Source organism: Bacteroidales bacterium (assembly GCA_013314715.1).
In the GTDB taxonomy this organism is placed as follows: domain Bacteria; phylum Bacteroidota; class Bacteroidia; order Bacteroidales; family GWA2-32-17; genus Ch61.
Map to the genome: position 1 here is coordinate 1 of JABUFC010000026.1, position 43878 is coordinate 43878.

Here is a 43878-nt window from a genome sequence, read left to right on the forward strand (position 1 = left end):
TCTCACCACAAGTTATACGTCAATCGTTGTTAAGTGTACAACTAAGTATTTTACGTGATAAAAAAACGAATAAGCTCTATGGTATTCCGTCAAATATAACTCAACAAGCAAAAGAAATTTATCAATCCGTAGGCTTAAAAACATCAAATATGCCATTTATGATCGAATAAAGTATTGACATGTAATTACTTAGGTCTAATAAGTGGCGAAGTCGTGGGAAGATCCCGAAACAAGTTCGGGATGAAGAATGGTGTGGTGAGTATTGCCTATTTCAAAAGACCATCATATTATCCTCCAACCGTCATACTGAACTTGTTTCAGTATCTCCTCAAATCACAACTCTACCTTCCGACCTTCATTCTGAACTTGTTTCAGCATCTCCTCAAACCACAACTCTACCTTCCGACCGTCATTCTGAACTTGTTTCAGTATCTCCTCAAACTACAACATTACCTTCCCTAATCGTCATACTGAACTTGTTTCAGTATCTCCACAAAAACCCAACACTCACCCAAAAACCATCATACTGAATTTATTTCAGCATCCAATCAAAAATATTATTCACATCATAAGACCTTTGCAAAAGTCTTGAAATATATTTTCCTCATTAAAAGATACCCTAAATTCTAAACATCCCATTTTTTGTTTTAGCCCATAAAATTCAATGGGATACATTTGAGAATGCCTTTAAGACTTTGTATTGTACTGATAATGGTCGTCCCGCTCAGCCTATTCGATTAATGGTAGTGGAAGAAAAATAAATATATCCCGACGGATATAATTAAAAAGGCAATTATATTAGATCCGTATATTTTAACTTAGCCATGTCAACTTATAGGGCACAACTGGGAATACAAGTAAGATTATAATAGAAAAAAATGGTTGTTATTTTATATTTTTTGCTCTATTGCTATTTTCATCCCTTCTTGGGCTAAGTATGTTTCTGGGAATATCGAACGAGCTTCGTTTAAGAGTACGGTTAAATCTTTATAACGTACGGAGTAATGTCCAATAAGAAGTTTTTTTACATTTGCTTTTTGGGCAATGGTAGCTGCTTGCTTCGCTGTTGAATGCATGGTTATTATGGCTCTATCGGTATGCTCTTCGCTAAAGGTAGCTTCGTGATAAAGTAAGTCGGCTTCTTTAATATGCTCAATAATCGACTCATCGTACAACGTGTCGGTACAGTAAACATATTTTCGAGGTTTAGGTGGTAGGTAAGTGAGTGTCTGGTTAGGTATAACTTTTCCATCGGGCGTTATGAAATCTTCGCCGTTTTTAATTCGAATAATATCATGTATGGTTAATTGATATTGGCTTATCTTTTCTTTTTTAATTTTGAGCGGTGATGGCTGTTCGTTAACAACAAAACCACAAACAGGTACTCGATGTTTTAATGGAAAGGCGGTTATGGTTACCTGATTATCTTGAAAAATTTGCTCAGGTTTTTGAGTTGGTAAATGGTGGTAATGAATTTGAAAATGCAGATTTTCTTTATCGAGTATTATGGTATTGATGTAGTGTTCTAATTCGGGGAAGGTGTAAATGTGCAATTCGTTTTTACGACCATGAAGCTGAAATGACGACAACAATCCAAATAACCCCAAAAAGTGGTCGCCGTGTAGGTGGGAAATAAAAATGTGGTTGATTTTTAAAAGTGGCAAATGTTCTTGTCTGATGCGAATTTGAGTAGCTTCGCCGCAATCGAATAAATAAAAATGCTCACATACATTGAGCATGTGAGCACTTGTATATCTCTCAGAAGTAGGCACAGCCGAACTTGTGCCTAATACTGTAAGGGTAAAGGTCTTCAACTCAGACTCGTTTAGTCTTTATTGATAAGTTCTGGTGCTTTTTCGGGTACACGCGAAATATTGAGTACTGTATCTAATTGTGATATCGTAATTAAGCGTTCAACGGCTGGTTGTAAACCCGTTAAAACAAAAGTGCCTTCGGCATTTTTGCAAAGACGGTTTGCAACAAGAATAGCACTCAATCCGCTTGAATCGCAATAGCGACAATTGCTAAGATCGAGAATAATATTCTTTTCACCATTGCCTGCAATAAGCACTAATTCTGATTTTAATGCTGGTGCAATGTGCGTGTCGAGTTTTTCGACCATCACCTTTACAAGGGTGTAATTTTCTTTCTTTTCAATATTGAATTCCATGCTGTAAAAATAATAAATTTTTATGGAATATCATAAAAGGTTATTTTTTTTCTTTATTTTGAAGTTGGTCTTTCAAAGCTGCCAAATCAGCAATATCGCCTAAGGTTGTTTTTTCTACTTTAGGGGTAGTTTCTTTCTTTTCTTTCTTCGATGCTTTTTTCTTTGTTTCTTGTTCGGTTTCTTTTTTAGCATCTTCGAAAATACGTGTGTGCGAAACAACTATTTTCTTATTTTCTTTTGAAAATTCAATGATTTTAAATTCAGCTTTTTCGTCCACTTTTAATAAAGTACCATCTTCTTTTACAAGGTTTTTAGTAGTAGCTGTTCCTTCAACACCATAAGGTAGTGCAATGGTAGCATTTTTGTCGGTAATATTCATTACGGTACCTTCGTGAATAGAACCAACTGTAAACAAGGTTTCAAATACATCCCATGGATTTTCTTCTACTTGTTTATGGCCTAAACTTAAGCGGCGATTTTCTTTATCAATTTCGAGGATAACCACTTCGAGTTCGTCGCCAATATTACAGAATTCTGCAGGATGTTTAATTTTCTTTGTCCATGAAAGGTCGCTGATATGAATGAGTCCGTCAATGCCTTCTTCGAGTTCAACAAAAACACCAAAATTGGTAAAATTGCGAACGATGCCTTTGTGTTTACTATTAACAGGATATTTCGATTCAATATCGGTCCAAGGATCGGGTTTTAATTGTTTAATGCCTAACGACATTTTGCGTTCTTCACGGTCTAAGGTTAAGATAACTGCTTCTACTTCATCGCCAACTTTCATGAAATCTTGAGCAGAACGCAAGTGTTGCGACCACGACATTTCGGATACATGGATTAAGCCTTCTACACCTGGAGCTATTTCAATGAAAGCGCCATAATCGGCGAGTACAACTACTTTGCCTTTTACTTTGTCGCCAACTTTTAAATTCGGATCTAACGAATCCCATGGATGAGGAGTAAGTTGTTTTAGACCAAGAGCAATACGTTTTTTATCGTCGTCGAAGTCGAGAATAACCACGTTGATTTTTTGATCGAGTTGAACAATTTCTTCAGGATGGTTAATGCGTCCCCAACTTAAGTCGGTAATGTGGATGAGACCATCGATGCCTCCCAAATCGATAAATACGCCGTATGAGGTAATGTTTTTAACGGTACCTTCGAGTACCTGACCTTTTTCGAGTTTAGCAATAATATCGCGTTTTTGAGCTTCGAGTTCTTCTTCGATAAGAGCCTTATGCGATACCACTACGTTTTTGAATTCATTGTTAATTTTAACAATCTTGAATTCCATGGTTTTGTTTACGAAAATATCGTAATCGCGAATGGGTTTAACATCAATTTGCGAACCGGGTAAGAATGCTTCGATGCCAAATACATCGACAATCATACCACCTTTGGTACGACATTTAATATAACCTTTTACAATTTCGTCGTTGTTATAAGCTTCGTTAACACGATCCCATGATTTGAGAGCACGTGCTTTTTTGTGCGATAAAATGAGTTGACCATTGGGATCTTCTTGGGTCTCTACTAAAACTTCTACTTTATCGCCAATTTTTAAATCGGGATTATAACGAAATTCGTTTAAGCTTATAACACCTTCTGATTTGTAACCAATGTTTACAACTACTTCGCGTTTGTTCATGGCTACAACGGTGCCTTCTACTACTTCGTTTTCAACAACGGTTGAGAGCGTTTTTTCGTAAAGGGCTTCTAATCTTTTCTTTTCGTCGGCTTTATAAACAACATCACGTTTGCCTATGCTATCCCAATCGAATTCGGCTAATAAATCTTGCGATTTTTTTGTGATAATGGGTTCGTCATCGCCGTGATATTGTTCTAAGGTTTCAGCTTTTTGCACTGGAAGTTCTTCGGGTGCAATTTCATTTAAAAGACTTTGATTTTTGTAACTTGCTAAGTCTGACAAGTTTTTTTCTTGTTCTTCGATTTCTTGAAGTTTTTCTTTTTTTGCCATTTAATAAGTTTTTTTAATGGTTAGACATTATGTTTTTTCTTCGTTTGAAGAATTTAGGCGGCAAAGTTACAAAAAAAAATAATACAGTAAACTATTTTGTTGATTTTCTTTACAAAAGAAAGAAAAAAGATGTTTTGAGGTGTTTACTTTAGAGTAAAAATAAAGTTAAAAAAATATTTTCTTTTTTTTTCGGAATGGCTTATGTATTTTTGACAAAATTTATTGATAAAAAGCTTGAAAGTTATATCGAAAAAAGCTACCGTTTGTGTAACCAATGATTTAATTTCAGACCAGCGGGTGCATCGTACTTGTCTTGTTTTAATGGAAGAGGGATATTCTGTAATGCTTGTTGGAAGACGGTTTCGACATTCGCAAGCTGTTCATCGACCATATAAGACCTATCGATTTAGACTTTTGTTTAATAAAAAAGCTTTATTTTATGCTGAATACAATATTCGTCTATTACTATTTTTATTATTTAGTCGTAATCATTTAATTGTTTCAAACGATTTAGATACTCTTTGTGCTTGTTTTGTCGCTTCGAAATTAAAAAAGACAAAATTGCTGTACGATAGTCATGAATATTTTACTCAAGTACCTGAGTTGACTCATCGTCGTAAAATTCAAAAAATTTGGAATTATATAGAGCGAAAAATATTTCCTCATTTACCTTTTGCTGTTACCGTAAGCGATTCTATAGCTCAGGCTTATAATCAAAAATATGGTGTACCGGTTTTTACGATTCGTAATTTACCTTTGCTTAAGACATGGAGCCATGAGCAAGTTATTAAAATAAAGGGCGAAAGGGTATTGATGTATCAAGGTGCACTTAATGTTGGGAGGGGGTTAGAATTATTGGTTGATACGATATCATTACTTGACGAGCGTTATGTGCTCTTATTAGCCGGAAGTGGCGATATTGAAAATAATTTGAAAGCAAGAACAAAAAATATGAAACTTGATAATAGAGTAATATTTTTAGGAAAAGTTCCTGCTGAAAAGTTGCACTTTTATACACTTGCAGCCCATTTGGGTTTTTCGCTCGAAGAAGATATGGGCTTAAATTATCGCTATGCACTACCTAATAAACTTTTCGATTATATACAGGCTCATGTTCCGGTAATTTGTTCGGCATTGCCCGAAATAGAAAAAATAGTACTGCACTATAAAGTAGGAAGGTGCTTATCTAAAGAGCAATTAAATGCAAATTATTTAGCAGCGTTTATTAACTCTTTATGGGCAAATCCAGAGCAGTTGAGTGAATGGAAAGAGAATTGCAAAATTGCAGCAGAGGAATTGAATTGGGAAAATGAAAAGCTGAAATTAAAACAAATCTTAAAGGAGTTTATCAATTGATATTTTATATTTAGATGGATTTTCTTTAAATTCGGTAACCGTTATACCCGTTAATTTTTTAAAGGTGGCCGACAAATGATGAACACTCGAAAAATCCATCATATAAGCAATTTCGCTTAATGTGAATTCATTTTGTAAGACAAGTTCTTTTACACGTTCCATTTTATGGAGTAGCATATAACGCTCTAACGTGATTGTGTTTTTTTTAGAAAAAATACGAGATATTTGTTGATAGGTCATATTAAGGCGTTCTACTAAGTATTCAGATTTACGTACAATAGAATCGACATTGTTGGAATAATGTATTAGTTCTACTACGGCTTGTTTTATTTTTTCAACAATCTGATCATCGTGGTCTTTAACAATATCAAATCCGTTTTCTTGTAAAATTGCTCTTAATTCTTTTTCGTCAAAATTGGGTTTTGTAATAGAAATAACGCCTAAACGTATAAAATCAATTTCATATAGATGCTGTTCCAGCGTGTGTTTAAGGTGCTGAATGCAGCAATGACATAACATGTTTTTAATATAGTATGTATGAAATTGATTTTTAGTCATTTATAAGCCAGTGATTTTTTTAATTTCGTTGAGTTTATTTAAAGCTTCGATGGGAGTTAGATTATTGATATCGATATTTTTAATTTGATCGCGTATTTGTTTTAAAACGGGGTCGTCTAGCTGGAAAATAGAAAGCTGATAACCTTCACGTTCGGGTGCAATTTGTCCAATAGGCTTTTTGATGTCGTTTGAAGTGTTATTGCTTTCGAGTTGTTTTAATATTTCTTTACTTCGGTGTACCACACTTTTAGGCATACCGGCCATTTCGGCAACATGTATCCCAAAACTATGTTCGGTTCCACCTGGGATAAGTTTTCTAAGAAAAAGAACCTTATTATTGATTTCTTTTACGCTAACATGAAAATTTTTGATACGATTGAATGATTTTTCCATTTCGTTGAGTTCGTGATAATGGGTAGCAAAAAGCGTACGTGGTTTTCCGTTGGGATATTCGTGTATATATTCGGCTATCGCCCAAGCTATAGAAATGCCATCGTAAGTACTGGTTCCGCGTCCAATTTCATCAAGTAAAATGAGTGAACGTGCCGACAAATTATTTAAAATGGTAGCGGTTTCGATCATTTCTACCATAAAAGTACTTTCGCCTTGCGATATATTATCGCTTGCTCCGACACGAGTAAAAATTTTATCCACTAAACCAATTTTTGCTTCTTTGGCAGGTACAAACGAGCCCATTTGAGCCAGTAAAACTATAATAGCGGTTTGACGCAATAAAGCCGATTTCCCCGACATGTTTGGGCCCGTAATAACGATAATTTGCTGGTTATCTGAATCGAGGTAAATATCGTTAGGAATAAAAGGTTTGTCGGCGGGGAGTTGTTTTTCGATAACCGGATGTCGTCCTTCCTTGATATCAATTATAAAACTTTCGTTAAGCTCTGGTTTGGTGTAATTATTTTCTATGGCAATAGTGGCTAACGACTGAAAACAATCGAGTTTAGAGATGATACCTGCATTGAGTTGAAGGGTGGGTACAAACGTAATAATTTCATTTAACAATTCTTGAAAGAGTTGTGATTCAATGGCTAATATTTTTTCTTCGGCACCAAGTATTTTTTCTTCGTATTCTTTTAGCTCTTGAGTAATATAACGCTCGGCACTTACAAGTGTTTGTTTGCGAATCCATTCGGGCGGAACTTTGTCTTTGTGAGTATTTCGAACTTCGATATAATAACCAAAAACATTATTAAAACTAACTTTAAGCGAGGGAATACCGGTTCTTAAACTTTCGCGATTTTGTAGTTCATTTAAGTATTCTTTGCTGTTATATAATATCTCTCGCAATTGGTCGAGTTCTTGATTTACACCACTTTTTATGACATTCCCTTTATTGATAAGGGCAGGGCATTCGGGATTCATTTGTTGATGTATTTTATGGGTGAGTAAGAGGCAGTCGTTTAATTGCTCGATGAGCGAATAAAAGGGAGTTTGAGGTGAGAAAAGTTTTTTTATGTTTTGAATTGCAACAAGGGCATTATAAATTTGAATTACATCGCGAGGACCCGCTTTTGCTATGGAAACTTTTGAAATAAGCCGTTCTAAATCGCCAATTTGTCGAAGTTGAATGACTAAGTCATCAATTAGATCTTTGTGTTTTACAAAAAAATCTACTATTTGTAGGCGATTATTTATAGAAACAATATTTTTAAGTGGAAAAGCGAGCCAACGTTTTAATAAACGCGCCCCCATAGGAGTTTGGGTTCGGTCTAAAATTTCGATAAGCGTTTTAGCGTTTTCGTTTGGAGAGTACAATAATTCTAAATTACGAAGCGTAAACTTATCAATCCATACATATTCTTCATGATAAAGTCTTGATATATTGCTAATATGCTTAAGCTTATCGTGTTGCGTAGCATCGAGATATTGCAAAATAGCCCCTGCAGCAGCTATGCCGACCGAAAAATCGCCAATTCCAAAGCCTTTGAGCGATTCTACTTCGAAATGACGGGTAAGACGTTCATAAGAGGTTTCGTAAGTAAAATACCAATCGTCGAGTTTATATAAATAATATTGCTGATTGAGCCATGTATGTATAAATTCATGTTGGCTGCGTTCGTAAAGTATTTCTTTAGGCTGAAAGCTTTGTAATAATTTTTCGATTTGTTCATCGGTTCCTTCGGTAGTTAAAAATTCACCGGTTGATATGTCTAGTAGTGCAATACCAAAATTTTTCTTTTCAAAATATAGAGCAGCTAAAAAATGATTTTCGCGATTTGAGAGTGCATTTTCATGTGTAACAATACCGGGCGTAATAAGTTCTGTAACGCCACGTTTAACAATAGTTTTGGCTAGTTTGGGATCTTCGAGCTGATCGCAAATAGCTACACGCTGTCCAGCACGTACCAGTTTGGGCAGGTAGGTGTCGAGTGCATGGTAAGGGAAACCAGCTAATGCCATTTCTGAAGCATAACCATTGTTTCGGCTGGTAAGTGTAATGCCTAGTATGGCGGCTGTTTTTACGGCATCGTCGCCAAATGTTTCGTAAAAATCGCCCACTCTAAACAACAAAATAGCATCGGGGTATTTTGCTTTGAAGCTATTATATTGCTTCATTAAGGGAGTTGAATCGTTCGATACCATAAAAATAAATAATGAATGCAAATTTAAGTAAAAATAAATTTGAAAATAAAATATGTTAAAAAGTAGATAATAAAACCCGCCTCGTTATTAGTTTAATAACGAGACGAGACGAACCACTTGATTTAGTTGGGATGACCCCGATTTAGGGATGGTTTTAATTCTAATATTGAATTTGATTACAAGCACTTTGTTGTTTATGCATTTCTAATGCGTAATTTCCTATAAAAACATTGCTATTTTTATCGGCCTGGTTGAATTTGTTTATTTATTTTCTTGGTTTTAATCTATCTACTTATTTAAAGAACTTGACTTTGGCAATTCTTTTAATTTATCCCAATCTTGGTGAATAAAAGCTAGTTTTTTTGCTCGTCATTCTGAGCTTGTCGAAGAATGACCCCAATGCTCATTTTGGTTTGTGTATGGAAATACCTCGACAGGCTCGGTATGACATTGGGTGTAAGGTTTATTCTTCTAAAAATATTACTATTTTTATCAGTATAATTGAATTTGTTTATTCATCGTACTTGGGATAAAAACATATTCAGGACTTATTTTTACAGATAATGCTAAACCATTTATATATAAAAAAGCCCCCAAAATGGAGGCTCTTATGAATTTAGAAATTTAGGATATAACTTTTAATCTTTTATATCAAAGAAATTTTTCAATGATTCATAATTGTTAAGAATAATGTTAGCTTTCTTTGCTTTTGCTAGGCTAACACCATCAATTACAACAACTTTTATACGCATTGAGGAAGGTTGTGCAGGTAAAAGTCCATCACTATCATAAATTACTACTCTTATTACATTAAGACCCACATTATAATTATACGTGGTAAAATAATTATTGTGGGGGCTAATAAATGGCATATTTAGCCAAACATTTGATTGTGCAGGGCTTTCTAAAAAAACTCTTACATCACCATTTTCTAAAATACTATTAGTAATTCTGCTGTCAATTATGTCCTTATACCAAATAGTATTATCAGTATCCCATGATGATATTGTATAAGTTATACTGGTAACATTGGCATTACCATCCTTACCAGCTGGACCTTGTGGTCCCATAGGACCTTCTTTTTTGCAACTTGTAAAAAATACTAAACCAGCTAATAGCATTACAACTGAAAATAAATTTAAAGTTCTCATAATCTATAAATTTTAAAGTTTATTATTATAATTAAAATACTTTACATCAGTAGTATTTATTATTTTAGATTTTATTGTATTGTATTCTTTTTTATCAATTTCTTTATATTCTTTAATCTCTCCACTATGATTTAATTTAACAATTAAATATTCTGGCATTTTAACTGTATTATCTGTTAAACTTGGATCAATTAAAGGAGTTCCTTCAACTACATACATATGCTGCCCATATACTAATGCCCACCAATATTTATGATATACTACACCATCTACTAATGCAATTGCTCCAGGTACTTTTTCCAATGCCCTATCAATGGCCTCCTTCATGTTAGGAATACCAGTCGGAAAATAAATAATTAAATGCACTATATCAGTTCCTTCTGTTCTTGTTTTAGAACGTGTAAATGTACTAGCTTTAGATAAATCTACATTTTTTGTAGAAACAATTGTAAAATCAAGCATTCTTTGTGAACAACTTGATAATAATAATACTGAAACTGTTAATAAAAAGATTTTTTTCATAACATAAAATTTTATTGGTTAATAAGTGCAAAAATATGCACAAAAATTTAAATGTGCAAATTTTTATACACTTTTTTTTAAAAAATTAATCATAAATAATTATCTTAAAACAAAAAATGAATGAAGAGCCAATTGGTAAGCAGATAAAAAAACTTATTAAGTTGAAAGGATTTAAAGTAACTGAATTTGCACGGTTGATCAATTGTTCGCGTAGAACCATGTATGAAATATTTCAGCGAAACCATATCGATACAGAAATGTTGCAACGAATGTCGGAAGTCTTAAAAATTAATTTATTTGAAGAATTGGCTGAAAAAACTGAAGAGAAAATAATAGAAAGTGAGCAAAATAATGCACAGTCGTTAAAGTCCTTATTAAATGAGGATATTAAGACAGATAAAGATTTATTATCCTTTTTTGATAAGGGAAATACAGATGTGCATTTTTTTTCAGTTCCCAATAAAGATGAACTAATTTTTAATAAAAATGGAAAAAAACATTCTAATAATTCGCAAAGACCATTAAAACAAAGTTATGAAGAAAAAATATTAGCCCAACTTGAATTATTAAATGAACATTTTGAAAAAATTATATCCTTATTGTCAGAAATAAATCAACGGCTGAAACAATAATAAACAAGTTGAAGATTAAGAAATAGACTGTTGAAATTAAAAATATACAAGTTTAAATTTTGAAATAACATGTTTACAAATTCTTTATCTATTAAATTATAAAATCATTATAAAACTCTTTTTTGACACTCCAATTCTTATCATATTATTGAAAAGAACAAGCAATTTATAAATAATTGAAAATAAAATTTTTTTATTTCAATAACGAATTCCATTATTTTTAGTTTCACAAAGAACTCATTTTATTAGCATAGTTCTATAATTGTGTATATGCATCTATAAATATGCAGATCTGTATTTTTATCTAATGAAATTTTGTACTTTTGTCAAAACAATATTTTGTGTCAAGACTAATTTCTATCGTTATTCCTATTTTTAACGAAGAAAAAACATTCTTCCATTGTATCATGCTATTTTGCAGCATTTATCGGAAAGCGAATTGGAATTTATTTTTGTTAACGATGGGAGTACCGATGCGTCTATTTTGCAGCTCTTTACGCTTGCCGATGAAGATAAACGTGTAAAAGTAATTTCGTTTACCCGAAACTTTGGTCATCAGGCTGCTTTAACGGCAGGAATCGATTTTGCTAAGGGCGATGCTATTATTACGATGGATGCCGATTTTCAAGATCCACCTGAAGTTTTACCGTTATTGGTAGAACAATGGCAAAAAGGAGCTAAAATTGTTTATGCTCGTCGCTCCCATAGGCACGATAAATGGTTAAAACGAATGACCGCTCAATGGTATTACAGTTTATTGTATAAGGCTAGCGAAATAAAAATTAAAGGGAATATTGGCGATTTTAGGCTTATTGACAAAACCGTGGCTGATAAACTGCGGCAGTTGCGTGAGCATAGTCGCTACCTGCGGGGGCTTATTCCTTGGATGGGTTTCAAATATGCCATTGTCGATTATATTCGCCCACACCGAATTAAAGGTCAGACCAAGTTTAATTGGCTTAAAATGATGCGATTTGCCATGAATGGTTTATTGAATTTTTCGCTTTTGCCCTTGCGTATAGGTTTAGTAGCGGGTGTTGGCATTATATTTTCAGGCATTATTTTCCTTTTTTACTTGGCATATCGTTTCTTTTTCGACGACCAATTTTATAAATTACTAGAGTGGTTAGCTGTTGTTAATTATATTCTTATAGGTGTGCTATTTATTTTTATTTGGTTTATTGCAGAATACATTGGTAAAATTTACGAAGAGGTGAAAGGGCGTCCTTTATATATCATCGAGAATTCAAAAAATATTGCTGAGCATGAGAATATTGATGCTCAATTATGAGTACCCTCCGTTGGGCGGCGGTGCAGGGCGTATATCGATGCATATCTCCAATGAACTTCAAAAGTTGGGGCATGAGGTTACCGTTATTACAGCATGGTACAAGGGTTTAGACGAGCATGAAAACATAAGCCATAAACCAGAGATTATTCGCGTTAAGTCAAAACGCTCTAAGCAATATCAATCTAACCCTTTGGAAATGTACGATTGGATGAAAAAGTCCTGGCAGTTTTTACAAACATTACCACTTAATGAAAAATATGATATATGTTTTGCTAATTTTACTATTCCGGGAGGTTGGCTGGCATTAAAAATTAAGAAAAAATTTAATATTCCTTATTGCATTATTTCGCATGGACACGATATTCCGTGGTTTTTCAAAAAGCAAATGCTGGTGTATCATAGTTTGACTTATTTTTTAATTAAAAAAATATGCAAACATGCCGATTATTTGTTTGTTCAGAGTCAATATATGAAGCAAAATGCCGAAAAATTTTTAGGCAAAAAAAATTCATCAAAAATTGTATTGATTTTTAATGGTATTACTCCTCGTAAAATTAACTTGCAAAAACGTAAAGAAACTCCATTAACCATTTTATTTGTGGGGCGATTTGTGAAGCAAAAAAGCCCCTCGACTTTTATTAAAGCCATGTATCGTTTGTCGCGGATGCAAATACCTTATCAAGCCTACATGATAGGCGATGGTAGAATGCGAAAAAAAATGGAGCAGCTAATTGGCAAATTTAAATTGCGTCATGTTAAAATAACAGGCTGGCTTCCCGACGATGAAGTTTGGCAATATTATGAACGTTCGCATGTAATGGTTATGCCCTCACTTATCGAAGGCATGTCTATAAGCAACATTGAAGCATTATCGGCAGGTTTGTATTTAGTGGCTACACCTGTTAGTGGAAATAAAGAATTGTTGGCTTGTTGCGACAATGGCACATTAGTCACCATAAAAAACGACAGAGAAGTTGCCAACGCTATTCAGAAGTTTTATTTCGAACAATATTTACCCAAGCAATTTAAATCGGAACGGGTAAGAGATAAATTTAATGACTTATTTTTGTGGTCGAATATAGCAAAACAGTACGATGTATATTTAAAAAATATGCTATAATGGTTAATCAAATCGTGGGTTGACAATATTGTTGAATTTTGATCCAATGGTATAACTAAGTCCTAAATAACCCCAATAAGAATAATCGGTTTTTATTTGTCGTTGTCGGAGCAATAGTTCTTCTTGAGTTACATCACTCTTTGATAAATTAATTTGATTTCTTATCATTGAATATCCTGCCGCTAAACCTACCGATAATCCTTTAATAATTCGAACACTAAAATTTATATAAGATCCCAGTTCATAAAGTTCTAAATCGTGTAAATATTGACTTCCATATATGGAAATATCGATATCGCCCCATTTTTTAACTAATCCAAAGTTTATGGAAAGATCTTGTTCTGGAAGTATTTCTTTTGTTTTAAGAAAGATAGTAGTGTCGATGTAATCAACATAATTCGCTCCTATTTTATATGAAATTCTTAATTGTTTTTCAAAAGACATTTTATAGGGGAAAACATTATATTCTAATGCTGGTTTTAATGAAGTATTAAGGTTGAAATTGTTGAAAGTAGATGAACCCGCCGATGTAAACATTCCAAAAGACCAATGATCGCTCATGGATAGTACATATTGAATGTAGCTGTTATATGAACGATTGACATATTCATACGTGTATTCATCGTAAGAATAATTACTTTTTGAGTAATTGTTACTAGCACCCATTGTTAATTTCCAACCATCGGTAATTTTGTAAATTCTCAGGTTTGAATATATATTTAACGATTTACTGCTTTGTTCACCATTGAACGAGCCATTTGTGCTAAGCGATATAACCCATCCTTTCCAAGGGTCGGTTGAAAGAGTTGTTTGCGTTGTGGTTGTTTCGGGGTATTCAAACTCTATTTTTTTGCCCAGTGGGGTTTTTAAAAAGTAAGGAAGAAGTCCGAGTTTTAAATGATGCATGTATAAATTTCTGATTTCTTCGGTAGTGGCATCTTGGGCAGATTCAAAAATAAGTGTGTCATTCATTCCTTTAAATTCATTTTTGCCCTCAAAAATAAAACGATATTTTTCGCCACCTGATCCGGTTTGTTCGCTCATACCTAATACAATTACATTTGCATCGGATATATCACGAGCATAATTTACCGATTTAAGTTCGTTGCGTATGTATGAATTGTCGCAGTAACTGCAACGTATATAAACGTTAACTTTTAACGAGTCTTTATTTTGAGCCAATAGTTCAAAGCTTATAAGCGTTACCAACAAACCAAAAAACAGGTATTTCATAGCCACTATAAATTTATAAAATAAAACTGTTAAAGATGAATATTTATATGTTGTTAAAACCTGATTTTTGTTAGTTTATTGTTTTTGTGTACTTAGAAAATTCTTAGCAATGAACTTCCGCTTACAAATATTTTTCCATCATAATAAAGAGGCGATGATCGGATAACATCATCGGTATGGAATTGCCACAATGTTTGACCATCCATAATCGATATAACTAATATATCACCATTTTCAGTTCCTGTAACGGCAATATTTTCGAACAACAAAGCAGAGGCATGCGAAGCATGGCTCAATTCTTTGTGCCATATTTCTTTCCCATTTGTTGGATTTAATGCGTAAATACCCGATTTCTTAGTACCAAAAATTAAAATATTTTCAGAAACAGCAGTTGATGAAAAAATGGCACTATTGACCATTTTTTTCCATTTTAGACTTCCATCATAAGCTCTTAAGGCGTAAAAGTTTCCGGCTAAATCGCCAATAAAAGCAGTATGGTCGTAAATGGCGGCAGTAGCGTGAATTGGGGCTAAGGTTGAGAAGTTCCATAGTTCCTTTCCAGTGATAGCATCAAGGCATATAATTCGTTTATCGCGGGTACCAATAATAATGTTGTGGTCAAATAAAGTGGGGCTCGAAATTATCCAGTGGTCTGTTGAATATTGCCATATTGGCTTACCGGTGTATTTATTTACAGCATAGATCTTGCCATCCATGCTGCCAAAAATTACCATTTCTTTATATACCAGAGGACTGCTAAAAATCCAGTCGTCGGTTTTAAACTTCCATCGCTGAATACCATTGGTAATATTGATAGCATATAAATAAGTGTCGAAACTGCCAATATATAAAGTGTTCCCATCAATGCAAGGTGTTGACAAAACTTCTTTATGGGTACGATACCTCCATATTTCTTCAAAAGTGCGAGCATCTATGGCGTGAATATATTGACTATTGCTGCCAAAATAAAGAACTTGGTTGTAGGCAATAGGACTCGAACGAATACTGGATAAATGGCAAAACGAGTTTTTTATATTAAAATCTTTACTGTCGATAGTTTTAGCAATGTAACCAGTTCGATAAGGATTGTTTCTAAAAGTAGTTCCTGTTTCGCTGAATTGCGATTTCGATAACGATAAAATGGATTGAGTTATCTCGAAAAGTTGTTCTACCTGTAAAAGGCTAGTTTGCGTTTGCTGTATTACCAGACTTTTGTCCATATGCTGTTAATTCTTCGAGTTCCTTTTCGAGCTTTTGTTTTGTTTCGTTAAAGTAACGATCCCAATCATCTAATTTTATGATAAACTGATAGGTGGGCGATTGGATTATACTTTGATATTCGTTTTTTAATAAGGCAATATCGTGTTTGAGTTTTGATATTTTTGCTTTGAGCGATTTTTTAGTATCGATATTGGATATAGTTGCTTCTAATATGCCATTTTCGAGTTGTTGAAGTATGTTTTCTACTGTAGCAACGTCGTTTTCAAAATATGCTTTGTTTAATTGAACAAAAAGTTCTGCTGCTTGTGGTTTAACATCATCGTTAACAGCGTCGGGATGGCATAGTTTACTGGCTTTTCTGAATGCATATTGTAAGCGTTGTTTTGCCTCTTCGCCAATATTTCCAGCATGTTCGTGGGGTACTTGTTCCCAGTTTTTGCTAAATTGCTCGTATTGCTGTTTAGTTTTTTCGTGTTCATACTGGGCATCGGGGTTGCTATCGCGCATCGTTTCAAAAAGTTTTATGCGTTTTTGTAATATTTCGCTTATGATAAAACCTAATTCTTGGTAATAACGAATGCGAAATTGTGTAAGCATCTTGTCGGCTTCAGTTTTTTGAGTTGTTAGTACCAGAAATTGAGTTTGCAACATTTGGTAAGTAGTTTGAAGTCCTACAAAATCAATATTTTCGGTGTGTTCGGGCTTCTCCTGTTTATTAATGAGGCTTAAGCAACAGGTATGTGCCTCGCTGTAATTTGCTTTTTTAATAAGTTCGTAAAGTTTTTGTATTTCGGTGTTATCTTGAAAAAACAATAAAGATTCTACTTCTTCCAATGCCTCGGAGTATTTATGTGCATTGAGCAGATGCAATATAGTTTGCAGGCGTTTATACATAATGTTTTTTGTTAAGAAAATGCTTGGAATCGCCCCATTCGCCATAACCAATTTCTCCACCGGCAAATTTTATACGCATTTCAAGACATTTAATACAATCTTCTGCATCTTCGTCGCTGCATGGTTTGTTTTCGTACAGAAAATATTTATCGCGATATTTTCGTGGTGTTATGTTAGGCATAATAATGTTGGCTCCAATCGTTATAGCTTTTTCTCGTCCAATGGGATCGATTGCTTGCAAGGCTGTAGTAGATGCAATGTTTATGTATTTCATCATAATACGTAAGATGGCTATCATTTTAAGGGTAAGGTCGTAACGTTCTTCTAAAGGCATAAGGGTATTACGAAGTTCATAGAGAGGTGTTTCAGCGTGTTCAATATAGGGTCCCATACCACACATGTCTATGTCGAGTTCTTTCATAAACAGCAGATCAGAAGCTAAATCGTCGAAGGTTTGATACGGTAGTCCAATCATAACACCGGTTCCAACCTGATAACCCACTTTTTTGAGCTTTAAAAGAGCATTCTTGCGAATTTCGTAATTGTGTAATTGATCGTTAGGATGAATTTTTTGATATAAGTCTTTATTGGAAGCTTCGATACGTAATAAATAACGATGTGCTCCTGCTTCGTACCACTCGCGGTAAGTTTCTTCCGATTGTTCGCCTAACGAAAGGGTAATTCCTAACTTACCATGGGATAATGTTTTTATTTGTTTTAATAATTCGGTTATATGATGAACATATTGTGGCGAGCTTATTTCACCAGCTTGTAAAACAATGCTGCCATAATTTTTCTCGTAGGCAAAACGGGCTGCTTCTAATACTTCTTCATCGCTAATGGTATAGCGTTCAACTTTTTTATTATCACGACGAATGCCACAATAATAACAGTTTTTAGCACAAACATTCGAATATTCGATAAGTCCTCTGAAATATACTTTTTTGCCAATGTAGGTTTCTTTTATTTCTTTCGATTTTTCGAGAAGATAGGCACGATCGTCGCCTTTGCATTGAAGCAAAAGTGCAATATCTTCTTTGGATGCTTGACCGGTTTGAATAAGTTGATCAATTATAGATCGCATATTATTTTTTTATTCAGCAAAGATAAAATAATATTTTAATCTTTTCAATACTTAAATGTCATAAATAATTTAAATGTTCAAAGGCTATTATAAAAAAGAGGCTGTCCTTTTGAGACAGCCTCCTCATTTTATTGTTGAAAAATGTTTTATTTAACTTCTTCAAAGTCAACGTCGGTAACTTCTGAGTCTGATTTTGTATGATTGGTATTGTTTTGATTTTCTGCGTTAGGTTGCTGAGCTCCAGTATTTTTGTACATTTCTTCGCTTGCTTTATGGAATATTTCGTTTAGTTCATTCATAGCTTTATCAATACGGTCGAGGTCTTCGCTCTTATGTGCATCTTTAAGTTTTTGAATAGCAGCTTCAATCTGTGAACGTTTGTCGGCCGGAATTTTATCTCCAAACTCTTTTAGTTGCTTTTCAGTTTGGAAAATAAGGCTATCGGCAGCATTGAGTTTATCGATTTTTTCTTTGAATTTGCGGTCTGCTTCGGCATTCGCTTCGGCTTCAGCTTTCATGCGTTTAATTTCGTCTTCGGTTAATCCTGATGAAGCTTCGATGCGGATGCTTTGTTGTTTACCGGTAGCTTTATCTTTAGCCGATACATTTAAAATACCGTTAGCGTCGATATCGAACGTAACTTCAATTTGTGGAACTCCTCTTGGTGCGGCGGGTATGCCATCGAGGTGGAAACGTCCTATGGTTTTGTTTTGGCTTGCCTGTGTGCGTTCTCCTTGAAGTACATGTATTTCAACGGAGGTTTGATTATCGGCTGCAGTTGTAAAAGTTTCAGTTTTGCGTGTGGGAATTGTTGTATTGGCTTCGATGAGTTTTGTCATAACGCCACCAAGGGTTTCGATACCTAGTGATAGAGGTGTAACGTCGAGCAATAATACATCTTTAACTTCGCCAGTGAGAACGCCACCTTGAATGGCAGCACCAACAGCTACTACTTCGTCGGGGTTTACTCCTTTAGAGGGTGTTTTACCAAAGAAATCTTCTACTACTTTTTGAATAATAGGCACGCGGGTTGAACCACCAACTAAAATAACTTCGTCAATATCTTTAGGAGTTAATCCGGCATCTTTTAAAGCTTTTTTGCAAGGTTCAATGGTTTTTTGAACCAAATCGTCGATAAGTTGTTCGAATTTTGAACGTGTGAGTGTTTTTACAAGGTGCTTAGGAACGCCATCAACGGGCATGATATAGGGGAGGTTAATTTCAGTAGAGCTTGAACTTGAAAGTTCGATTTTAGCTTTTTCGGCAGCTTCTTTCAAGCGTTGAAGTGCCATGGGGTCTTTACGTAAATCTATACCTTCGTCTTTTTTAAATTCTTCGGCGAGCCAGTCAATAATACGTTGGTCAAAGTCGTCGCCCCCAAGGTGTGTGTCGCCATTGGTGCTTTTTACTTCAAAAACGCCATCGCCGAGTTCAAGAATGGATATGTCGAATGTACCGCCACCGAGATCGTAAACAGCGACTTTCATGTCGCGATTGCGTTTGTCGAGACCATAAGCCAGGGCAGCAGCGGTTGGCTCGTTAATAATACGACGAACGTTAAGACCTGCTATTTCGCCTGCTTCTTTTGTAGCTTGACGTTGTGCATCGTTGAAATAAGCTGGAACTGTAATTACAGCTTCGGTTACTTCTTGTCCTAAATAATCTTCGGCAGTTTTTTTCATTTTTTGTAAAATCATTGCCGAAATTTCTTGGGGAGTATATGTTCTGTCGTTAATTTTTATTCGAGGTGTGTTGTTTTCACCACGAACTACTTCGTAAGGAACGCGAGCTATTTCGTTAGAAACTTCGTCAAAGCGATTTCCCATAAATCGTTTAATGGAGTAAATCGTTTTTTTAGGATTGGTAATAGCTTGACGCTTAGCAGGGTCGCCTACTTTACGTTCGTTATTATCTAAAAATGCTACAATCGATGGAGTAGTACGTTTTCCTTCGCTATTGGGTATAACAACTGGATCGTTGCCTTCCATCACTGCAACACAAGAGTTTGTTGTTCCAAGGTCTATGCCTATAATTTTTCCCATAATATAAAATATTTAAAGTTTGCTGGTAAATAACAAGCTTAATGCCAAGTAATAAAAAAACATAAAAAGTGAAAAAATGGCAGATTATTTAAAAAATTTCTGTCAGATTATGGAAATAGTTGCCAATTTAATTGAACTTCAGAATAAGGTGCAAATTTTAAATCTTTAGTAATGGTACCCATCGAAAGAGAATCGATCGTTCTTCCTGCTAATGGCTTGCCTATTTCATATTTAGTATATCGGGATGTAAATAAACCAATTCCATTATTAATATTACTAAAGCTGGGTTTATCCATCGAAAGGCTTGTGCTAGGGGCGCTTACTTGCATGTAGGCGTATAAATCATTACTTCCAGCATAAGTAATAATTTGAATACTACTTTGTGCAGGAATTCTTTTAATAACCTGATTATTGGATTTTATATTGTTTTTAACTGCTTCATAAAAACTTATCGATGGGTATTCAATGTTAATGATTTCATCACCATATATGGTATTTGTTGTAAATGTGTTAAGTTTTATGTCAATGTAATGTTTAGTGGTATCGGTTGAAGTTAATTCGTAGTAAAAAAATCTTAATACAGGTTGAATTAAACGAGCATTAGCAGGTGTTTTTATATTAAATTTAAAATATGTGGAAGTAAATGATATTTGTGGCGGTACATTTTGAAGTGAGAAATTTCCAATCATTTTGGTTTCAGCGTTTACAATTTTTTCATCTATTAAAATATTAAGCTTATAGGTAGCATCGGTATTTAATGGAGTGTTGGTAGCGAAATAATAATTTTTTTGATAAGCAAAAATTCCGCTGTCGCGTGCAATTGACGAATCTTTTTGTAAATTTATGGTACGATTCAGATTACCGTTAATCCACTCTTCTAATTTAACAATAATAGGTTTTTGGTAATAAATCGAATCGGCGATTTGCGCCATTTGATATGCATTCCCTTCGCCAAGAAATGATTTTGAAACACGAATTATTTGGATAGAATCGTTGGCATTTAATAAACCATATACAATAGTATTATCTTTCCAACGATCAAAAATATCTAAATCGTTGTTGCACTGGTAAAAAATAAAAGGTAATAGAAGTATAAAAAAGAATATTTTTAACGACGGTCTAATATATCGTATTGATATATAATGCGATATGTAAATTAAATTTTTCATTGCTATTTCGTAAAAAAAACTGAACTTTGTGGCAAAGATATAAATTATATTTCAATGAACTTTCCAACTGTAAAAAAAGTAACAACGCATGTACTTGCCGAAATGAAATTGCGTGGTGAAAAAATATCGATGCTTACAGCATACGATTATTCAATGGCGAAAATTCTTGATAGTGCAGGTATCGATGTTATTTTAGTTGGCGATTCGGCTTCGAATGTAATGGCAGGTTACGATACGACTATTCCTATAACCCTCGATGAAATGATATATCATGGTGCATCGGTTGTAAGGGCAGTTAAAAGAGCGTTAGTTGTGGTAGATTTGCCTTTTGGTACCTATCAGGGAAATTCAAAAGAGGCACTTAATTCAGCTATTCGAATTATGAAAGAAACGGGTGCCGCCGCTGTAAAACTCGAAGGAGGTGAAGAGATTAAAGAAAGCATTCAGCGAATTTTGTCGGCTGGCATACCCGTTATGGGACACCTTGGACTTACACCTCAAAGTATTCATAAATTTGGAACATTTGTTGTTAGAGCTCGCGAAGAGCAAGAGGCTAAAAAGCTTATGAACGATGCTCAAATACTTGATGAATTAGGATGTTTTGCAATTGTACTAGAAAAAATACCAGCACAATTAGCTACTAATGTAGCTAAAACTGTAAAAACACCTGTTATTGGAATTGGTGCGGGTGGAGGAGTCGATGGGCAAGTATTGGTTTTACATGATATGCTGGGCATTACAACAGAGTTCTCGCCACGTTTTTTAAGACGTTATCATAACCTTTTTGATGAAATTAAAAATGCGGTTGGTAGATATATTTATGATGTTAAAACACAAGATTTTCCAAATGAAAAAGAACAATATTAAAGATGTTCGATCATAATAATATACTTTTTGAAGATAATCATATTATAATTATTAATAAGGAGTCGGGGCAGTTGGTTCAGCCCGATAAAGAAGAAAACCAATCGCTCGAAGAAGAAATAAAAAATTACATAAAAGAACGCGATCGGAAACCTGGAAATGTGTTTTTAGGTGTTATTCATCGAATTGACAGACCTGTTAGTGGAATTGTATTATTTGCTAAAACTAGCAAAGCCTTGGCACGACTTAATCAAATGCAACAAGAACGAAAAATTATAAAAATATACTGGGCTATTACAGCCAATATTCCAGACCAAACTAAAGGCACACTTGAACACTATATAGTACGAAACGAGAGTAAGAATATTTCGTATGTAAGAAAAAAAGAAAACAAAAATGCAAAATTGGCAGTGTTAAACTACGAAATTATAGGCAAATCCGATTTGTATTATCTTTGGAAAATAGAGCTATTAACGGGCCGACATCATCAAATTCGTTGTCAGTTAGCACATATTCAGTGTCCTATTCGTGGCGATGTAAAATATGGTTTCCCTCGTTCTAATCACGATAAAAGTATATCGCTTCATGCAAGAAGCATACATTTTTTACACCCTATTTCTAATAAGGAAATATCGATAGTAGCACCCGTTCCAAATGAAAAATTATGGAAAATATTTGAAAAATCTGTTAATGACTGATTTAAAATAAAATGCCATGATTGATTTAAAACGTGTTTTGTTTTCAACAATTTTATGTTAATAAATTGTTAAGTGTCTATAAGCCAAATAAATGAAATTTTTGCTTGTATTAAAAGCTAGTTTGCATTATTCTGAAAATCAAAAACATATGTCAGCATACTTTAATTGTTAATATTGTTGTTAAAAACTAAATTAGCATAAAATATATAAATGATATAATTTGCTCGACGAAAATTCTAAAGCTATTCAACTGAAAATAATAATAGTAATAATATAAAATGGAAACACTTGTGGACAAAAAAGTCATGACAAAAAACGAAATTGCTCAAAATGAGTCTCTTACTGTTTATTCTTTCGATGAAGCTTATCAAGGTGCACTCGATTATTTCAAAGGTGATGAGCTTGCTGCCAAGGTATGGGTTACAAAATATGCCTTAAAAGATTCATACGGAAAAATTTATGAACGAAGCCCAGAAGATATGCATTGGCGCATCGCAAATGAAATAGCACGTATCGAAAAAAAATATCCTAATCCTATGTCGGCGCAAGAAGTTTACGAACTATTAAAAGATTTTAAATACATTGTGCCGCAAGGAAGCCCGATGTCTGGTATTGGCAATAATTTTCAGATAGCATCATTATCAAATTGTTTTGTAATAGGGATGGAAGGGAATAGCGATTCGTACGGTGGGATTATGAAAATCGACGAAGAGCAAGTGCAACTTATGAAACGTAGAGGAGGGGTTGGACACGATTTAAGCCACATTCGTCCTTCGGGAAGTCCTGTGCTAAATAGTGCACTTACTTCTACAGGTTTGGTGCCTTTTATGGAACGTTATAGCAATAGCACGCGCGAAGTTGCACAAGATGGACGTCGTGGTGCACTTATGCTTACGGTATCAATCAAACATCCCGATGCTGAGAGCTTTATTGATGCTAAACTCGAACAAGGAAAGGTTACAGGAGCAAATGTTTCTGTAAAGATTGACGACGAGTTTATGCGAGCTGCCATAAACGGACAAAAATATATTCAACAGTATCCGATTGATAGTCCCAATCCCAAATATACCAAAGAAATAGACGCTGCTATGCTTTGGCGAAAAATAATACACAACGCATGGAAATCTGCTGAGCCTGGAATACTTTTTTGGGATACCATTATTCGTGAATCTGTAGCTGATTGTTACAAAGATTTGGGCTTTCGAACAGTGGCCACCAATCCATGTGGTGAAATTCCGTTGTGTCCTTACGATAGTTGCCGCTTATTAGCGATTAACCTATATGGTTATGTTGTAAATCCATTTACTTCTGCTGCATTTTTTGATTTCGATTTATTTAAAAAACATGCTCATGCAGCTCAACGTATAATGGATGATATTATAGACCTTGAACTTGAAAAAATCGATGCTATTTTGCAAAAAATAGATAGCGACCCCGAATCGGATGAAGTAAAACGAACCGAACGCCAATTATGGGAAAAAATTAGAATAAAAGCCATTCAAGGACGTAGAACCGGTATCGGTATTACAGCAGAAGGTGATATGCTTGCTGCACTTAATCTTCGTTATGGTAGCGATGAAGCTATTGATTTTTCTGTAAAAGTTCATAAAACACTGGCTATCGAAGTATATCGTTCATCGGTTTATACGGCTAAAGAACGTGGACCATTCCCAATTTACGATACTAATCGTGAGAAAGATAATCCATTTATAAATAGAATAAAAGAAGCAGACCCCGAACTCTATAAAGAAATGACGCGTTATGGTCGTAGAAATATTTCTTTATTAACGATAGCACCAACTGGTTCAACAAGCATTCTTACACAAACAACCTCGGGCATAGAACCCGTTTTCAGGCCTGTGTATAAACGTCGTCGCAAAGTTAATCCAAATGACAAAAATGTTAAAGTAAGCTTTGTTGATGAAGTTGGCGATTCATGGGAAGAATATGTAGTATTTCATCATAAATTTATTACATGGTTAGAGCAGAATGCTTACGACTTAAATGAAGTTTATCAATATAACGATGAAAAGTTAGACGAATTAGTTAAGAAATCACCTTATTATTTGGCAACTGCAAATGATGTAGATTGGGTTGCAAAGGTAAAAATGCAAGGCGAAATTCAAAAATGGGTCGATCATTCTATTAGTGTTACAGTAAACCTACCTGAAGAAGTTACCAAAGAAATTGTTGCAAAAGTATATGAAACAGGCTGGGAAAGCGGTTGTAAAGGAATTACGGTTTATCGCGAGGGCAGCCGTTCGGGGGTTTTAATTTCTAAAGATAATAAAAATAAAAATGCACAGCCCAATACATTACCATTCGAAATAAAAAAACGTCCTAAAATGCTAGAAGCCGATGTGGTTCGTTTTCATAATAATAATGAAAAATGGGTCGCTTTTATAGGCCTTTTAGATGGTAAACCTTACGAAATATTTACAGGGATAGAAGACGAAGACGTACTTGTAATACCTAAGTCGATTAAAAAAGGATATATCATTAAAAATAAGGACGAAGAAGGACAAACACGTTACGATTTTCAATATGTCGATAAACACGGATATAAAACTACAATCGAAGGTTTATCGCGTATGTTCGATAAGGAATTTTGGAATTATGCGAAATTAATTTCGGGAGTTTTACGGTATGGTATGCCTATTACCGACGTCATCAATCTAGTTGGCTCTTTGCAATTAGATAGCGACAATATCAATACATGGAAAGCAGGTGTTGAAAGAGCATTAAAGAAATATATTCCCGATGGTGCAAAGCCCAAAAAAGGTGCTATTTGTCCAAATTGTGGTCAAGATGCATTGGTATATAAAGAAGGATGCTTAACGTGCTCGCATTGTGGTTATTCTAAATGTGGATAATGTTTAAATTTAAGGGTTAAATGCCATGTAAAAGGGGGGCTGTTAATCGCAGTCCCTTTTTTTGTAAAAAAATCAAAAAAAATTTGTCAAATAAAAAAAAACAATCTATATTTGCACCCGATTTTGTTCTAACTAGTATTGTCCGATGGTGTAATGGTAGCACTGCAGATTTTGGTTCTGCCTGTCCAAGTTCGAATCTTGGTCGGACAACGTGCTGTCCCGTTGTGTAATGGTAGCACAGCAGACTCTGGATCTGTTAGTCGGGGTTCGAGTCCCTGCGGGACAACGGGAAGTTTAAAAAAATAAAAAATAGGCTGTCTCTAAAAAGGACAGCCTATTTTTTATTATACAGAATCTGGTAATTAGAGTTTAACAAATGGTAAAGTATAATTTTTCTCAGCATTAATAATTTTAACTATATATATACCTTGTTTTAAATTCGATATGTCAATTTTACTGATTGATGATTGTTTTTTCAAGTTTAGAATGGTTTTACCCGTATAATCCATTATTTCTATCGAATTGTTAAAAGTATCGGGAGTGTTTATTGTTAAATAATCTGTGCAAGGATTAGGATATAAATAAATTTGATTTAAAAAAGACGAATTGACCTGTAAGGTTGTAATGGTTACGGTTTGCGATATGGTATCGCTTCCACATTCATTGCTAACAATTAAATATACGGTATATGTGCCCGTTGCCATATAGGTATGAGTTGGATTTTCGGTAGTATCGCCCACTATGTAAGGGAAAAAGTCGGAATCGCCAAAAAACCATTTCCAACTAGTAGCATCGGTAGAGGTGCTGGTAAAATTAACAGTAGCATCGGTTTGGGTATAGGTAAACGAAGCAACAGGGATATTTCCCGGACATTGTAAATCTATCGTTAATATTATCGTGTCGTTTCCACAATCGTTCGTTGCTATTAAAGTTACGTTGTAGCTACCATATTGCGTATAAATATGAGTGGGATTGGCAGTAGTATCGCTTGGCATAAGAGGAAATAACTCATCGCCAAAATACCAACCATAACTAACAGCGTCAACAGATTGATTGGTAAAACTAACTTCTAAACCATTGTTGGTGTATGTAAAAGCAGCATGGGGCATGTTTCCAGGACATATTATTGAAATAGTGTCGCGAAGGGTATCGGTTATACCACATGCATTATACGATATAAGTGTTACAACATAGTCGCCGTATTGAGCATAGTTGTGGGTTGGATTGGTAGTAGTATCACCTTGCGATAAAGGTGGAGGCAATAATTCATCACCAAAATACCAAACATAATGGGTTGCATCGGTCGAAGTATTTGTAAAAGTTACATCGTGAGCATTTTGAACAAATGTAAATGATGAATGAGGAGCACCTGTACACACATCGATGGTAATATCAAACGAAGTTTGAGGTGTTGTAAGGTTTATACTTGAAACAATAATATAATAAGTATTGCCCGAAGTTAGGTTAACTGTTAAAGAAGGATTTCCTGTGATTGAATTGCTATTGGCAATACATTGTACATTGGCATCATCGGGGCATAGATCGGTTACAAATAAACCAACGGCGGGCGAGGTATTCGACAAAGCAATGTGGTAATCACCATCAACAGAAGGAGTAAAAGAAAATACATAATCTTTACCCGACATGTAATTACTAAGACCAGAACCACTACAGGGTAGCGAATTGTAGGTGGTTCCAATAGTAGTTAAACTACTTGCTGAATAAGGAACCGAACTTATAACATTGGCTTCAGAGCAGGTACTACCCGTTTGAGCATAAATACTACTTATAAAAGTTGTTAAAAAGAATAAGGTAAATAATTTTTTCATAGCAAAAAAGTTTTTAATTATTGGCAAAAATAGTATTTTTTTCAAATATAGCCTAATTTATTTTATATTAAATCTTGTAAATTATGTGTATAAAAATAATTTTACAAAATAAAATATAAATGAAAAAAACTATTGTTCATTTAAAAAAAAAGTTATAGTTTTGTGAATTAACATTAAAATTTAGTTTATATGAAAAAACTCTTTGTTATTGTAATTGTAGCAGTTTTTGCTTTTAGTTCTTGTGGCAAATATGAAGAAGGTCCTGCCTTTAGTTTAGCTTCTAAAAAGTCGCGTGTAGTAAATACATGGGTATTAGACAAAGAATTTGTTAATGGACAAGAAGTTACATTAACAGCCGATCAAAAAGATGATTATATTGAATTTACTAAAGATGATAAAGTAAAAATTACTTATGTATCAGGAAGCCAGTCTACTACTGTTGAAGGTACTTGGGAATTTGATGATAAAAAAGAACATTTGATTATTAAATTCTCATATACTTATTTGGGACAAACCATTACAGAAACACAAACGGCAAAAATTCTTCGCTTAAAAAGCAATGAAATGTGGTTAGAAGAACAAGATGGTAATGATACTTATAAATATTATTACGTAAGCAAGTAAAAATTTTTTAGGTTATTAAACGGAGGCTGTTAATAATTTAACAGCCTTTTTTTGTTTTTAGCTTTGTATAAGAAAAAAAATACTTAATTTTATGCCCAACTTTTAAGTATAAAGAAATTATCCGCAATATGAGAAAAGGAATATTATTTATTTTATTGCTAATAATAGCAAAAGCTTCATTCCCACAAGCCAAAGAATATCAAAAAGGTGAAGAAGCTTTTATGTACGAAGAGTACTGGACAGCTATAGAACACTTTAAAGTTGCATATTCAAAATACAACGACCCTGTTAAAAAAGCTGAACTAGTATATAAAATTGGTCTATGTTATAGAAATCTTCATGAATCGAAAGAAGCTGAACTATGGTTTAAAAAAGCGATAAAGGTAAAATATCCCGATCCCTTAGCCGTACTATATTATGCCGACGCTCTAAAAATGAATGGGGCATTCGAAGAAGCTATCGTTGAATATCAGAATTATGGGAAATTAGTCCCGGGTGATAAAAGAGCCGAGCTTGGAGTAAAATCGTGCCAATTAGCGGCCAAATGGATAAATAAACCAACACGCTATGCCGTAGAAAATATGGCTTTCTTTAATTCAAAAGATCAGGATTTTAGTCCTGTATTTGCAAAAAAGGATTACAAAGTATTATATTTCACATCGAATCGATCGGGTTCAACCGGCGATCAAATACATGCTCGCACGGGAGCTGGATTCATGGACTTATGGGAAACTTCGGTTGATAGAAAAGGAAAATGGAGCGAACCCAAACCAGTTGAAGGTGCCGTTAATACACCCGACGATGAAGGTGCATCTTCATTAAATTTAAAAGGAAACACACTTTATTTTACACGCTGCGTTGTAAATAAAAAAATGGTTTTAGGTTGCAAAATATATGCATCCGAGCGCAAAGGAGTTAATTGGGATATAGCTCAAGAAATTATGGTAAAAGGTGCTGTCGATAGCACTACTATTGGGCACCCATCTATTTCTGAAGATGAATGTACTTTATACTTTTCAGCTGATTTACCCGGAGGATATGGTGGTAGAGATATATGGATGATTAAACGTGATAAAAAAAGTGCTCCATGGAATCCCGAACCCATCAACTTAGGTCCTGAAATTAATACCCCTGGTTATGAAGTATTTCCGTATATTCGCAATAATGGAAAACTTTATTTTTCAAGCGATTATCATGTTGGTATGGGTGGACTTGACATATTTGAAGCTACTCCCGACTCAAAAACCGGAAAATATAAAGTAGTAAACTTAAAATACCCTATCAATTCCAATGCAGATGATTTTGGAATCATATTCGAAGGTGAAGCAGAACGTGGCTACTTCTCTTCGAACCGCAAAGGAGGCAAAGGTGGTGACGATATTTATATGTTCTATTTACCACCATTACAATTTACACTTAAGGGTTTTATTAAGGATTGTAAAACCGATGAACCTATTGTGGGTGCAAAAATAATACTTAAAGGAAGTGATGGAACCACAGTCGAAGGCCTTAGCGAAGCCGATGGTTCATACAAATTTAATTTAAATGCTAATACCGATTATCAAGTTCTAGCATCTAAAGAAAAGTATCTAAATGGCAATGCCGGAGAATCGACAAAAGGATTAGAAGAAAACAAAGAATTTAATGTCGATATTTGCCTTGAAAGTGTTAAAGAACCCATTGAACTACCCAATATTGAGTATGATTTAGGGAAATGGGATTTGCGTCCAGAATCGATGGTGTCGTTAGATAAATTAGTTGAAACTTTGAATAATAATCCCAACATTGTTATTGAATTAGTTTCACATACCGACTTTCGTTCCGATGATAAATTTAACTTAGAACTTTCGCAAAAACGTGCTCAATCGGTGGTTAATTATTTGATTGAAAAAGGTATAGAACCCGACCGCTTAATAGCTAAAGGATATGGCGAAACTAAACCCAAAACAGTTGATAAAAAAATGGCCGAACGTTATCCTGGCTTCTTAAAAGAAGGACAAGTATTAACTGAAAAATTCATAAAAACTCTTTCAACAGTAGAAGAACAAGAAGTTTGTCATCAATATAACCGTCGTACTGAATTTAGAGTTATACGCGAAGATTATGTCTCTAAAAAACAAAATACAACACTTCCACAAAACTTACCTACACCACCATCGAACGAAGAAAATAATCAAGAAAACGAATAAGTTTATTCTAATATAAGTAACGTTCCGGAAATATAATGCCGGAACGTTTTTTTATATCTAAATGAAAATGAAAAGTGGAAAATACAATAGCAGGGGAGTTAGCTCTCAAAAAGAAGATGTACATGCTGCGATTAAGCATATAAATAAAGGTTTATATCCTAATGCTTTTTGCAAAATATTGCCCGATTATATTTCAAATAATTATTCAAAAGGGATAATAATGCATGCCGATGGTGCTGGTACAAAATCAGCACTCGCTTATATTTATTGGAAAGAAACAGGCGATTTGTCAGTATGGAAGGGCATTGCTCAAGATGCGCTCATTATGAATGTTGACGATTTGCTTTGTGTTGGCTCAACCGGACCATTTTTAATATCTTCGACTATTGGTAGAAATAAAAATCTTATTTCGGGCGATGTAATTGCAGCTATTATTAATGGATTTAGTGCTGTAGTGGATGATCTCAATCATTATGGCATAGAGTGCCAACTGGCAGGAGGAGAAACAGCAGATGTTGGCGATTTGGTTAAAACTATTATAGTAGATTCTACTGTTTATACTTCTATCGACCATTCCGAAGTTATAGAAAACAAAATTCAGCCTAATGATGTTATTGTTGCATTTGCTTCATTTGGACAAGCTACGTACGAAAACGAATATAATAGTGGTATTGGCAGTAATGGGCTTACATTTGCTCGTCATGAAGTGTTGTCAAAAGAATATGCAAAAAAATATCCTGAAACATACGATCATTTAATACCCACTGATTTAGTTTATTCAGGACCATATAAAATTTTTGATACTTATCCAGATAGCACATTAAACGTAGGAAAAATGTTACTCTCACCAACAAGAACTTATGCACCACTTATGAAAATGATTTTAGAAAAATATCGTTCACAAATTCATGGCATTATTCATTGTACGGGTGGGGGACAAACCAAAGTATTGCACTTTATTGATAAATTACACATTGTTAAAGATAATTTGTTTGATATGCCCCCCGTTTTTAAGATGATTCAAAAAGCTACAAATACCGATTTAAAAGAAATGTACAGTGTTTTCAATATGGGGCATCGTCTTGAAATTTATACACCAGAAAATATAGCCCATGATTTAATATCTTTAGCAAAATCGTTAAATATCGATGCTAAAATAATTGGTTATTGCCAAAAATCAGAAACAAAAAAATTGACAATTAAAACAGTTGAACAGGAGTTTATATATAAATAATAGAGGTATGGCAGAAAATTTATTTATCGAAAAGTTAGAAGGCGTTCAATCGAAATTTTTAGAAATTGGCGAACAACTTACGAACCCCGAGGTAGTTGGAGATATAAAACGTTTCGTTGCATTAAATAAAGAGTATAAAGCAATGGAACCCATAGTTGCAGCTTATAAAGAATATAAAAATGTAATAAGCAACATCGAAGAAGCACGCAATATTTTATCTAATGAAAAAGACGATGAAATGCGTGAAATGGCAAAAATGGAGTTAGATTCATTGCTTAAACGTCAGGAAGAACTTGAATCTGAAATTAAGATTTTACTTTTGCCTAAAGATCCCCAAGATGCTAAGAATGCAATTGTTGAAATACGAGCTGGTACTGGTGGCGATGAGGCTTCGATATTTGCTGGCGATTTATTTAGAATGTATTCCAAATATTGCGAAAATAAACGATGGAAAATAGAAGTAAATAGCTTCACCGAAGGAACTGTTGGAGGATACAAAGAAATAATTTTCAAAATAATGGGTGATGGAGTTTATGGTATTATGAAATTTGAGTCGGGAGTGCATCGAGTTCAGCGAGTACCACAAACCGAAACTCAAGGAAGAGTTCACACTTCGGCTGCTACTGTTGCCGTATTTCCAGAAGCAGATGAATTCGATGTTCAAATAAACCCTAACGACATACGTAAGGATACTTTTTGCTCAAGTGGACCAGGCGGACAATCGGTAAATACAACTTATTCGGCTGTACGTTTAACACATATTCCTACAGGTATTGTTGTAAGCATACAAGACGAGAAATCGCAAATTAAAAACTACGAAAAAGCATTAAACGAACTACGTACACGTATTTATAATTTAGAATATCAAAAATACCTTGATTCCATTTCGGCTAAACGAAAAACCATGGTATCAACAGGCGACCGTTCTGCAAAAATCAGAACCTATAATTACCCTCAAAATCGTGTTACCGATCACCGAATAAATTTAACACTCTATAACCTCGATGCTATTATTAATGGCGATTTAGATGAGCTTATCAATCAACTTCAAATAGCCGAAAATGCAGAAAAATTAAAAGAAACTGAACAAATTTAAAATCCAATGAAATTAAATACCATTATTTCTGAAATAAAAAGAAAACAAAGCTTTTTATGTGTTGGACTCGATTCCGATTGGGCAAAAATACCTGCTTGTATAAAAACAACCAACGACCCTGTTTTTGAATTTAATAAAGCTATTGTTGATGCTACTTCTCAATTTTCAATAGCTTATAAGCCCAACATTGCATTTTACGAAGCTATGGGAATAAAAGGATGGCAGAGCCTTGAAAAAACAGTATTTTATATAAAAGAAAAATACCCCGAAATATTTATCATTGCCGATGCTAAACGTGGCGATATTGGCAATACATCAGCCCAATATGCCAAAGCATTTTTCGAAACAATGCCCTTCGATGCTATTACGGTTGCTCCATATATGGGAAGTGATAGTGTAAGCCCTTTTTTAAAGTTTGACGAAAAATTTGTTATTTTACTTGCCCTTACATCTAATACCGGTGCAAACGATTTTCAGTATTTTAAGCAAAATGATGAATATCTCTTTGAAAAAGTATTGAAAGAATCGCAAAATTGGGCAGGAAAAGAAAAAATGATGTATGTCGTAGGAGCTACACGTGCCGAAATGCTTACACAAGTTCGTAAAATTGTACCCGATCATTTTCTTTTAGTTCCAGGAGTAGGAGCTCAAGGAGGAAGTTTGCAAGAAGTAGCTAAATATGGTTTGACAAACGATGGTGGCTTAATCGTCAATTCTTCGAGAGCCATCATCTTTGCTAGTGCCGAATCAGATTTTGATAAAAAAGCAGCGGGTGAAGCGAAACAAGTTCAAGAAGAAATGCGTAAACTGTTGCAAGAAAAAAATATTTGTTAATCATTAATGAACGAGGATTTTCTCCAATTTTTATGGCAATACAGACTCTTTAACGAAGAGTTGCTCGTTTCTGATAAAGGAGAAAAAATTAAAATTATAAATATTGGAACAAAAAATTCCGATGCTGGACCTGATTTTTTTAATGCTCGAATTGTTTATAATTATGTCGAATGGGCTGGAAATATTGAAATACACAAAAATGCTTCCGATTGGAATAAACATAAACATCATCAAGATCAAACATACGACAATGTAATATTGCATATTGTATGGAATAAAGATACAGAAGTATATACAACCCAAAAAAGACAAGTATTAACGGTTGAATTACCTGTTTTGAATCATACCAAAAATGAGTATTTAAAACTATACGAAAACCATAAATCTATTGCATGTAGTGATAAAATTAAAAATTTAAATTTACCTATTACAACCTATTTGACTTCTTTAGCTATAGCTCGACTCGAAAAAAAATCCTCATTTATTTTATTTGAGTTAAAAGACAGCCATTATAATTGGGAAGAAACCTGGTACCGTGTACTGGCATATAGTTTTGGTTTAAAAGCTAATGCACAGGCATTTCTTATGTTAGCTAAAAGCTTACCCCTATCGCTAATTCAGAAAAATGTCGGAAATTTGTTGACTATCGAAGCTTTGTTTTTTGGACAATCTGGACTTTTACCGAGTGATTCAAACGATCCTTACGTTAACCAATTAATAGAAGAATATAAATATCAAAAAACAAAGTATAATTTAAAACCATTAACAGCTACCATCTGGAAATTTTCAAAAATTCATCCACCTTCATTTCCTACAATTAGAATTGCTCAGTGGGCAGCTTTTCTAAATAAACATGCAAATTCAATTACTCATTTTCTAAAAGTACAATCGCTTAAAAATTTATCTAAAATGTTTAATGTTACGCCATCCGAATATTGGCAAATACATTATCATTTTAATTCTAAAAGTAACAAAACTAAAATGAATCTTGGAAAAAGTTTTATTAATATTATTTTAATAAATAGCTTTTTCCCATTCGCATTTACCTTTAGCAAAGAAAGGCTAAACAATGAACTTAGCGATTGGGTGCTCGATATGCTCGAAGAAATGCCCCCCGAGAAAAATCATATAATAAAAGACTGGATAAATGCCGGCATTGAACCTCAAAATGCTTTTCAATCTCAAGCTTTATTGCATTTATTCGAAAATTATTGTAAACCACGATTCTGTTTACGTTGCAATATAGGTACTTACATTCTTTTACAAACTAAATCTCTTGTTTAATATGAATTTTAAACGTTTAGTGGGGTGGTTGCTTTTAGTTTTTAGTATAATTATTTTAGGTATTATAGGTTATAGAGTACTTGAAGGATATTCGTGGATTGATAGTATTTACATGACCATTATAACTATAGGAACAGTTGGATTTAGGGAAGTGAAGCCACTTTCTGACAATGGAAAAATATTTACTTCAATTCTTATTATTTCAAGCCTTATTTCAATGGGCTTATTTGTAACAGCTTTAACAAAATATTTTTTTGAAGGATATTTAGGCACGTATTTTACAAAGAAAAAAATAATAAAAATGATATCAAATTTACAACATCATGTTATCGTTTGTGGCTTTGGCCGTAATGGACGAGAAGCCGTACATGAATTATTAAAAAATCATGAAAAAGTAGTAGTTATAGAAAAATTTCCTCCCAAAAACGAAGATTTAAAACTAGATGGCTTGTTTTTTATTGAAGGTGATGCAACCCAAGAAGAAACACTACTGAAAGCAAATATAATAAACGCAAAAGCCATTATTACGGCAATGCCAAACGATGCTGATAATCTTTATGTAATTCTATCTGCCCGTGAACTAAATCATAATGTATTAATTATTAGTAGAGCGAGCGATGAACATGCTATCAAAAAATTGAAACATGCTGGAGCAAAAAATGTTATTATGCCCGATAAAATAGGAGGCATTCGAATGGCCAAATTGGTATTTCAACCCAATGTGGTTGATTTTGTTGAACAAATTTTGCAACTAAAGGGGAATGTTAAGATAGAAGAAATAGTTTGTACTAACGATTTTTATTTTCAAAAATCAATTCGCGAACTCGATGTTCGAAATTCCGTTGGAACTAATATATTAGGTATGCGACGAAAAGATGGGTCGTACTTAGTAAATCCTAGTGCCGATACCCTAATTCATGAAGGCGATGCTATTTTTGTTCTCGGTACTCACGACCAAATTACCTTGCTTAAAAAGCTATTGCAAAAATGAAGGTACAGCCCAAAAAACATTTAGGTCAGCATTTTTTGCATGATAAAAACATAGCTTATAAAATTGTAGATATTTTGACCGATGCACCCACTATTATTGAGATAGGAGCGGGTATGGGTATATTATCGTCAATTTTACAAGAAAAATTTGGGACTAAGGTCTTATATTTCGATGTAGATAAAGAATCTATAAAGTTTTTAATCGATGAATTAAAAATACCCGAAAAACAAGTTTTTTTGCAGGATATTCTTGCTTACGATTTTTCAAAACAAACTAACTCTATTCATATTATTGGTAATTTTCCTTATAATATCAGCAGTCCTATCTTTTTTAAAATTCTTGAGCATAAAAATAAGATTGATCAAGTGGTTTGTATGATCCAAAAAGAAGTAGCACAACGTATAGCAACGAGCGAAGGATCGAAAACTTACGGGATTTTAAGTGTATTATTACAAGCCTTTTATGATATTAAATATCATTTTACCGTCAACGAAAATGTATTTACGCCTCCACCAAAAGTAAAATCGGCAGTTATTGAACTTAAAAGAAATAATGTAAACAATATTGACTGTAGTGAAGAGCTATTTTTTAAAGTAGTAAAAACAGCCTTTAACCAACGTAGAAAAATGCTTTCGAACAGTTTAAGCTCCATTATTTCAAAAGAAGATATTCCAACTCAATATGGTAATAAGCGACCCGAACAAATGTCAGTAAAAGACTTTATTGATTTAACGAAACAAATAGAGCAAATATATTTTAGGGAGTAAGTGATAGCAATTAAAAAAATATAATTAAGAGCTGATAAGAAAAAGATTAAATATAGGTAAGTTAGTTTTTGATATTTTTGTTAAATATTCGTTGAGTTAAAGGAATTATTTATATTTTTGCCGTGAATTTTAAATGAATGGAAAATAATTCAAATCACTTTTTTTCTGCTTTTTGGCTCTTAGAACTATATCGCTCAAATAAGAGAATATTACACATAGTTTTAATGAGTGCTATTGTGATATTTTCTATTCTCGCTATTATTTTACCTTCAGAATACAGAGCTACCGTTATATTATTTCCGGCAAGCAATGAGTCCGCTAGTCATACATTATTATCTGTAAATGAAAGTTCAAAAGGTTTAAGTCGATTTGGCGAAACCGAAGAAGTGGAATATTTTTTACAAGTTCTATATAGCGATCAAATAAAAGATTATATTACTAAAAAATTCAATCTATACGAACATTATGGTATTGATACTACTTCTCGCTATCCGAAAACCAAATTAACCGACAAGTGGGAAAACAATATTTCATATCGTAAAACTGAATTTCTTTCAATTGAAATTGAAGTTTTTGATAAAGACCCCGAAACAGCCGCAAAGATTGCTAATACAATAGCAGATTATTCAGATACATTATATAACAAGATAAAACACGAGCGAGCCATAAAAGCATTTGAAATTGTTAAAAAAGAATATTTTGATGCATTAAATGAAATTCAAAAAATGCAAGATTCTTTACAAAAACTTAGGGAGTTGGGGGTAGTTAATTACGAGGCACAAAGTGAGGTTTATAGTGATGCCTATGCACAAGCCTTAGCCAAAGGCAATAAAGAGGGGGCGAAGGCTATCGAAGAAAAATTTAAGATTCTTGCTCAATACGGCGGAACGTATCAAATGTTCGATGAGATATTAATAAACGAATCAAAACGTATCAGTGAACTAAAACAAAAATACCTCGAAGCCAAAGTCGATGCTGAGCAATATATACCCTATAAGTTTATCGTTAGTAGAGCCGAAGTACCCGAAAAAGCTTATTACCCAATACGCTGGCTTATTGTTCTGGGAGGAGTTTTATCTACTTTAATTTTAACAGTTTTTTTGTTGGCTTTTTTAAGTCAAAAAAAAAAATCTATCAATCAAATGGACTAATGTGTTATGGCAAAAAATAAAAATACAAATCAATACATACGAACTTTTTAATTACGACGGTATGGAAAAATTATTTAATAACAAATCGCTTTTTCAACTAATTTCTAAGTGGAAATTACATCTAATTATTATTAGTATGGTGTCAATAGCTATAGGTGTTTTTATCTCTTCACCCATTGTTATTACACCTAAATATAAATCAACGGCAATTGTTTATCCGACTAATATTTCAGAATATTCTAAAGAGTCGACAACCGAGCAAATGTACCAAATTTTTATGTCAACGGATATAAAATTTAAAATGTTAGATGCATTTCAATTAGACAAGCACTACAAACTTAGCAAAAATGATCCTCTTTTTATTACTTATTTTTTAGATGAATTTAATAACAACGTTAGCATTTCTAAAACCGAATTCGAATCGGTACAAATTACCATTTACGATAAAGATCCTAAGGTAGCTTCTGATATGGTAGATAGCATGATCGCTTTTTATAATGATAAAGTTGCCGAATTGCATAAACGTAAACAAAAAGAAATGATCGAAATTATGTCTAAAGCAATGAACGATAAGAAGAAAGAAATAGATTCGGTCGAAAACAAATTAATAGAAATACGAACTAAATACGGAATATTAAATGTAACTACCCAAAGCATCGAAGCAACAAAAGGTATGATACAAGGAAATAAACAAGCAACTGAATTATATAAAAATTTAGAACAATATGCCGGAACTTATAAAGAACTAGATTCACTATCGTGGCATTTCCGCAAGGAATATATTAATTACAAATGGCAATACGAAAACGCATTACGCGAATATAACAAAAACATTACTTATGCGCAAGTAGTGCAATATCCTTTCCCAGCCGATAAAAAATCTTATCCTGTTAGATGGGCTATTGTTGCTCTTACATTAGTGGGTGGACTTATTATTTCTTTAATAGCCATTGCTTTAATAGAAAGTAAAAAACAAAAGACCAATACAGCCATTGAGCCTTAGTAAGCGAGATATTATTGGTGTTTATGTTGCTGTCTTAATGTTTTTGGCATTAAGTACCTATTTTGTTGCAAAAAACCAATTTGTTTTTTTATTAGCACCATTTGCTCTAGTTTTTTTGTTTGTCGCTATTTTTGCATTAGACAAATTGCTCCTATTTATTGTTTTTTCTACACCGATATCGTTACAATTGAGTGAATTTGTTTCGGGTCTTCCTATCAACATGTTTTTACCTACCGAACCACTTTTATTCGGAATATTATTATTATTTATACTTAAAATTATTGTTGGACGCGATATAGATATTTCTATACTTAAACATCCTATATCGATCATTATTTATATACAACTTGCTTGGATGTTATTAACAGCATTTACAAGCACCATGTTTTTTGTATCTATTAAGTATTTTTTAGCTCGTTTATGGTTTGTGGTTGGATTCTATATTTTAGCTGCTCATTTATTTAAAAATCAAAAAAATATTGGTAGGTATATTTGGCTTTATGTTTCTACCTTAATTATTGTAATTGGTTATGCTCTTTATCGTCAGTATCAGCATGGACTTTTCGATCAGCAATTTGCAAACAGTGCTCCCAATCCGCTATATAACGATCATACTGCTTATGCTGCCGCTTTGGCTATGATTTTGCCTTTTATGGTTGGACTACTTTTTTTAAAGCAATATTCTTATTGGCAAAAAATAGTAGCCTTTATTGTTTTATTTATAGTTATTGTTGGCTTAGTTTTTTCATACACTCGCGCAGCATGGTTGAGTTTGGTGGTGGCCTTTATTGCTTTTATTATACTGCTGTTTAAGATAAAATTCAGAACCATTGTCATTCTTTTGGTATCATTTGGTTTAATTTTATCGCTTATATGGACGCAACTAATTATGAAACTCGAACGCAACAAGCAAGATGCTTCGAGTAACTTTACTGAGCAGATACAGTCTGTTACCAATATTTCTACAGATGCAAGCAACCTCGAACGCCTAAACCGTTGGAGTTGTGCATACCGTATGTTTCTCGATAAACCTATATTAGGATGGGGTCCTGGTACTTATATGTTTAAATATGCACCTTATCAATTATCATATCAACGTACTATTATCAGCACGAATTTTGGTGAAGTAGGTAATGCACACAGCGAGTACCTTGGACCATTAGCAGAACAGGGAATACTTGGACTTGTTTTAATGTTGATACTTGTGTTTACAACACTTTATTATGCTGTTAATCTTTATCGAAAATCCACCGAGCGTAATGTTAAGATTATTATATTGTCGGCAACTATTGGTCTTATAACTTATTATGTACACGGATTGTTGAATAATTTTCTCGATACCGATAAACTTTCGGCTTTGTTCTGGGCTTATACAGCCATTATTGTAGTTTTTGACATTCAATACAGAAATCAAACTCAATTAAAAGATTTGACAAATTCTCAAAAATAGGTTAACTTTACATGTTGAAACCTATTTCTACTATTATGCGAACAAAAACATTATTTTTAATTATTGGTATTTCTTTTCTAGTATTACCAATATTTTCACAAACATCTTACGAACAATTAAAAAATAAAATTGATACTATAAAAATTGATTCTACAACATTCGGAGAAGTTTATGGAACACAACTCGACGAAATTTTTATGGATATGAAGCAAATTAACAATGCTCTTACTCTAAAAAGCGACTCCCTTACCAAAGTAATTGCTAATATGCAAGATACCACATTGAAAAACGATTCAAAAAATAAACTATATTTTTATGCAGCTCTGGTACTAGCATTTTTAACTGTTTTATTTGCTTTGCTATGGTTCATATTTATGATGAAAGCCAATAAAAGAAAAAAAATATATCAAGAAACAAGCCTCGAAATAGGTAAATGCAAAGCAGAAATAGAAAAACTAAATGCTTATCTAGCTTCTGAAAAAGAACAACATCAATATGCCTTAGAAATGCTTGAAAATGAGAAAAATAAAGTAATTTCCGAATATAAACAGCTTATACAAAAATTAGAACAAACACAACAAACATTGCAACAAAAAGAAAATGAATTGACACAAGTAAAAACTACCTTTGAACAAACTATCGAACAATATAAGCAAGAAAAACAACATTTACAAAGCGAACTTTCGCAACAAGTAACTAAAAACGAGGAAACCGCATTAATTATAAACGAATTAAAAGAAAATGAGCGTGTCAAAAACGAACAAATCAACAACCTCGAAAGTGAAATCAAAAATTTAATACAGACAAAGGATAACCTGTTAGTTCAAATAGATGAACTCAAAAAAAATAGTGAAGATTTACAACAACAAATTATTGAAGCAAATTTAACCAAAGAAAAAGTGAACGAAGAATTGAAAAAGTTTGTTGAAGAGTTACAAACCATGCTGCCATTACCCAAACGATAAGATGCATTATTTTATTTTAAAAAGCATAAATATTTTTTTTATCATAACTATATAATTATTTTTACATTATTTTTGACAAAAAATTTGTATATGGAAAAGATAAAAGTTGCAATTAACGGGTTTGGAAGAATTGGACGTAATGTATTTAAAATTGCGTTAGAAAAACCAAATATTGAAATTATTGGTATCAACGATTTAACCGATACCAAAACTTTAGCTTATCTATTAAAATACGATTCTACACAAGGAAAGTATAACGAAACGGTATCTTACGACGATACACATATTATAGTAAACGGCAAAAAAATTAAAGTTACGGCAGAAAAAAGTCCAGCTCAAATACCATGGGTGACTAAACCCGATGTAGTAATTGAGTCAACCGGTAAGTTTGTGTCACGCGAGAGCGAAAAAGGTGGTTATGGCGACCATTTAAAAAATGGAGCGAAAAAGGTTTTACTTACTGTTCCTGCTAAAGACGAAATTGATCGAATGATTGTACTTGGTGTAAACGACCATGAATTGAAACCTACCGATTTGTGTGTTTCTAATGCTTCGTGTACCACCAATTGCCTTGCTCCTATTGTTAAAATATTAAACGACCATTGGGGCGTTGAAAATGGTTTTATGACCACCGTCCATGCTTATACCAACGACCAAATGATTTTGGATGCTCCTCATAAAGATCTACGTAGAGCTCGTGCCGCTGCTGTTTCGCAAGTGCCTACTACTACCGGTGCCGCAAAATCGGTTGGAAAGGTTATACCAGAATTAAAAGGTAAGTTAGACGGTATTTCTATTCGTGTTCCTACCCCAACAGGGTCTATTGTTGATTTTGTTGCAAACTTAAAAAAAGAAGCAACTAAAGAAGAAATAAATACAGCCATTAAAAAAGCATCAGAAACTACCATGAAAGGTATAATAGAATATTGTGAAGACCCTATCGTTTCTGTTGATATTATTCATAACTCTCATTCGAGTATTTTCGATGCATTAAGCACCATGGTCATTGGAAAAACTGTTAAAGTGCTTTCTTGGTACGATAACGAATGGGGTTATTCTAACCGTGTTGTTGACCTTATTGGTAAATTATTTTAAAAAAAATAAAAAAATATCAATAATAAAAGCTCGGCAATATTGTCGAGCTTATATTTTAATATAGGTACTTTCTTGAATTTGAATATAAATAATAAAAAAACTCAGTAATGAATGCGAACGATATTTTTAATATAAACAATTCACAAGCTTTTGAAAAAACTGCACTTAATGTTTTTAAATTGCAGTATGATTTATTACCCTTGTATCGTTCGTTTTGCGATAGTATTCAACGTACTCCACAGAATGTTAGCGAAATAAATCAAATTCCCTTTTTACCCATTCAATTTTTCAGAACTCACGAAATAAATATCAACCCATCATACGATATACTTTTTGAGAGTAGCGGTACAACACAACCCAATACCTCACGCCATTATGTTGCCGATAAACAGCTTTATAAAACAAGCTTTAAAAAAACGTTTGAATTGTTTTACGGACCTTCGGAAGATTTTGTTTGGTTGGCACTTATGCCATCTGTTTCCGAGCGTAAGCACTCATCGTTGGTATATATGACCGATTATTTTATCCGACATTCAAAACATTCTGAAAGTGGTTTTTATTTGAATAGACTCAACAAATTGTATCAAACCATTTTAACCTGTATTGAACAAAAAAAGAAAATCATTTTGTTGGGTTTGTCGTATGCTTTGCTTGATTTTGCCGAAAACTATTCGTTGCCGACATATGAAAATCTAATAGTGATGGAAACCGGTGGTATGAAGGGTAAACGTCCCGAAATGGTTCGTCAGGAATTGCATACTTTTTTAATAAAAGCACTTAATGTTACTAACATTCATAGTGAGTATGGAATGACTGAATTACTTTCGCAAGCTTACTCTAAAAGGGAAGGTCTTTTTAGAACTCCACCTTGGATGAAAGTACTAATTCGTGATGTTTACAACCCTTTAAATATAGGTTTAGTAGAACGAAATGGCGGTATAAATATTATCGATTTAGCTAATATTTATTCTTGTGCATTTATCGAAACCGAAGATATGGGCATGGTACATACTGACGGTAGTTTCGAAGTGATTGGTAGAATGGAAAATACTATCAATAGAGGATGTAATATGTTAATATAAAATATCTATGCAAAAATTAGTAGTTCTTACCGGTGCAGGCATCAGTGCCGAAAGTGGCATTAGCACTTTTCGCGATAGTGGTGGCTTGTGGGAGCAATATCGTATAGAAGATGTAGCTACGCCAGAAGCATGGAAAAAAGATAAAGCATTGGTTTTGGAGTTCTACAATCAGCGTAGAAAGCAATTATTGCAGTGCAAACCCAATAATGCACATAAACGATTAGTCGATTTAGAACAATATTTCGACGTTTACATCATTACCCAAAATGTGGACGATTTGCACGAACGTGCAGGTAGCAAACAAGTATTACATTTACACGGTGAATTACGAAAAGCTCAGAGTAGTTTAGATCCGAGCTTAGTTTATCCAATCGAAGGTTGGGAGTTGAAATTAGGCGATAAATGCGAAAAGGGGAGTCAACTTCGACCATTTATAGTTTGGTTTGGCGAACCTGTTCCTATGATGGATAAGGCAATCGAATTGACTGAAAAAGCTGATATTTTTGTTGTAATTGGCACCTCGTTGCAAGTTTATCCGGCAGCAAGTTTATTACAATATGTAAAGCCACACAGCCCTATTTTTATTATCGATCCTAACGATGTTTATTCATGGCGAAAAGCAACCCATATTAAAGAGAAAGCGAGTGTGGGGGGAGAAAAGTTAATCTCATTACTAAAAGAAATTTAAATTATTCCCGACTTCGCCACTTTTTAGGCTTAAGTAATTGATATACAAATACATAAAAAATCATGTAGGCACTACACGATTTTACAAGTAATTATATATCAATACATTATTGAATCATAAATGGAATATTTGA

Annotated in this window: 37 protein-coding genes and 1 tRNA gene; 24 read left to right on the top strand and 14 right to left on the bottom strand. The window is 33.7% G+C overall.

Annotation, left to right across the window (positions count from 1 at the left end):
• A partial coding sequence (locus tag HPY79_07455) for a hypothetical protein (GenBank protein NSW45633.1) occupies positions 1 to 170 on the top strand: 170 nt, incomplete at its 5' end.
• Positions 171 to 890: 720 nt separating this feature from the next.
• Here the strand turns inward: HPY79_07455 and HPY79_07460 are convergent.
• Genes HPY79_07460 through rpsA form a run of 3 tightly spaced genes read right to left on the bottom strand, consistent with a single transcriptional unit; the run spans position 891 to position 3989 of the window.
• On the bottom strand, positions 891 to 1814 hold the full coding sequence (locus HPY79_07460) for a ribonuclease Z (GenBank protein NSW45634.1): 924 nt from the start codon (positions 1812 to 1814) through the stop codon (positions 891 to 893).
• Positions 1815 to 1825: 11 nt separating this feature from the next.
• A complete protein-coding gene (locus HPY79_07465) occupies positions 1826 to 2170 on the bottom strand; it encodes an STAS domain-containing protein (protein NSW45635.1) in 345 nt (114 codons plus the stop codon).
• Between the two features lie 40 nt (positions 2171 to 2210).
• On the bottom strand, positions 2211 to 3989 hold the full coding sequence (gene rpsA / locus HPY79_07470) for a 30S ribosomal protein S1 (GenBank protein NSW45636.1): 1779 nt from the start codon (positions 3987 to 3989) through the stop codon (positions 2211 to 2213).
• 399 nt (positions 3990 to 4388) lie between these two features.
• On the opposite strand from rpsA, the gene HPY79_07475 reads away from it, so the two are divergent.
• Positions 4389 to 5510, top strand: a complete 1122-nt coding sequence (locus HPY79_07475) for a glycosyltransferase (protein ID NSW45637.1) — start codon at positions 4389 to 4391, stop codon at positions 5508 to 5510.
• On the opposite strand, the gene HPY79_07480 is transcribed toward HPY79_07475, so the two are convergent.
• The 4 genes from HPY79_07480 to HPY79_07495 form a co-directional block, all read right to left on the bottom strand.
• Positions 5490 to 6068 carry a helix-turn-helix domain-containing protein gene (locus HPY79_07480; protein ID NSW45638.1) on the bottom strand — a complete coding sequence of 193 codons (579 nt, stop codon included), beginning with the start codon at positions 6066 to 6068 and terminating at the stop codon, positions 5490 to 5492. The genes HPY79_07475 and HPY79_07480 overlap by 21 nt on opposite strands.
• The gene (gene mutS, locus HPY79_07485; protein ID NSW45639.1) at positions 6069 to 8642 is read right to left on the bottom strand and encodes a DNA mismatch repair protein MutS; all 2574 of its coding nucleotides are present in this window, start codon (positions 8640 to 8642) and stop codon (positions 6069 to 6071) included.
• 665 nt (positions 8643 to 9307) lie between these two features.
• Positions 9308 to 9820, bottom strand: a complete 513-nt coding sequence (locus tag HPY79_07490; protein NSW45640.1) for a hypothetical protein — start codon at positions 9818 to 9820, stop codon at positions 9308 to 9310.
• Between the two features lie 12 nt (positions 9821 to 9832).
• On the bottom strand, positions 9833 to 10342 hold the full coding sequence (locus HPY79_07495; GenBank protein ID NSW45641.1) for a lipoprotein: 510 nt from the start codon (positions 10340 to 10342) through the stop codon (positions 9833 to 9835).
• 116 nt (positions 10343 to 10458) lie between these two features.
• Between HPY79_07495 and HPY79_07500 the strand changes: the two genes are divergently transcribed.
• From HPY79_07500 to HPY79_07510, 3 genes are all read left to right on the top strand, one after another.
• Entirely contained in the window at positions 10459 to 10974 is a 516-nt protein-coding gene (locus tag HPY79_07500) for a helix-turn-helix domain-containing protein (protein NSW45642.1), read from the top strand.
• A gap of 400 nt (positions 10975 to 11374) precedes the next feature.
• The gene (locus HPY79_07505; GenBank protein NSW45643.1) at positions 11375 to 12265 is read left to right on the top strand and encodes a glycosyltransferase family 2 protein; all 891 of its coding nucleotides are present in this window, start codon (positions 11375 to 11377) and stop codon (positions 12263 to 12265) included.
• Positions 12240 to 13385, top strand: a complete 1146-nt coding sequence (locus HPY79_07510) for a glycosyltransferase family 4 protein (GenBank protein ID NSW45644.1) — start codon at positions 12240 to 12242, stop codon at positions 13383 to 13385. The genes HPY79_07505 and HPY79_07510 overlap by 26 nt, the downstream gene beginning before the upstream one ends.
• Before the next feature lie 3 nt (positions 13386 to 13388).
• On the opposite strand, the gene HPY79_07515 is transcribed toward HPY79_07510, so the two are convergent.
• The 6 genes from HPY79_07515 to HPY79_07540 all read right to left on the bottom strand — a co-directional run bounded on the left by HPY79_07515 (position 13389) and on the right by HPY79_07540 (position 21028).
• The gene (locus HPY79_07515; protein NSW45645.1) at positions 13389 to 14618 is read right to left on the bottom strand and encodes a hypothetical protein; all 1230 of its coding nucleotides are present in this window, start codon (positions 14616 to 14618) and stop codon (positions 13389 to 13391) included.
• 92 nt (positions 14619 to 14710) lie between these two features.
• Positions 14711 to 15838 carry a PQQ-binding-like beta-propeller repeat protein gene (locus HPY79_07520; protein ID NSW45646.1) on the bottom strand — a complete coding sequence of 376 codons (1128 nt, stop codon included), beginning with the start codon at positions 15836 to 15838 and terminating at the stop codon, positions 14711 to 14713.
• Positions 15801 to 16733, bottom strand: coding sequence for a hypothetical protein (locus tag HPY79_07525; GenBank protein ID NSW45647.1), 933 nt, complete (start codon positions 16731 to 16733; stop codon positions 15801 to 15803). Before HPY79_07525 ends, HPY79_07520 begins: the two co-directional genes overlap by 38 nt.
• Positions 16726 to 17817, bottom strand: a complete 1092-nt coding sequence (hydE, locus tag HPY79_07530) for a [FeFe] hydrogenase H-cluster radical SAM maturase HydE (protein NSW45648.1) — start codon at positions 17815 to 17817, stop codon at positions 16726 to 16728. The genes HPY79_07525 and hydE overlap by 8 nt, the downstream gene beginning before the upstream one ends.
• 146 nt (positions 17818 to 17963) lie before the next feature.
• A complete protein-coding gene (gene dnaK, locus HPY79_07535) occupies positions 17964 to 19859 on the bottom strand; it encodes a molecular chaperone DnaK (GenBank protein NSW45649.1) in 1896 nt (631 codons plus the stop codon).
• A gap of 107 nt (positions 19860 to 19966) precedes the next feature.
• Positions 19967 to 21028 (bottom strand): hypothetical protein, encoded by a 1062-nt coding sequence (locus tag HPY79_07540; protein NSW45650.1) that lies wholly within the window; start codon positions 21026 to 21028, stop codon positions 19967 to 19969.
• A 54-nt stretch (positions 21029 to 21082) separates the two neighbouring features.
• Between HPY79_07540 and panB the strand changes: the two genes are divergently transcribed.
• The 4 genes from panB (at position 21083) to HPY79_07560 (ending at position 25749) form a co-directional block, all read left to right on the top strand.
• Positions 21083 to 21895, top strand: coding sequence for a 3-methyl-2-oxobutanoate hydroxymethyltransferase (gene panB, locus HPY79_07545; protein NSW45651.1), 813 nt, complete (start codon positions 21083 to 21085; stop codon positions 21893 to 21895).
• A gap of 2 nt (positions 21896 to 21897) precedes the next feature.
• The gene (locus tag HPY79_07550; protein NSW45652.1) at positions 21898 to 22590 is read left to right on the top strand and encodes an RluA family pseudouridine synthase; all 693 of its coding nucleotides are present in this window, start codon (positions 21898 to 21900) and stop codon (positions 22588 to 22590) included.
• A gap of 305 nt (positions 22591 to 22895) precedes the next feature.
• The gene (locus tag HPY79_07555; protein NSW45653.1) at positions 22896 to 25463 is read left to right on the top strand and encodes an adenosylcobalamin-dependent ribonucleoside-diphosphate reductase; all 2568 of its coding nucleotides are present in this window, start codon (positions 22896 to 22898) and stop codon (positions 25461 to 25463) included.
• Positions 25464 to 25678: 215 nt separating this feature from the next.
• Positions 25679 to 25749: transfer RNA gene (locus tag HPY79_07560), tRNA-Gln, on the top strand.
• Between the two features lie 76 nt (positions 25750 to 25825).
• On the opposite strand, the gene HPY79_07565 is transcribed toward HPY79_07560, so the two are convergent.
• Complete coding sequence (locus HPY79_07565) at positions 25826 to 27292, bottom strand: PKD domain-containing protein (protein NSW45654.1); 1467 nt, start codon at positions 27290 to 27292, stop codon at positions 25826 to 25828.
• Between the two features lie 189 nt (positions 27293 to 27481).
• On the opposite strand from HPY79_07565, the gene HPY79_07570 reads away from it, so the two are divergent.
• From HPY79_07570 to HPY79_07640, 15 genes are all read left to right on the top strand, one after another.
• Positions 27482 to 27916, top strand: coding sequence for a hypothetical protein (locus HPY79_07570; protein NSW45655.1), 435 nt, complete (start codon positions 27482 to 27484; stop codon positions 27914 to 27916).
• Between the two features lie 128 nt (positions 27917 to 28044).
• Entirely contained in the window at positions 28045 to 30105 is a 2061-nt protein-coding gene (locus HPY79_07575; protein ID NSW45656.1) for an OmpA family protein, read from the top strand.
• A gap of 61 nt (positions 30106 to 30166) precedes the next feature.
• Complete coding sequence (locus tag HPY79_07580) at positions 30167 to 31339, top strand: phosphoribosylformylglycinamidine cyclo-ligase (protein ID NSW45657.1); 1173 nt, start codon at positions 30167 to 30169, stop codon at positions 31337 to 31339.
• Positions 31340 to 31346: 7 nt separating this feature from the next.
• Complete coding sequence (gene prfA / locus HPY79_07585; protein ID NSW45658.1) at positions 31347 to 32435, top strand: peptide chain release factor 1; 1089 nt, start codon at positions 31347 to 31349, stop codon at positions 32433 to 32435.
• A gap of 6 nt (positions 32436 to 32441) precedes the next feature.
• Complete coding sequence (gene pyrF, locus HPY79_07590; protein NSW45659.1) at positions 32442 to 33269, top strand: orotidine-5'-phosphate decarboxylase; 828 nt, start codon at positions 32442 to 32444, stop codon at positions 33267 to 33269.
• A gap of 6 nt (positions 33270 to 33275) precedes the next feature.
• Positions 33276 to 34553 carry a DUF2851 family protein gene (locus HPY79_07595; protein ID NSW45660.1) on the top strand — a complete coding sequence of 426 codons (1278 nt, stop codon included), beginning with the start codon at positions 33276 to 33278 and terminating at the stop codon, positions 34551 to 34553.
• Between the two features lies 1 nt (position 34554).
• Complete coding sequence (locus HPY79_07600; protein NSW45661.1) at positions 34555 to 35544, top strand: potassium channel protein; 990 nt, start codon at positions 34555 to 34557, stop codon at positions 35542 to 35544.
• Positions 35541 to 36311, top strand: a complete 771-nt coding sequence (gene rsmA / locus HPY79_07605; protein ID NSW45662.1) for a ribosomal RNA small subunit methyltransferase A — start codon at positions 35541 to 35543, stop codon at positions 36309 to 36311. The genes HPY79_07600 and rsmA overlap by 4 nt, the downstream gene beginning before the upstream one ends.
• A 137-nt stretch (positions 36312 to 36448) precedes the next feature.
• Positions 36449 to 37462: a hypothetical protein gene (locus HPY79_07610; GenBank protein ID NSW45663.1), complete on the top strand. Its 1014-nt coding sequence runs from the start codon at positions 36449 to 36451 to the stop codon at positions 37460 to 37462.
• A gap of 61 nt (positions 37463 to 37523) precedes the next feature.
• Positions 37524 to 38465, top strand: coding sequence for a hypothetical protein (locus HPY79_07615; GenBank protein ID NSW45664.1), 942 nt, complete (start codon positions 37524 to 37526; stop codon positions 38463 to 38465).
• Positions 38455 to 39915 carry an O-antigen ligase family protein gene (locus HPY79_07620; protein NSW45665.1) on the top strand — a complete coding sequence of 487 codons (1461 nt, stop codon included), beginning with the start codon at positions 38455 to 38457 and terminating at the stop codon, positions 39913 to 39915. The genes HPY79_07615 and HPY79_07620 overlap by 11 nt, the downstream gene beginning before the upstream one ends.
• 11 nt (positions 39916 to 39926) lie before the next feature.
• Positions 39927 to 40880 (top strand): hypothetical protein, encoded by a 954-nt coding sequence (locus HPY79_07625; protein NSW45666.1) that lies wholly within the window; start codon positions 39927 to 39929, stop codon positions 40878 to 40880.
• 99 nt (positions 40881 to 40979) lie between these two features.
• Positions 40980 to 41975: a type I glyceraldehyde-3-phosphate dehydrogenase gene (gene gap / locus HPY79_07630; protein ID NSW45667.1), complete on the top strand. Its 996-nt coding sequence runs from the start codon at positions 40980 to 40982 to the stop codon at positions 41973 to 41975.
• Positions 41976 to 42082: 107 nt separating this feature from the next.
• Positions 42083 to 43057 carry an acyl transferase gene (locus HPY79_07635; GenBank protein NSW45668.1) on the top strand — a complete coding sequence of 325 codons (975 nt, stop codon included), beginning with the start codon at positions 42083 to 42085 and terminating at the stop codon, positions 43055 to 43057.
• Positions 43058 to 43064: 7 nt separating this feature from the next.
• The gene (locus HPY79_07640; protein NSW45669.1) at positions 43065 to 43745 is read left to right on the top strand and encodes an NAD-dependent deacylase; all 681 of its coding nucleotides are present in this window, start codon (positions 43065 to 43067) and stop codon (positions 43743 to 43745) included.
• Positions 43746 to 43878: the final 133 nt, after the last annotated feature.

Coding starts and splice junctions, on each gene's coding strand:
- hydE (NSW45648.1), bottom strand. CDS start 17,817: ATGCGATCTATAATTGATCAACTTATTCAAACCGGTCAAGCATCCAAA.
- HPY79_07465 (NSW45635.1), bottom strand. CDS start 2,170: ATGGAATTCAATATTGAAAAGAAAGAAAATTACACCCTTGTAAAGGTG.
- HPY79_07510 (NSW45644.1), top strand. CDS start 12,240: ATGAGAATATTGATGCTCAATTATGAGTACCCTCCGTTGGGCGGCGGT.
- HPY79_07490 (NSW45640.1), bottom strand. CDS start 9,820: ATGAGAACTTTAAATTTATTTTCAGTTGTAATGCTATTAGCTGGTTTA.
- HPY79_07625 (NSW45666.1), top strand. CDS start 39,927: ATGTTGAAACCTATTTCTACTATTATGCGAACAAAAACATTATTTTTA.
- HPY79_07555 (NSW45653.1), top strand. CDS start 22,896: ATGACAAAAAACGAAATTGCTCAAAATGAGTCTCTTACTGTTTATTCT.
- rsmA (NSW45662.1), top strand. CDS start 35,541: ATGAAGGTACAGCCCAAAAAACATTTAGGTCAGCATTTTTTGCATGAT.
- HPY79_07570 (NSW45655.1), top strand. CDS start 27,482: ATGAAAAAACTCTTTGTTATTGTAATTGTAGCAGTTTTTGCTTTTAGT.
- dnaK (NSW45649.1), bottom strand. CDS start 19,859: ATGGGAAAAATTATAGGCATAGACCTTGGAACAACAAACTCTTGTGTT.
- HPY79_07495 (NSW45641.1), bottom strand. CDS start 10,342: ATGAAAAAAATCTTTTTATTAACAGTTTCAGTATTATTATTATCAAGT.
- HPY79_07580 (NSW45657.1), top strand. CDS start 30,167: ATGAAAATGAAAAGTGGAAAATACAATAGCAGGGGAGTTAGCTCTCAA.
- HPY79_07600 (NSW45661.1), top strand. CDS start 34,555: ATGAATTTTAAACGTTTAGTGGGGTGGTTGCTTTTAGTTTTTAGTATA.
- panB (NSW45651.1), top strand. CDS start 21,083: ATGAACTTTCCAACTGTAAAAAAAGTAACAACGCATGTACTTGCCGAA.
- HPY79_07610 (NSW45663.1), top strand. CDS start 36,449: ATGGAAAATAATTCAAATCACTTTTTTTCTGCTTTTTGGCTCTTAGAA.
- HPY79_07640 (NSW45669.1), top strand. CDS start 43,065: ATGCAAAAATTAGTAGTTCTTACCGGTGCAGGCATCAGTGCCGAAAGT.
- HPY79_07525 (NSW45647.1), bottom strand. CDS start 16,733: ATGTATAAACGCCTGCAAACTATATTGCATCTGCTCAATGCACATAAA.
- HPY79_07500 (NSW45642.1), top strand. CDS start 10,459: ATGAATGAAGAGCCAATTGGTAAGCAGATAAAAAAACTTATTAAGTTG.
- HPY79_07540 (NSW45650.1), bottom strand. CDS start 21,028: ATGAAAAATTTAATTTACATATCGCATTATATATCAATACGATATATT.
- HPY79_07615 (NSW45664.1), top strand. CDS start 37,524: ATGGAAAAATTATTTAATAACAAATCGCTTTTTCAACTAATTTCTAAG.
- HPY79_07515 (NSW45645.1), bottom strand. CDS start 14,618: ATGAAATACCTGTTTTTTGGTTTGTTGGTAACGCTTATAAGCTTTGAA.
- HPY79_07595 (NSW45660.1), top strand. CDS start 33,276: ATGAACGAGGATTTTCTCCAATTTTTATGGCAATACAGACTCTTTAAC.
- HPY79_07575 (NSW45656.1), top strand. CDS start 28,045: ATGAGAAAAGGAATATTATTTATTTTATTGCTAATAATAGCAAAAGCT.
- HPY79_07565 (NSW45654.1), bottom strand. CDS start 27,292: ATGAAAAAATTATTTACCTTATTCTTTTTAACAACTTTTATAAGTAGT.
- HPY79_07520 (NSW45646.1), bottom strand. CDS start 15,838: ATGGACAAAAGTCTGGTAATACAGCAAACGCAAACTAGCCTTTTACAG.
- mutS (NSW45639.1), bottom strand. CDS start 8,642: ATGAAGCAATATAATAGCTTCAAAGCAAAATACCCCGATGCTATTTTG.
- HPY79_07550 (NSW45652.1), top strand. CDS start 21,898: ATGTTCGATCATAATAATATACTTTTTGAAGATAATCATATTATAATT.
- HPY79_07480 (NSW45638.1), bottom strand. CDS start 6,068: ATGACTAAAAATCAATTTCATACATACTATATTAAAAACATGTTATGT.
- HPY79_07635 (NSW45668.1), top strand. CDS start 42,083: ATGAATGCGAACGATATTTTTAATATAAACAATTCACAAGCTTTTGAA.
- prfA (NSW45658.1), top strand. CDS start 31,347: ATGGCAGAAAATTTATTTATCGAAAAGTTAGAAGGCGTTCAATCGAAA.
- pyrF (NSW45659.1), top strand. CDS start 32,442: ATGAAATTAAATACCATTATTTCTGAAATAAAAAGAAAACAAAGCTTT.